55 protein-coding genes and 2 pseudogenes (2 of these 57 only partly in view) are annotated in these 53,991 nt (G+C 72.9%); 25 read left to right on the top strand and 32 right to left on the bottom strand.

Annotated elements, in window-relative coordinates:
* Positions 1–18: the 5' end (the start) of a MarR family winged helix-turn-helix transcriptional regulator gene (locus ACZ7C5_RS17810; RefSeq protein ID WP_470322899.1), read on the bottom strand. It extends 456 nt beyond the left edge of the window; 18 of the gene's 474 nt are visible here — the first part of the coding sequence; its start codon is at positions 16–18; its stop codon lies beyond the left edge, outside the window.
* Between the two features lie 181 nt (positions 19–199).
* Between ACZ7C5_RS17810 and ACZ7C5_RS17805 the strand changes: the two genes are divergently transcribed.
* Positions 200–610 (top strand): organic hydroperoxide resistance protein, encoded by a 411-nt coding sequence (locus ACZ7C5_RS17805; RefSeq protein WP_401084295.1) that lies wholly within the window; start codon positions 200–202, stop codon positions 608–610.
* A gap of 101 nt (positions 611–711) precedes the next feature.
* Here ACZ7C5_RS17805 and ACZ7C5_RS17800 read toward each other — a convergent pair whose 3' ends face one another.
* Complete coding sequence (locus tag ACZ7C5_RS17800) at positions 712–1,056, bottom strand: SHOCT domain-containing protein (protein ID WP_401084292.1); 345 nt, start codon at positions 1,054–1,056, stop codon at positions 712–714.
* A 158-nt stretch (positions 1,057–1,214) separates the two neighbouring features.
* Here ACZ7C5_RS17800 and ACZ7C5_RS17795 point away from each other — a divergent pair, with 158 nt between their 5' ends.
* Positions 1,215–1,709, top strand: coding sequence for a hypothetical protein (locus ACZ7C5_RS17795; RefSeq protein WP_401084289.1), 495 nt, complete (start codon positions 1,215–1,217; stop codon positions 1,707–1,709).
* Between the two features lie 112 nt (positions 1,710–1,821).
* On the opposite strand, the gene ACZ7C5_RS17790 is transcribed toward ACZ7C5_RS17795, so the two are convergent.
* The 3 genes from ACZ7C5_RS17790 to ACZ7C5_RS17780 form a co-directional block, all read right to left on the bottom strand.
* Positions 1,822–2,472: a LamG domain-containing protein gene (locus tag ACZ7C5_RS17790; protein ID WP_188296359.1), complete on the bottom strand. Its 651-nt coding sequence runs from the start codon at positions 2,470–2,472 to the stop codon at positions 1,822–1,824.
* A gap of 182 nt (positions 2,473–2,654) precedes the next feature.
* A complete protein-coding gene (locus ACZ7C5_RS17785; RefSeq protein WP_401084285.1) occupies positions 2,655–3,281 on the bottom strand; it encodes a CBS domain-containing protein in 627 nt (208 codons plus the stop codon).
* A gap of 223 nt (positions 3,282–3,504) precedes the next feature.
* A complete protein-coding gene (locus ACZ7C5_RS17780) occupies positions 3,505–4,737 on the bottom strand; it encodes an FAD-dependent monooxygenase (protein ID WP_401084282.1) in 1,233 nt (410 codons plus the stop codon).
* A 175-nt stretch (positions 4,738–4,912) separates the two neighbouring features.
* Between ACZ7C5_RS17780 and ACZ7C5_RS17775 the strand changes: the two genes are divergently transcribed.
* From ACZ7C5_RS17775 to ACZ7C5_RS17765, 3 genes are all read left to right on the top strand, one after another.
* On the top strand, positions 4,913–5,623 hold the full coding sequence (locus tag ACZ7C5_RS17775) for a TetR/AcrR family transcriptional regulator (RefSeq protein ID WP_470322898.1): 711 nt from the start codon (positions 4,913–4,915) through the stop codon (positions 5,621–5,623).
* Positions 5,624–5,872: 249 nt separating this feature from the next.
* Entirely contained in the window at positions 5,873–6,163 is a 291-nt protein-coding gene (locus ACZ7C5_RS17770) for a HEAT repeat domain-containing protein (protein ID WP_401084276.1), read from the top strand.
* Positions 6,164–6,361: 198 nt separating this feature from the next.
* Positions 6,362–6,631, top strand: a complete 270-nt coding sequence (locus ACZ7C5_RS17765) for a GlsB/YeaQ/YmgE family stress response membrane protein (protein WP_401084273.1) — start codon at positions 6,362–6,364, stop codon at positions 6,629–6,631.
* 236 nt (positions 6,632–6,867) lie between these two features.
* On the opposite strand, the gene ACZ7C5_RS17760 is transcribed toward ACZ7C5_RS17765, so the two are convergent.
* Complete coding sequence (locus ACZ7C5_RS17760; protein WP_401084530.1) at positions 6,868–8,748, bottom strand: APC family permease; 1,881 nt, start codon at positions 8,746–8,748, stop codon at positions 6,868–6,870.
* A gap of 476 nt (positions 8,749–9,224) precedes the next feature.
* On the opposite strand from ACZ7C5_RS17760, the gene ACZ7C5_RS17755 reads away from it, so the two are divergent.
* A complete protein-coding gene (locus tag ACZ7C5_RS17755) occupies positions 9,225–10,772 on the top strand; it encodes a N,N-dimethylformamidase beta subunit family domain-containing protein (protein ID WP_470322947.1) in 1,548 nt (515 codons plus the stop codon).
* A 10-nt stretch (positions 10,773–10,782) separates the two neighbouring features.
* On the opposite strand, the gene ACZ7C5_RS17750 is transcribed toward ACZ7C5_RS17755, so the two are convergent.
* Positions 10,783–11,547 (bottom strand): hypothetical protein, encoded by a 765-nt coding sequence (locus ACZ7C5_RS17750; RefSeq protein WP_401084270.1) that lies wholly within the window; start codon positions 11,545–11,547, stop codon positions 10,783–10,785.
* Positions 11,548–11,769: 222 nt separating this feature from the next.
* Between ACZ7C5_RS17750 and ACZ7C5_RS17745 the strand changes: the two genes are divergently transcribed.
* Both ACZ7C5_RS17745 and ACZ7C5_RS17740 read left to right on the top strand, forming a co-directional pair.
* Positions 11,770–12,504, top strand: a complete 735-nt coding sequence (locus tag ACZ7C5_RS17745; protein ID WP_401084267.1) for a polyprenol monophosphomannose synthase — start codon at positions 11,770–11,772, stop codon at positions 12,502–12,504.
* A gap of 112 nt (positions 12,505–12,616) precedes the next feature.
* The gene (locus ACZ7C5_RS17740) at positions 12,617–13,870 is read left to right on the top strand and encodes an FUSC family protein (RefSeq protein WP_401084264.1); all 1,254 of its coding nucleotides are present in this window, start codon (positions 12,617–12,619) and stop codon (positions 13,868–13,870) included.
* Positions 13,871–13,928: 58 nt separating this feature from the next.
* Here ACZ7C5_RS17740 and ACZ7C5_RS17735 read toward each other — a convergent pair whose 3' ends face one another.
* From ACZ7C5_RS17735 to ACZ7C5_RS17720, 4 genes and pseudogenes are all read right to left on the bottom strand, one after another.
* Positions 13,929–14,378, bottom strand: coding sequence for an SRPBCC domain-containing protein (locus ACZ7C5_RS17735; protein WP_188301027.1), 450 nt, complete (start codon positions 14,376–14,378; stop codon positions 13,929–13,931).
* Between the two features lie 4 nt (positions 14,379–14,382).
* Positions 14,383–14,856, bottom strand: coding sequence for a VOC family protein (locus ACZ7C5_RS17730; protein WP_470322897.1), 474 nt, complete (start codon positions 14,854–14,856; stop codon positions 14,383–14,385).
* Between the two features lie 86 nt (positions 14,857–14,942).
* Positions 14,943–15,527 carry a phospholipase domain-containing protein gene (locus tag ACZ7C5_RS17725; protein ID WP_470322946.1) on the bottom strand — a complete coding sequence of 195 codons (585 nt, stop codon included), beginning with the start codon at positions 15,525–15,527 and terminating at the stop codon, positions 14,943–14,945.
* A gap of 192 nt (positions 15,528–15,719) precedes the next feature.
* A pseudogene (locus tag ACZ7C5_RS17720) lies at positions 15,720–16,163 on the bottom strand (alkaline phosphatase family protein); the annotation flags it as partial.
* 158 nt (positions 16,164–16,321) lie between these two features.
* Between ACZ7C5_RS17720 and ACZ7C5_RS17715 the strand changes: the two are divergent.
* The 3 genes from ACZ7C5_RS17715 (at position 16,322) to ACZ7C5_RS17705 (ending at position 19,232) form a co-directional block, all read left to right on the top strand.
* On the top strand, positions 16,322–18,085 hold the full coding sequence (locus ACZ7C5_RS17715) for a recombinase family protein (RefSeq protein ID WP_470322896.1): 1,764 nt from the start codon (positions 16,322–16,324) through the stop codon (positions 18,083–18,085).
* Between the two features lie 491 nt (positions 18,086–18,576).
* A complete protein-coding gene (locus tag ACZ7C5_RS17710) occupies positions 18,577–18,732 on the top strand; it encodes a hypothetical protein (protein WP_470322895.1) in 156 nt (51 codons plus the stop codon).
* A 2-nt stretch (positions 18,733–18,734) separates the two neighbouring features.
* Positions 18,735–19,232, top strand: coding sequence for a hypothetical protein (locus tag ACZ7C5_RS17705; RefSeq protein ID WP_470322894.1), 498 nt, complete (start codon positions 18,735–18,737; stop codon positions 19,230–19,232).
* A gap of 460 nt (positions 19,233–19,692) precedes the next feature.
* Here ACZ7C5_RS17705 and ACZ7C5_RS17700 read toward each other — a convergent pair whose 3' ends face one another.
* Positions 19,693–20,916, bottom strand: coding sequence for a helix-turn-helix transcriptional regulator (locus ACZ7C5_RS17700; RefSeq protein ID WP_470322893.1), 1,224 nt, complete (start codon positions 20,914–20,916; stop codon positions 19,693–19,695).
* A gap of 186 nt (positions 20,917–21,102) precedes the next feature.
* On the opposite strand from ACZ7C5_RS17700, the gene ACZ7C5_RS17695 reads away from it, so the two are divergent.
* The 4 genes from ACZ7C5_RS17695 to tgmC all read left to right on the top strand — a co-directional run bounded on the left by ACZ7C5_RS17695 (position 21,103) and on the right by tgmC (position 24,655).
* Complete coding sequence (locus tag ACZ7C5_RS17695) at positions 21,103–21,366, top strand: hypothetical protein (RefSeq protein ID WP_470322892.1); 264 nt, start codon at positions 21,103–21,105, stop codon at positions 21,364–21,366.
* A 907-nt stretch (positions 21,367–22,273) separates the two neighbouring features.
* Positions 22,274–22,552, top strand: coding sequence for a putative ATP-grasp-modified RiPP (gene tgmA, locus ACZ7C5_RS17690; RefSeq protein ID WP_266272923.1), 279 nt, complete (start codon positions 22,274–22,276; stop codon positions 22,550–22,552).
* A gap of 1 nt (position 22,553) precedes the next feature.
* The gene (gene tgmB / locus ACZ7C5_RS17685; protein WP_470322891.1) at positions 22,554–23,525 is read left to right on the top strand and encodes an ATP-grasp ribosomal peptide maturase; all 972 of its coding nucleotides are present in this window, start codon (positions 22,554–22,556) and stop codon (positions 23,523–23,525) included.
* Positions 23,522–24,655: an ATP-grasp peptide maturase system methyltransferase gene (gene tgmC / locus ACZ7C5_RS17680; protein WP_470322890.1), complete on the top strand. Its 1,134-nt coding sequence runs from the start codon at positions 23,522–23,524 to the stop codon at positions 24,653–24,655. The genes tgmB and tgmC overlap by 4 nt, the downstream gene beginning before the upstream one ends.
* A gap of 109 nt (positions 24,656–24,764) precedes the next feature.
* Here the strand turns inward: tgmC and ACZ7C5_RS17675 are convergent, their stop codons facing one another.
* Positions 24,765–25,016 (bottom strand): winged helix-turn-helix domain-containing protein, encoded by a 252-nt coding sequence (locus tag ACZ7C5_RS17675; protein WP_329875929.1) that lies wholly within the window; start codon positions 25,014–25,016, stop codon positions 24,765–24,767.
* A 161-nt stretch (positions 25,017–25,177) separates the two neighbouring features.
* Here ACZ7C5_RS17675 and ACZ7C5_RS17670 point away from each other — a divergent pair, with 161 nt between their 5' ends.
* Positions 25,178–25,516: a hypothetical protein gene (locus tag ACZ7C5_RS17670; RefSeq protein WP_470322889.1), complete on the top strand. Its 339-nt coding sequence runs from the start codon at positions 25,178–25,180 to the stop codon at positions 25,514–25,516.
* Between the two features lie 284 nt (positions 25,517–25,800).
* Here ACZ7C5_RS17670 and ACZ7C5_RS17665 read toward each other — a convergent pair whose 3' ends face one another.
* The 4 genes from ACZ7C5_RS17665 to ACZ7C5_RS17650 form a co-directional block, all read right to left on the bottom strand.
* Positions 25,801–26,649, bottom strand: a complete 849-nt coding sequence (locus ACZ7C5_RS17665; RefSeq protein WP_470322888.1) for an alkaline phosphatase family protein — start codon at positions 26,647–26,649, stop codon at positions 25,801–25,803.
* Positions 26,650–26,743: 94 nt separating this feature from the next.
* A complete protein-coding gene (locus ACZ7C5_RS17660; RefSeq protein WP_470322887.1) occupies positions 26,744–28,180 on the bottom strand; it encodes an endonuclease/exonuclease/phosphatase family protein in 1,437 nt (478 codons plus the stop codon).
* Positions 28,181–28,453: 273 nt separating this feature from the next.
* The gene (locus ACZ7C5_RS17655; RefSeq protein ID WP_188301031.1) at positions 28,454–28,720 is read right to left on the bottom strand and encodes a metal-sensitive transcriptional regulator; all 267 of its coding nucleotides are present in this window, start codon (positions 28,718–28,720) and stop codon (positions 28,454–28,456) included.
* 157 nt (positions 28,721–28,877) lie between these two features.
* Complete coding sequence (locus ACZ7C5_RS17650) at positions 28,878–29,225, bottom strand: PRC-barrel domain-containing protein (RefSeq protein ID WP_401084251.1); 348 nt, start codon at positions 29,223–29,225, stop codon at positions 28,878–28,880.
* A gap of 276 nt (positions 29,226–29,501) precedes the next feature.
* On the opposite strand from ACZ7C5_RS17650, the gene ACZ7C5_RS17645 reads away from it, so the two are divergent.
* A complete protein-coding gene (locus tag ACZ7C5_RS17645; RefSeq protein ID WP_401084525.1) occupies positions 29,502–30,293 on the top strand; it encodes an SAM-dependent methyltransferase in 792 nt (263 codons plus the stop codon).
* 223 nt (positions 30,294–30,516) lie between these two features.
* Here ACZ7C5_RS17645 and ACZ7C5_RS17640 read toward each other — a convergent pair whose 3' ends face one another.
* The 3 genes from ACZ7C5_RS17640 to ACZ7C5_RS17630 form a co-directional block, all read right to left on the bottom strand.
* Positions 30,517–31,194 carry a response regulator transcription factor gene (locus ACZ7C5_RS17640; protein WP_188301033.1) on the bottom strand — a complete coding sequence of 226 codons (678 nt, stop codon included), beginning with the start codon at positions 31,192–31,194 and terminating at the stop codon, positions 30,517–30,519.
* Positions 31,191–32,543 carry a sensor histidine kinase gene (locus tag ACZ7C5_RS17635; protein ID WP_401084247.1) on the bottom strand — a complete coding sequence of 451 codons (1,353 nt, stop codon included), beginning with the start codon at positions 32,541–32,543 and terminating at the stop codon, positions 31,191–31,193. Before ACZ7C5_RS17635 ends, ACZ7C5_RS17640 begins: the two co-directional genes overlap by 4 nt.
* Positions 32,544–32,851: 308 nt before the next feature.
* Positions 32,852–35,053, bottom strand: coding sequence for an MMPL family transporter (locus ACZ7C5_RS17630; RefSeq protein ID WP_470322886.1), 2,202 nt, complete (start codon positions 35,051–35,053; stop codon positions 32,852–32,854).
* Between the two features lie 379 nt (positions 35,054–35,432).
* Here ACZ7C5_RS17630 and ACZ7C5_RS17625 point away from each other — a divergent pair, with 379 nt between their 5' ends.
* Genes ACZ7C5_RS17625 through ACZ7C5_RS17615 form a run of 3 tightly spaced genes read left to right on the top strand, consistent with a single transcriptional unit; the run spans position 35,433 to position 38,628 of the window.
* Positions 35,433–36,557 carry a DegT/DnrJ/EryC1/StrS family aminotransferase gene (locus ACZ7C5_RS17625; RefSeq protein WP_401084241.1) on the top strand — a complete coding sequence of 375 codons (1,125 nt, stop codon included), beginning with the start codon at positions 35,433–35,435 and terminating at the stop codon, positions 36,555–36,557.
* A gap of 22 nt (positions 36,558–36,579) precedes the next feature.
* Positions 36,580–37,524, top strand: coding sequence for an NAD-dependent epimerase/dehydratase family protein (locus ACZ7C5_RS17620; protein WP_401084238.1), 945 nt, complete (start codon positions 36,580–36,582; stop codon positions 37,522–37,524).
* Positions 37,525–37,536: 12 nt separating this feature from the next.
* A complete protein-coding gene (locus ACZ7C5_RS17615) occupies positions 37,537–38,628 on the top strand; it encodes an MGDG synthase family glycosyltransferase (RefSeq protein ID WP_401084235.1) in 1,092 nt (363 codons plus the stop codon).
* A 14-nt stretch (positions 38,629–38,642) separates the two neighbouring features.
* Here the strand turns inward: ACZ7C5_RS17615 and ACZ7C5_RS17610 are convergent, their stop codons facing one another.
* The 5 genes from ACZ7C5_RS17610 to bla all read right to left on the bottom strand — a co-directional run bounded on the left by ACZ7C5_RS17610 (position 38,643) and on the right by bla (position 43,015).
* Entirely contained in the window at positions 38,643–39,248 is a 606-nt protein-coding gene (locus ACZ7C5_RS17610; protein ID WP_470322885.1) for a hypothetical protein, read from the bottom strand.
* A gap of 47 nt (positions 39,249–39,295) precedes the next feature.
* Positions 39,296–40,072, bottom strand: a complete 777-nt coding sequence (locus ACZ7C5_RS17605; protein WP_401084229.1) for a polysaccharide deacetylase family protein — start codon at positions 40,070–40,072, stop codon at positions 39,296–39,298.
* A 66-nt stretch (positions 40,073–40,138) separates the two neighbouring features.
* On the bottom strand, positions 40,139–40,954 hold the full coding sequence (locus ACZ7C5_RS17600) for an SDR family NAD(P)-dependent oxidoreductase (RefSeq protein WP_401084226.1): 816 nt from the start codon (positions 40,952–40,954) through the stop codon (positions 40,139–40,141).
* A 78-nt stretch (positions 40,955–41,032) separates the two neighbouring features.
* Positions 41,033–41,920: a hypothetical protein gene (locus ACZ7C5_RS17595; protein ID WP_470322884.1), complete on the bottom strand. Its 888-nt coding sequence runs from the start codon at positions 41,918–41,920 to the stop codon at positions 41,033–41,035.
* 129 nt (positions 41,921–42,049) lie between these two features.
* Complete coding sequence (gene bla / locus ACZ7C5_RS17590) at positions 42,050–43,015, bottom strand: class A beta-lactamase (protein WP_470322883.1); 966 nt, start codon at positions 43,013–43,015, stop codon at positions 42,050–42,052.
* Between the two features lie 421 nt (positions 43,016–43,436).
* Here bla and ACZ7C5_RS17585 point away from each other — a divergent pair, with 421 nt between their 5' ends.
* Positions 43,437–44,087 carry a sigma-70 family RNA polymerase sigma factor gene (locus ACZ7C5_RS17585; protein WP_401084220.1) on the top strand — a complete coding sequence of 217 codons (651 nt, stop codon included), beginning with the start codon at positions 43,437–43,439 and terminating at the stop codon, positions 44,085–44,087.
* 172 nt (positions 44,088–44,259) lie between these two features.
* Here the strand turns inward: ACZ7C5_RS17585 and ACZ7C5_RS17580 are convergent, their stop codons facing one another.
* The 5 genes from ACZ7C5_RS17580 to ACZ7C5_RS17560 all read right to left on the bottom strand — a co-directional run bounded on the left by ACZ7C5_RS17580 (position 44,260) and on the right by ACZ7C5_RS17560 (position 48,960).
* A complete protein-coding gene (locus tag ACZ7C5_RS17580; RefSeq protein WP_401084218.1) occupies positions 44,260–46,014 on the bottom strand; it encodes a condensation domain-containing protein in 1,755 nt (584 codons plus the stop codon).
* A 113-nt stretch (positions 46,015–46,127) separates the two neighbouring features.
* Complete coding sequence (locus ACZ7C5_RS17575) at positions 46,128–46,805, bottom strand: 4'-phosphopantetheinyl transferase family protein (protein ID WP_401084216.1); 678 nt, start codon at positions 46,803–46,805, stop codon at positions 46,128–46,130.
* Positions 46,802–47,605, bottom strand: coding sequence for a hypothetical protein (locus ACZ7C5_RS17570; RefSeq protein WP_470322882.1), 804 nt, complete (start codon positions 47,603–47,605; stop codon positions 46,802–46,804). Before ACZ7C5_RS17570 ends, ACZ7C5_RS17575 begins: the two co-directional genes overlap by 4 nt.
* 4 nt (positions 47,606–47,609) lie before the next feature.
* A complete protein-coding gene (locus tag ACZ7C5_RS17565; protein WP_188299031.1) occupies positions 47,610–47,900 on the bottom strand; it encodes a phosphopantetheine-binding protein in 291 nt (96 codons plus the stop codon).
* Positions 47,901–48,027: 127 nt separating this feature from the next.
* Positions 48,028–48,960, bottom strand: a complete 933-nt coding sequence (locus ACZ7C5_RS17560; RefSeq protein WP_401084212.1) for a 3-oxoacyl-[acyl-carrier-protein] synthase III C-terminal domain-containing protein — start codon at positions 48,958–48,960, stop codon at positions 48,028–48,030.
* A 169-nt stretch (positions 48,961–49,129) separates the two neighbouring features.
* Between ACZ7C5_RS17560 and ACZ7C5_RS17555 the strand changes: the two genes are divergently transcribed.
* The 4 genes from ACZ7C5_RS17555 (at position 49,130) to ACZ7C5_RS17540 (ending at position 52,554) form a co-directional block, all read left to right on the top strand.
* Complete coding sequence (locus tag ACZ7C5_RS17555) at positions 49,130–49,432, top strand: hypothetical protein (protein WP_401084210.1); 303 nt, start codon at positions 49,130–49,132, stop codon at positions 49,430–49,432.
* Entirely contained in the window at positions 49,429–50,619 is a 1,191-nt protein-coding gene (locus tag ACZ7C5_RS17550; protein WP_470322881.1) for a glycosyltransferase, read from the top strand. Before ACZ7C5_RS17555 ends, ACZ7C5_RS17550 begins: the two co-directional genes overlap by 4 nt.
* A 167-nt stretch (positions 50,620–50,786) precedes the next feature.
* Complete coding sequence (locus ACZ7C5_RS17545) at positions 50,787–51,743, top strand: ATP-binding cassette domain-containing protein (protein ID WP_470322945.1); 957 nt, start codon at positions 50,787–50,789, stop codon at positions 51,741–51,743.
* A gap of 46 nt (positions 51,744–51,789) precedes the next feature.
* Positions 51,790–52,554 (top strand): ABC transporter permease, encoded by a 765-nt coding sequence (locus ACZ7C5_RS17540; RefSeq protein ID WP_401084204.1) that lies wholly within the window; start codon positions 51,790–51,792, stop codon positions 52,552–52,554.
* A 66-nt stretch (positions 52,555–52,620) separates the two neighbouring features.
* Here the strand turns inward: ACZ7C5_RS17540 and ACZ7C5_RS17535 are convergent.
* Positions 52,621–53,715, bottom strand: a pseudogene (locus ACZ7C5_RS17535) (aminotransferase-like domain-containing protein); the annotation flags it as partial.
* A 188-nt stretch (positions 53,716–53,903) separates the two neighbouring features.
* Positions 53,904–53,991, bottom strand: the 3' end of a protein-coding gene (locus tag ACZ7C5_RS17530) for an alpha/beta hydrolase (RefSeq protein WP_401084203.1). It continues 848 nt past the right edge of the window; the window shows 88 of its 936 coding nt (coding positions 849–936); its start codon lies beyond the right edge, outside the window; it ends in the stop codon at positions 53,904–53,906.

Here is a 53,991-nt window from a genome sequence, read left to right as displayed (position 1 = left end):
GCCGGGGTGGGTGGTCATGAACCCCATGGTACCGATCCCCATCGCGCCACTTAGTTGTGCACAACTGAATTGCGTGCTCTACTTGTCTCAGCGCAGCGAAGCCGGCTGACACGGCGCCGCTTCCGCGCCACAGCACACCGGGCCCGCAGCGGCCCGGACAACCGACCGCAGGAACACCCCGAACCGAAGGGAAGCGACCATGGACGCGCTCTACACCGCAGCCGCCACCGCCAACGGCCGGGAGGGCCGCGCCGTCAGCTCCGACGGACAGCTGGACCTCACGCTCGCCATGCCGCCCGCACTCGGCGGCAGCGGCCAGGGCACCAACCCGGAGCAGCTGTTCGCCGCCGGCTACGCCGCCTGCTTCGCCAGCGCCCTCGGCCTGGTCGGCCGGCAGGCCCGGGTGGACACCAGCGAGGTCTCGGTGACCGCCGAGGTGTCCATCGGCAAGGACGGGGCAGGCTTCGCCCTCGCCGTCGTGCTGCGCGTCGAGCTTCCCGAGTCCCTCGCGGGCGGGACCGGCGAGCTGCTGGTCAAGCAGGCGCACGAGGTCTGCCCGTACTCCCGCGCCACCCGGGGCAACGTCCCGGTCGAGCTGGTCGTCGAGTAGGCGCCCTCGCCGACCGGCCACCGGAGCCCCCTCCGGCAGCTCGGGCCCGCCGCAGTTCGCCTGCGACGGGCCCGCCCCGTCTCCCCCCGACACCCCCGGGGTCACCCGTCGCCCGGCCCGCTCACCGAGCGGAGCGTCTCCAGTCTGTGCCGGTACTCCTCCGCATCGATCTCACCCCTCGCGAACCGCTCCGCGAGCAACTGCTCCGGCGCCGGCCCCGGAGCCCCCTGTCCCTTCTGGCCCCAGCCCCGCGGGCCGTCCGAACCGGACCCGCCGGCGCCCGGAGCCGCCCCACCGGGCGGGACCGGCTGCCGCGAGCGGGAGACGTAACGGAACAGGGCCACGGCGAGGAGCACGACGATGACCAGGAACAGCAGTGTCCCGAACGCCATCAGCCCCATGCCCCAGCCACCCACGATGTGGCCGCGGCCGTGCCAGTACCTCATCAGGACCTCCTCCTCCGGCCCCGTCGGGGCCCGCCGAGGTGAGCAGCGATCAGCGCGCTACCACCATCGTGCGCCCGTCACCGGCGAAAGCGGCATGTGAAGAGTCCGAGAAGACCAGCCGGCCCTCGGCCCGGCGCCCACCGGGTAGCGTGCCGCTCGTGACCCACCACCCGCCGACCACGTTCCACTCCCAGCGGCCCACGGCTCGCCGGCCGTCCGCGGCCCACCCGCCGCCGAACGACGACCGCTCCCCCGAGCAGCTCCTCGCCGCCGGAGTGCTCCGGCGTCACACGGACCCGCGCCCCCACCCGGCGCTCGGCCACTCCCCGATCGACTACGTCACCGCCGCACTGTGGGCCGAGCTGACCGCCCTCGCCATCGCACCGGCCGCCGCCGAGGCCACCGCCACCGCCCTGTTGCGCGCGATCGCCGACCAGGCCGTGGACGCGGCGCTGGCCCCGGGCAACGAACGCGCCCCGCACGACGACCTGTACGTGGCCGACCCCGCCCACATCGGCCCGCACCGCCGGGCGGTCTGGTTCCAGCGCTCCGGCCCACGCGGCCCGCTCGACCCCCTCACCCCGCTCGACCCACCGGGTGGGTACGGCGCACGGCGTCCGATCACGGCCGCCTTCGCACCCCATGAACCGTAAGCCCATGGGCCGCAAGCACCCCACGAGCCGTAGGCACCCGACGCCCGCGGGACAGCCGGGGCGCCGCGCCCGAGGCAGCCGCACCCGGCGCACGCGGGCCGGCCCGCCCCCCTCAGCGCTCGACCCTGAGGCTGTGGCAGACCCAGCTCAGCCGGTCCGGCCCGCCGTACGGCGGTCGGTCGTGGTACGTCCCGTCCGCCACCGACATGTTGACGATCAGGTACGCGTGCCACCCGGCCCCCACCCCGTGCAGGTCCGCGTAGACCAGCTCGTCCTCCACGTACCAGTCCACCGAGTTCGCGCCGAGCACCACCCGCAGGCCGAAGGTCGCCCCCGGAGCGATTCCGGCGCTCGCGCCGTGCCAGTACCGGTAGCCGCCCCGGACGTGGTTGGAGATCTCCAACAGGTCCGGGTTGTCCGGGTGGTACTCGAAGACGTCCACCTCGTTGCCGCCGTCCCGCCAGGTCCAGATCGCGGGCCAGGCGCCCAGTTCGACGGGCAGCGTCACGCTCGCCGACAGCACGTCCTCGGCCTGGAGCTGGAAGCCGTCCGGACTGCCCTCGGTGGTCAGCAGGTTGCAGCTCCACAGGCCGCCGCTGTGCCGCCTGGTCGCGGTGAACGACCCGTCCGGGCAGTAGTCGCGGCTGAGGTAGTCGAGTTTGTGGTCGCTCCGGTTGGTCGGTCCCATCCGTGGATAGGCGCTGCTCCGCCCGGCGATCCACTGACTCGTCGAAGTGAAGTCCGCGTCGAACACGACCGCCACGGCCGCCTCCCCGAAGCTCCGGCGCCCCGGCAGTCCACACAGCCGGGCACACAGAGTGAGTTACCCGGTACCCTGCGCAGTATGCGAAGTGGATCGTTCGGGTCCGAGCCGAACGCGCGGTCCGCGTCGAACGCGTCGCCGGGAAATCGGGCGAACCCCGGAAACCGAGGGGACCCGGCCGGTCAGCCGACCGGCGCCGAGCCCCCGGCCCCGAGCCGGTCGGTCACCGAGACGACCCCGTCCACCGAGCGGCACAGGTTGAGCACGATCGGCACCAGGTGCGGCTCGGGCACGGTGCCACTGAGCACCACGCGCCCCTGGTTGACCTCCACCCCGATCTCCGCCGGGCTGACGCCGTCGATCCGGCCGAGCACCTCCTCGACGATCTCCCGCCGGATCACCATGTCCTCGCGCAGGAACACCCTCAGCAGGTCACCACGGCTGACCATGCCGATGACCCGCCCTTCCTCGTCCAGCACCGGCAGCCGCTTCAGGCCGTGCCGGCTCATCAGCCGGGCCGCCGCGACCACGCTGGTCCCGGGGGTGGTGCAGACCGGCTGCGCGGTCATCAGGTCGGCCGCGGTCACCTCGCCGTCGGGGCCCGCCTTCGCCGACTCCGGCGCGGGCAGCAGGCTGGCCGGGTCCTCCTGGGCGGCCAGGGTGCGCAGCAGGTCGGCCTCCGAGACCACGCCGAGCGGCCGCCCCTCCGGGTCGGCCACAGGTACGCCGGTGATGTCGTACTCGCTCAGCAGCGTCACGATCTCCCGGAACCCGGTCTCGGGCGCGACCAGGACCACGGGGCTGGTCATCACGGATTCGACGGTGGCATGCCGCACGCCGGTTCACCTCGTCCAACGATGCTGGTCCGGCCGGGCGCGGATCGTTCCGGTCGGTACCGGCAGCATCGCCCGCCGCGGTCGTGATCGCCAGGGGCCAAGGGGCCGAACGGGTGGGACCTTGGGCCCTGACCTGCGAACGCGCTTCCGACAACCGGCGATCAGGTGTGGACGGACGCCCCGCGGGCGGGGGTCGTCAGGAAGCCGTGGCTCCTGATGTCGGCCTCGGCCGGCGGGTCGTCGCAGATCCGGCCGACGGCGCCCGCCCGTAGTCCGGCAGGTCGACGCTGCTGACCTGCCTGCCCAGCTCCAGCATCTTCTCCAGCGCCCAGCGCCGGTTCAGCAGCCCGTTGCGGAACCGCAGCCCGGTGGCCGTGCGCGGCGCGAGGAACGGCCCGGTCCTGTCCCCGCCCTTCTGGCAGCCCCCCGCGTAGCCGCGCAGCAGCTTCTCGTACCGCTCGAAGGCTGCCCGGTGGTCGCCGCGCGCCCCGGCCAGCTCTCCTGCCAGGACGTACGCGGCCACCACCGCCGTCCCGGTGCCCATGCCGCCGATGGTCGCACCGCAGGCGGCGTCGCCGATCAGGGCGATCCGGCCGGTCGACCAGGCGGGCACGTCGGCGCGGCTGATCGAGTCGAAGTACAGCTCGGGGGCGGCGTCCAGGCTCTCCAGCAACCGCGGCACCCGCCAGCCGAGGCCCGCGAAGGCGGCCCGGACCAGCGCCTTCTGCCGGGCCTGGTCGTGGCGGTCGTAGCGCAGTTCGGGCGAGGCGAACAGGCAGAACGCGCCCGCCCGGCTCGGGTCCCGGTGGGCGGCGCCGACGGACATCAGCCGGCCGGGGACGTTGAGACCGACCGCGCCGACCGGCAGCCCGAGGTCGTTCGGCAGCTGCCAGGTGGCCGCGTAGTAGCCGAGGTGGCGGACGTAGCGCCGCTCGGGGCCGAAGGCGAGCCGGCGGACGTTGGAGTGCAGCCCGTCGGCGCCGATCACCAGGTCGAACTCGCGCGGCGCCCCGTGCCGGAAGGTCACCAGGACCCCGCCCGGGGTCTCGTCCAGCGCCGTGATCGAGTCGCCGAAGACGTACTCGGCGCGGGCACTGCTGTGCCGGTGGAGCAGCCGGGCCAGCTCTCCGCGCGGGACCTCCACGTCGCCGCCGGCGAACTCGGCGGGGAGGTGCAGCAGTCGACGCCCGTCGGGGCCGACGAAGGTCATCGGGCTGCCACCGGTGCCGAGGGTGCGCAGTTCCTCCAGGACGCCCATCCGCTCCAGCACGGTCAGGTGGGTGCGACCGCGGAAGTCGACGTCCTGGCCTCCGTCGCGCAGCCCCGGGGCCAGTTCGACCACCGTCACCTCGAAGCCGTACCGGCCCAGCCAGTGGGCGAGTGCGGGGCCGGCGATGCTCGCGCCCGAGATCAGGACCTTGGTGCTCATGGAAACCGCTCCGTCCGAGGATCGAGAAACTGTGTCTGGCGGACACTGTTCATTGCTGTGTACGGTAGACACAGTTGGGCCGCCAGGGCAACCCCCCAGGTGGGAACCGGAACGGAAGCACGGTCAGCGGTCCGGGACGGAAGCCCGAACGGGACCCGAGGACGGGAGCGGATGAATGGCCGAGGCGGCGAACGACACGGTGCGGCTGCTCTGGGGCCCGCCGGCCAAGCCCACCCGGGGCCCGAAGCCGGCCCTCAGCCTGGAGCGGATCGCCGCGGCCGGGGTCGAGGTCGCCGACGCGGAGGGGCTCGGCGCGGTCTCCATGCAGAAGGTCGCCGGACTGCTCGACTTCACCAAGATGTCGCTCTACCGATACGTCCCCGGCAAGGCCGAACTGGTCGCCCTGATGGTCGAGTCTGCCGTGGACGCGCCCCCCGCGGCCTCGGAGGGCGCCGACTGGCGGGAGCAACTCACCACCTGGGCGCACCACTTGGCCGACTCCTTCGCCCGGCACCCGTGGCTGCTGGACGCCACCGTCGGCCCCCGGGCGCTCGGCCCGAAGGAACTCGCCTGGCTGGAACGGGTGGTGGCGGCTCTCGACGGTCACGGGCTGACCGGCCCCGAACGGATGGACGCCGCCGTCCTGCTCGCCGGGCACGTGCGCGGGATCGCCGCGCAGTCCCGCGCCGCCGGACCGGCCGACACCCCCGAGACCGAACTCCTCGCCGCCCTCGGCACCGTGGTCCAGGAGCACGCCGACCGCTTCCCCGCCGTCGCCGCCGCGATGGCCGACGCCGGCGGCCGCGACCAGGCGCTGGAGTTCGGGCTGGAGCGCATCCTGGACGGCCTGGCGGCACTCATCGAGCACCGCACGAACCCTGCTTAGCAGCCCTGCCTGGCAGGCCCCGGCCACCGCCCCGGAAAGCCGCCCGGACCCGCCCGTCGGACCCGCCGACCGGAATGCCGATCGCAATGCCGGCCGGGCCCGCCGGAAAACCACTCGGACCTGAGCCCGTCCGCCCACGGCACCCGGCCCTGCACCTGCGCCGGCTGCCGCGGCTACGGCGAGTACGGCGGCCGCCGGCTGCGCGAGCGCAACCCGCACCCGCTGGACGGCCCGCCGCCGCCCGCCGCCGTGCTGCTCGCCCGGATCGCGGCGGCCGGCGATCCGGGCGATCCGGCCGAACTGCGCGCCGCGCTGTACTGGCTCAGGGTGCTCCGGCGCGGCCGGCGCGGCCCGGTGGACCACCTCGCCCGCCTGGCCGCCCACCCCGACCCGGAGGTGCGGGAGGACCTGGTCCTGACCGTCGGCCGCTGGTCCATCCCGGGCGTCGCCGAACTGCTGACCGCCCTGGCGGACGATCCGGCCCCGGACGTCCGCGAGGCCGTCGCCGAGGTCCTGGCCCCTGAGGCCCTGACTCCCTGATCGACCGACCCTCCCCCCTGAGGCTCCGGCGCCACCGGTCGTGCACCGCCGTCAGGCCCTGCGGCACGCCGCTGACCTGCGCGTTCACCGCCCGACGTGCCCGATCGCCGGATCCGGGTGATCATGGGACGAACCGTGTCTTCGGCGATTCGGCGCACCGGGCCGTCGGCCCCGGTGGCGCCCGGAAGGTGGACTGCGATGTTCCAGCTCCTGTGGATTCTGATCATCGGCTTCGTACTGGGCGTGATCGCCAAGCTGATCCTGCGCGGACCGCAGTCGATCCCGTGGTGGCTGACCATGCTCCTCGGCGCCGCCGGGGCCTGGCTCGGCAACGCCGTCTCCGGCTGGATCGGCGTCCGTCACACCTCGGGAATCGACTGGATCCGCCACATCCTCCAGGTCGGCTTCGCCGTCGCCCTGGTGGCCTTCGTCGCCCCCGCCTGGAGCAAGTCCCACCGGAACCGCTGACCGGCCGCGACGGGACTGTCGGGGGTACGTGCGGGACTCCCGTCAGGGCTCGACGGACGGGCCCTGGCGGGAGGTACGCGGACGGCGTACGAGGTGTACGGCCGGCTTTCGGGGGAACGCCGTCCGCGGACGGCACCGGCGGACGGCACCGGCGGACGGCACCGGCGGACGGCACCGGCGGACGGCACCGGCGGACGGCACCGGCGTGACGGCCGGGCGCGGGTTCGCCGGGCCGCTCAGCCCACGTGCACGGCCGGGCGGCGCGAGCGGTCCGGTTCGGCCTCGCGCAGCACCTCGCGGGTGACGGGCGCGATCTCGCCCTGTCCGAACAGGAGGAACCGCAGGAACTGGGCGAAGGGGTTGCCCTCGGTCCACTCGAAGTAGATGTGCGGCTGCTGACCGGTCAGGTCCCGCACCTGGAGCAGCAGGGCGGCGAGCGCGTTGGGCACGCTGGAGCTCTCCAGTGCCAGCACCCGGTAACGCCCGTGCAGCACCTCGCCGCGCACGGTCAGTTCGGCCTCGAAGTCGGACGGGTCGAGCACGGTGACCTCGACGAAGACCAGGTCCTCCTCGGCCGGGATGTCGGTGTCCCGCCGGATCTGGTGGATCTTGTCGCGGTACTCGGCGAGGTCCCGGCTGTTCGGCTCGTTGGCGATCAGCCGCAGCGGCCGGTGGGTGTAGTCCCGGACGAACCGCTCCGCGACGTCGTCCAGCACCACGTCGGTGACGCGCAGTTCGAAGGCGCGCTTGAGCCGGGAGAGGAAGGAGACCAGCATGATGCCCGCGATGAAGCAGGCCCCGATCTTGACGCCGTCCGGCCGCTCGGCGATGTTCACCGCCGTGGTGTAGAGGAACACCGCGGCGATCACCGCGAAGCCGACCCGCCACCGGCGCTGCCCGGCCTTGTGGGCCGCGATGGTGACGGCGATTGCGGCCGAGCTGATCAGCACCAGCACGCCGGTCGCGTACGCGCCGCCCTGGGCGTCCACGTTCGCGTCGAAGACCCAGGTGACCAGGAAGGCGATCAGGGTGAGCACGATGACGGTCGGCCGCACCGCGCGGGCCCAGTGCGGCGCCATGCCGTAGCGGGGCAGGTAGCGCGGCATCAGGTTGAGCAGCCCGGCCATCGCGGAGGCCCCGGCGAACCAGAGGATGGCGATCGTGGAGAGGTCGTAGACGCTGCCGAAGGTGCTGCCCAGGTGCTCGTGGGCGAGGTAGGCGAGCGCCCGCCCGTTGGCCTGGCCACCGGCCTTGAACTGGTCGGCCGGAATGAGCAGCGTGGTGATGAAGCTGGTGGTGATCAGGAACACGCTCATGATCGCGGCGGCGGTGGTCAGCAGCTTGCGGGCACCGCGGATCCGTCCGGTGGGCTTCTCCTCGGTGTCGTCCGGGTCGCCCTCGATGTGCGGCATCACGGCGACGCCGGTCTCGAATCCGGACAGGCCGAGCGCCAGCTTCGGGAAGACGATCAGGGCGACGCCGATCATCGCGATCACGTTGCCGTGCTCCACGGTCAGCGCGTCCGTCCAGTCGCCGAACACGTGCGGGGCCTTGAGCACGTTCCACAGCCCGTTCGCCACCACCACGACGTTCAGCGAGAGGTACACCCCGACCAGCACCACGGCCAGGCCGATCGCCTCGCTGAAGCCCTTGAGGAAGACCGCGCCGAGCATGGCCACCATGATCATGGTCAGCAGGACCTGCTTGCCGTTCAGCGCGCTGTGCAGGTGCGGGTTCTCCACCAGGTGCGCGCTGGCGTCGGCGGCGGACAGGGTGATGGTGATCATGAAGTCGGTGCCCGCGAAGCCCAGCAGGGTGAGCACGAAGAGCTTGCCCTGCCAGAACGACAGCAGCCGTTCCAGCATCGCGATCGAGCCCTGGCCGTGCGGGCTCTCCTGGGCGACCCTCCGGTAGACGGGCAGCGCGCCGAGCAGGGTGACGACCACCAGCACGATGGTCGCCAGCGGCGAGACCAGGCCGGCCGCGAGCGCGGCGATGCCGGGCTGGTAGCCGAGCGTGGAGAAGTAGTCCAGGCCGGTCAGGCACATCACCCGCCACCAGCGCCGGCCCTCCTCGTGCGGGACCTCGGCGTGCGGCCCCGGGTGCTGCTTGGCCATGTCGGCCAGGCCCTCCAGCAGCCAGGCCCGGAACCGCTCGCGCCGGGAGGAGGGCGCCGCCCCCGGTTCGGCCGAACCCGACGAAACCACGTGCACCCCTGTCCAGGACTCGGCCGGGCGCGCACCGCTCCGGACCCCCGCTGGCCGCCGGACGGCGGGCCTGGTCAGGCTAGGGGACAGGTTCGCCGGGCCCCGGCAACCGCGCGGGCCGACACGCCCTGGTGCGCCCGTACGGCCCTCCCCGGTGACGGACCGTCCGCGGCCGGCCCCGGCCGGCCCCGGCCGCGTCCGCACCCCGGCGCGGCGCGGCGCCCTGCACGGACCTCTCGGAACACGCGAGGATGTCCGCGCGCACCGACGCGCACCCACGGGCACGCGGGCACGGATGCGGGCACGCGGGCACGGACGGGGAACCGGGAAAGCAGGGGGTCACGGTGGCGGAGCCGAGCCGGCGGAGGATTCTGGGCCTGGGTCTGATGGCGGCGGCCGTCACCTCCTGCGGCCCCCGCCGTCCTGAGGCCGCCCCCGCCCCGCATCCGTCCACCGGCCCCGGCGCCGGGGTGCCCGCCACCGCCGGCCCGACCGCGGACGGGCACACCCCGGACGGGCACGCCGCCCCGAAGGCCGAGCGCACCCTCCCCGGCAACCCCGACTGGGAGATCACCGACCCCGGCCCCGACGGCGCCATCGAGGGCTTCGCCGACCGGGTCAGCGTCCTGCCCGGAGAGCCCTTCGGTCTGCACGTCTCCACCCCGGCCGCCGCGTTCACCGTCTCCGCCTACCGGATGGGCTGGTACGACGGCGCCCGCGCCCGGCTGGTCTGGCGCCGCGAGCACGTCCCCGGCGGCAGGCAGGCCGCGCCGCACGTGGACCCGGAGACCCGCACCGTGCTGACCGGCTGGCAGCGCACCCTCGCGGTGGACACCACCGGCTGGCCCGAGGGCGCCTACCTGCTGCGCCTGGACGCCGAGGACGGCTCCGGCCGGCGCTACGTCCCGCTCACCGTCCGCTCGGCGAGCACCGCGGGCAAGACCGTGATCATGAGCGCCCCGGCGACCTGGCAGGCCTACAACGAGTGGGGCGGGTACAGCCTCTACAACGGTCCGACCGGCGGCCTGGCCACCCGCTCGCTGAAGGTCGTCTTCGACCGGCCGTACGACTACGACCACGGCGCCGGGCTGTTCCTGGTCTACGAGGCGCCGCTGGTCGCCCTCGCCGAGCGGCTCGGCCTGCCGCTCGCCTACACCACCGGCATCGACGTGGCCCGCGAGCCCGGCCTGCTGGCCGGGGCGAGCGCCGTGCTGTCCCTCGGCCACGACGAGTACTGGTCGCCCGAGCAGCGCGCCCACGTGGCGGCGGCCCGGGACGCCGGGACCAACCTGGCGGTCCTGGGCGCCAACTGCTGCTTCCGCCGGGTCCGGTTCGAGCCCACCGACCTCGGTCCCGACCGCACGGTGGTCTGCTACAAGGACGCCTGGGCGCAGGACCCGGGCCACCGGGCGGGCGCCCCCGCGACCACGGACTTCCGGGCCGGACCGGGTGCCGACCCGGAGAGCTCGCTGCTCGGCGTCATCTACGACGGCTACCCGGTGGACGCCCCGTACGTGGTCACCTCGCCCGGGCACTGGGCCTTCGAGGGGACGGGCGTCGCGGCCGGGGCGGCCTTCCCGCACCTGGTCGGCGTGGAGTACGACCGGGTGCACACCGGTTTCCCCACGCCGCGCCCGATCGAGGTGATCGCCCACTCCCCCGTGGTCTGCGACGGCCGCCGCTCCCACAGCGACACCGCCTACTACACCGTGCCGAGCGGCGCCGGGGTGTTCGCCACCGGGACGATGCGCTGGGTCGAGGCCCTGGAGGCCCGCGGCCCCGGCGGGGGCAGGGCCGACCACGGGATCGACTCGCACGCCGGGGACCTGGTCCGCCGGGTCACCGAGAACGTCCTGCGGGCCTTCGCCGCCGGCCCGGCCGGCCGCACCCGGCCGGCGCAGGACAACCTCGCGGCCGTCTACGGCCCGGCGTAGCGGGCCGGGGTCAGCCGGCGGCAGGCGGGGTAAAGGTCTCCGCGGGGCCGAAGTCCGCATGGTGCTGCTTCGACACGACCGGCTTGCCGTCGACCATCATCGCCAGCTCGCCCCGGACCAGTCGGCCGTACCGGTCGATCCACTGCTGGCAGTCGATCGCCTCGACCCCCTGGCTCGTCAACCGGTCCGCGTACCACGGGTCCGCGCCGCGCACCTGGGCTGGCGAGAGCCGGGCACCCAGGTGGAACACCGGTACGCCCGCCTCGGTCTCCATGCCCTTGCGGGCGGTGGGACCGGCCTCCAGCAGGACCCTGGCGAAGCCGGCGGCCGCATCCGCGTCGCCGGTCATCCCCGCCCCGGAATCCGGGTCCGCCGTCCACCGGGTCCCGCCCTTCGCCTTGTCCCGCCGGTAGACGACGCCGTCGGCGGTCAGCGTCTCCGCCCAGGTCAGGATTTCGGCTCCGCGGACGGTCCGCTCCTCCGTGCGGGAGCCCTGGGTCCGGGTGCTGAAGTTGATCCGGCCCGTGGAGGTGAACACCTCCTTCTCGTCGCCCTCACCCGTCTCGACAGTCATCTCCGCGGTCACCGCGTAGGGCTCCCTGGAGCGCTGGGCCACCGCCACCGCCGGGTCGAAGGCGCCGGTGGCGTCGGAAGGTGCTCCGATGGCGCCGGCGGTGGGCGCCGGGGCGGCGCCGTCCGCGCCGCATCCCGTGAGCGCGGCCAGGGCGAGGGCCAGCGCGGTGACGGTCAGGGCGGTGTTGCGACGGATCGTCAAAGGAGTTCTCCGGCTCGTCGTTCGGGACGGGCGGTAGCCTCCCGCACCGCTCCATCGCGGTCGAACGGGTGTCCCGTCCCCGGTGCGGCCCCGCCGACCGGATGCCCCCGGACGGAGGGAGGCCCGGGCCCGGATACACTCGCACGGTCTACTAGCAGGTTCTTCCAGGACAACCGACCGGTGTGGCAGCGCGCCGCCGGCGAGGCACAAGGGAAACAGAACATGGTCGAGGCCTCCCCCAAGGTCGTTGTGGTCGTCCCCACGTACAACGAGCGGGAGAACCTCCCGGTCCTCGCGGGCCTGCTCGCGGAGCTTCCGGTGCCCAACCTGCACCTGCTGGTGGTCGACGACAGCTCGCCCGACGGCACCGGTGAGATCGCCGACAAGCTCGCCGCGGACTCCGACGGCACCGTGGGCGTGCTGCACCGCACCGAGAAGGACGGCCTCGGCCGCGCCTACCTGGCCGGCATGGCCAGAGCCCTGGACGAGGGCGCCGACATCGTGGTGCAGATGGACGCCGACCTCTCCCACCCGGCCTCCGCGATACCCGCGATGGTCGAGACGCTGCTCACCGACGACACCGCCGTGGTGCTGGGCTCCCGTTACGTCGACGGCGGCTCGACCGCCGAGGAGTGGCCCTGGCACCGCAAGGCGCTGTCCTCCTGGGCGAACTTCTACGTCAACGCGATCCTCAGCCTCGGGGTGAAGGACGCCACCGCCGGGTTCAAGGCCTGGCGGGCCGGCACCCTGCGCGCCATCGACCTGCCGACCGTGCGGAGCAACGGCTACTCCTTCCAGGTCGAGATGAACTACCGGGTCGTCAAGCAGGGCATGACGATCCGCGAGGTGCCGATCCGCTTCGAGGAGCGGATCGAGGGCGCTTCGAAGATGAGCATGGGCGTGCAGGTCGAGTCCGCGCTGGCGCCCTGGAAGCTGCGCTTCAACCGCGAGGGCTGACCGCGCCACCGCCCCGGCCCCGGGCAGGCCCGATCAGGCCAGGTGCGGTCGTACGGGTGCCGGTCGGCCCCGGGACCGGTGTGAACGGCGGTGGCGGGGAAAGAAGGGCGTCATGGCCCTTCTCCCGGAGACACTCGCGGACCTGGTCCGCCGCAGCGCCCGAGAACCGTTCGTGGTCCAGACCGTCCGGGCCACCGTCGCGGCCACCATCGCCTACGCGGTGGCGACGCGGCTCAGCAGCGAGCCCGCCCCGCTGACGGCGCCGCTGACCGCGCTGCTGGTCGTCCAGGTCACCGTCTACTCGACGCTCAAGACCAGCATCCGCCGGGTCAACTCGGTGGTGGTCGGGGTGCTGATCGCGATCGGCTTCAGCGCCGTGGTCGGGCTCTCCTGGTGGAGCCTCGGGCTGATCATCCTGGCCTCGCTGGTCGTCGGCCGGTTCGTCCGGGTCGAGGAGTTCGTCCAGGAGGTCGCGATCAGCGCGATGCTGATCCTGGGCGTGACCAAACTCGCCTCGCAGGCCTGGGACCGGGTGCTGGAGACGCTCATCGGCGCCGCCGTCGGCCTGCTGTTCAACCTGGTGTTCGCGCCGCCGGTCTGGGTGGACACCGCCGGGGAGTCGATCGAGGACCTCGCCCGGCGGGCCCGCCAGCTGCTGCTGGACATCTCCGAGGAGCTGGGCCGCCCCACCCCCGTCGCCCGGGCCGCCGAGCGGCTGCACGAGGCCCGCCGGCTGGACCAGGCGATCGCCGACGTGGACGCGGCGCTGCGCCAGGCCGAGGACAGCCTGCGGTTCAACCCGCGGATCAGCGAGGGGCTGCTGTCCCGGCTGGTACTGCGCACCGGGCTGGACACCCTGGAGATCTGCGTCGTGGTGATCCGGGTGCTGGCCCGCTCGCTGACCGACCTGGCCAAGAAGCGCGGGCCCACCGAGCGGCTCTTCCCGCCGGACGTCGCGGTGGGGCTGGAGGAGCTGCTGGCCCACGTCGGCGGCGCGATGGTGAGCTTCGCGGTGCTGGTGACCACCCAGGTGAGCCGCGACGCCGAGGAGGCGGAGCAGCGGCTGACCGCCGAGCTGGCGGCCGCCTGGGCCTGCCGGGAGAACGTCGCCCAGGTGCTGCTGCGCAGGGTCAGGGAGCACCCGGAGGCCTGGCAGCTGCACGGGTCGATACTGGCCGAGGTGGACCGCATCCTGGACGAGCTGGACCTGGAGCACCGCAGCCGGCGGCTGATGGAGGAGCTGGACCGGGCCTCGGTGGCGAACCGGGAGCGGTTCTCCCGCTACGCCTGGCTGCGCCGGCTGGTGCGCGGCGAGCGGGCCCGCGCCGGCCGGCCCGCCGTCAAGGAGGAGCGCCCGGCGGCGTAGGCCGGGCGCCGATCCCAGGGCACCACTTCCCCGGGCGCTACTTCTCCCGGCGCCGTCGTCAGGGCATCAGCCAGGGCTGCTGCGGCAGCGGGTGGCCGGTCTCCAGGTAGGTCTTGAGGTTGGCGAGCACCGCCGACCAGCCCTGTTCGGCGTCCGCCCGCCCGGCCTCGTCGGCGAGGTTCTCGTGGGTGACGGTGAGCCGGGTGAGGTCCTGCCAGCCCTGGATCTCGAAGGTGACCCGGGAGGGCCAGCCGGAGTGCTCCTCCTGCGGCCCGGCCCAGGTGGTGACCAGCCGGTGCGGGCGGTCGACGGCCTCGACGGTGCCGATGACGTCGGCGATGCCGGAGCCGTCGGTCCGCTGGTGCTCCCAGGGCGCGCCGGGCAGCCAGGTGGAGACGTTGCGGTGGCCCCAGTAGAGGCCGGACTCGTCGGCGTTGGTGAGCGCGTGCCAGACCCGCTCGGGGGTGGCCCGCAGGTAGGTGATGCCGCGGTGGCCGAGGGCGGTCACGGCCTCACCCCTTCGCCGCGTCGAGCAGCGGCTGGATCTCGATCTTCCGCATCCGCAGCATGGCCGCCACCACCCGGTCCGCCTTGGCCCGGTCCTCGTCGTCGATCAGGTCGAGCAGCACCCGCGGGGTGATCTGCCAGGAGAGGCCGTAGCGGTCCTTGAGCCAGCCGCACGGCCCCTCCTCGCCGCCGTCGGCGGTGAGTCCGGCCCAGAGGTGGTCGACCTCCCGCTGGTCCTCGCACGTCACCTGGAGCGAGATCGCCTCGGTGAAGTGGAACTCGGGGCCGCCGTTGAGGGCCACGTACTCCCGGCCCGCGAGCTCGAACCGAACGGTCATCACCGAGCCGGCCGGGCCGGGGCCGGTCGCGCCGTAGCGGGTGGTCCCGGTGATCCGGGAGTCCGGGAACAGGGTGGTGTAGAAGGCGGCGGCCTCTTCGGCCCGGTCGTCGTACCAGAGGAAGGTGGTGATCTTCTGCATGCGCCCGACGGTAGCCGCGGGCCGCGACGGGGCGGCCGAGCCACGGCCGGGGGTCACCGGATCGGCGCCCCCCGGCCGTCGCCGGGTCAGTGCACCCAGCCCGCGTAGCGCCGGACGAAGCGCTGGCCGGTGTGGGCGGTCACGACGACGTCGTAGCGGCCCTGCTTGTCCAGCGGCCAGGACACGTTGGCCTGCTTGCCCGGCTTGACCCAGACCGTCTGCGCGGTGCCCGCGAAGTCGTTGGGCGCGGCGGTGAAGGCGACGTCGGTCATCCCGTCGTTGGCCACCTGGAGGGTGAGCTTGCGGTTGCCGCGCAGGTCGGCGGTGACGATCGGCACGCCGATGTCGTTCTGGCCGTCCTGCCCGTCCCTGACCACGGTGCCGGCGAAGCGGCGGACGAAGCCGTCCGGGCCGTGCACGGTGAAGTCGTAGCGGCCGTCGGTGGCGGCGGCGTCCCAGACGTACCGGGCGGTGGCGCCGGGGGCGACGGTGTACGGGGTGCCGGCGAAGGGCAGCAGGATGTTCGGGTAGACGGTGTACGGGAAGGCCACCGAGCCGTCGTTGCTCATCGTGCAGGTGACCCTGCCGGTCCTGCGGTCCACCTCGGCGTCGGCCCAGGGCTGGTACGGCAGCGGGCGGTGCGGACGCTCGCCGCGCTCCTGGACCGGCATCGACTGGCCGCCGGCCGGCGGCAGCGCGACGCCGGGCAGCTTGGTGCCGGCGTCGGCCCTGGCCATCAGGGCCTTGGTGTCGGGCAGCGCCGGGACCGAGTGGTCGGGGGCGGCGAAGTCGAAGCAACTCGTGAGGTCTCCGCAGACGGCCCGGCGCCAGGCCGAGATGTTGGGCTCGGCCACCCCGGTCACCACCTCCATGAGGCGCAGTACCGACGTATGGTCGAACACCTGGGAGTTGACCCAACCCCCGCGCGACCAGGGCGAGATGACCCAGAGCGGTACCCGGTTGCCGAGGCCGATGGCGCGCCCCTGGGCGAACTCCTCGGGGGTGCCGGGCTCGGGGGTGGGCGGGACCATGTGGTCGAAGTAGCCGTCGTTCTCGTCGTACATCACCAGGAAGACGGTGTGCCGCCAGACCTCCGGGTTGGCCATCAGCGACTGGAGCGCCTGGTCGACCCAGTGCGCGCCGTAGGCCGGTCCCGCCTCCGGGTGCTCGGAGAACAGGTAGGGGGCGACCAGCCAGGAGACGGTCGGCAGGGTGCCGTCCTTGCAGTGGCGGTCGAAGTCGGTGGGGTCGAACTTGGTCATCGCGTTGACGTACCGCGGGTCGTCGTGCGGGAAGTCGTGGAACTGCCGGAAGTAGGAGAGGGCCTAGTACCGCTTCGCGTAGTTCCTACCAACTGACCAACTCCGTAGAGCCGGAGTGGGCCAACGGCTAGTTCCGCGAAACGTAGTACGGGACAGGTCTGGCCTCCCCAACGCAGTAGGACCAGCGTTTGGGAGAAGCACCCATGACCAGGGCATTCAAGTACACAGCGGGGCCGGTGACGCCGTACGACGGTTGCGGTAAGTGCCTGGTCGGGTTGCGCCGTCTGTCGCGTGTACGGGCGTCGACCAGCAGCCCACAGCGGCAGATGGAGAACGACCTAGCAGCAGCCGCCGAGATGGGCGGTCACATCATCGCGTGGGCGGATGACTGGGAAGTCTCCGGCGCCACCGACCCGTACACCCGGCCGGAACTCGGTCCGTGGCTCCGAGGCGAGCGAGGCCCCTTTGACGGGCTGGTGGCGTCCGCCGTCGACCGGATCGGCCGTGACGTACTGGAGGGACTTACCCTCGCACGTGACACCAGCCGCCGGGGCCAACTACTGGTCACCTACGACCACCGGGGCGTCTGGAATCTCCAAGACCCCAACCAGGAAAGCGAATTCACGCTCAAGCTGTTCGGTGCCCAGATGGAGCACCGGAGCATCCGGGAGCGCAACCGCCAGGAGTCGAAGCGGGCTCGCGCTGCGGGGCAGGTGGCGCACCGCCCGAGCTACGGATACCGCCACGTCCGCCCCGGTCCGCTACTCAAGATCAGCCATACCGAACTCGACACCGACTCGGCCGCCGAGATGCTGAACGTTGCGCGCCGCATCCTGGCGGACGAGACGGGCAAGATCACCGTACACACCGAGGCCGCCCGCCTCACCCGCGCCGGAGTGCTCAACCCGGCCGACCGGATCGCCAAGCTGTACGGACGCGAGACGAAGGGCCTTCCCTGGCAGGCTAAGAGCCTCGCGGCAATCCTCACGTCTCAGGCATCCCTCGGCTACCTCATGCACAAGGGCGTACCCGTGATCGGCACGGACGGTCACCCGGTCCGCATCGCTCCGGCGCTGTGGTCGCAGAGCACACACAACGCCCTGGTGGCCAAGCTCGCCCCCAAGCCCACCGCAGCCGGCGAGCCGCGGACCCGAGCCCCGAAGGGCATCGTGTTGTTGTCCGGTGGGCTTGCCACGTGCGGAAACTGCGCCGAGCACATCAACCGGTCCGGCTCGACCACGGTCAACAAGGTGCGCGTTCCCGCCTACGGGTGCAACGCGCGTGTTCGCGGACTGCCGAAGTCGCAGCACTGCAAGCCCGCCCCGACCTACGCGGTTGCCGCCCTTGACGCCGAGGTGGAACGGTTCTTCCTGGACCGGTTCGGCGCCGGAGAGATCATGCAACGCGTGTACGACCCGGGGACGGGGTTCGCCGACCGGATCGCCGAGCTGCAAGCGAACCTTGACCGGCTGCAGAGCGACCGGGACGCAGGGCTGTACAAGACCCCCGAGCGGGAAGCGTGGTTCCGTACGCGGTCGCTGGAGATCCTTGACGAGATGACCGAGTTGCAGAAGCAGCCCGAGCGGCCCGCGGGATGGCTGAACGTCCCCACGGGGCAGACGGTCGCCGACAAGTGGCACAACGCCGCGGACAACGCCGAGCGGCGCGAGATGCTGGAGGAGCACGGCGTCAAGGTGGTGATGTTCCCGGGGAAGAAGAAGGGCGCGAAGCGCTTCGAGATCACAGCCTCGGTCGCCGAGGACCCGACCGCCGAGCTTGTCGCCGCCACCGAGGGCGACCCGTCCCGTCCCGAGGCACCAGAGCAGCCCGAGGCCCCGCAGGTGGGCCGTACGTCGATCCGGCTCGCCGAGCCCGTCGCAGTGTCCGCCGAGGACAACCAGGCCGACGCCGCTGCCCTGCCCCTGCGGGTGCCCGAGGAGGTACCGGAGCCCGCCCTAGCGGCGTAGCGGGCCGGTCGGTGGCCGAGGTGGTGACGGGTGACGCAGGTGAGGCAGAAATCAGTTTTCTTTAGACAGCGGGTGTCTAAGTAAAACCAGATTTCGCCTCACCTGCGTCACCTCATCACCTCCGGGAGATCGTCCCCCTCTCCACCGCAGTAGATCAATGAGCGACCGGCACACACGGCGAGAGATCGCCCCACTCTCCCTATCAACAAGAGGCAGGTACGCCCTTGATAGCCGCGGGCACCAGAGCCCACCGGCAGCGGCGTAGCAGCATCACCGTAACTCTGCCTGGTCCCAACTAGGGCCGGTCGAGACTTCGTCGTGCATCACCGCCAGGAAATGTCTGGTCTCCCCCTGATGGTGAGAGGCACAAACACCCTAATTCCACCGGAGATAGCACAGTGAGTAACCCTGGCAGTTACACCTACACGTACGAGGACCGGGCGACCGCGAAGCTCCGTCTGCGCGCTGATTCGTTTCAGTACAGCGCTGCCATGGAGCACCTTGCCGAGCTGAAGCGCGACCGTCCCGAGCAGTACGACCAGATGAACCTGCTCTCCCGAATTTCGCTCGGCCACTACGAGATCGCAAAGGCTGCCGCTGTGCAGCTCGGCCGCAACGTTTCCGCTCCCACCGATCGTGAGGTCTGACCATGAACCCCGACGTTTCCAAGGCTGCCGACAAGCTCGCCAAGCTGCGCGCCCAGGCCGACAAGTTCACGGCTCCGCTCGCCGAGGCCGCAGCCGCCCTGGCAGTCGCCGAGGAGGCCGAACAGGCCCGCCGTGCCGAGCGAGCCGCCGAGTACGACCGCGCGTTCGCCGCTTCGTGGCGTGAGCGTGCACAGCAGGCCAGCGACGCCGACAAGGCCAACCGGGAACGGTTCGTCGAACTGCTCGCCGAGGAACCGTGGTTCATGGCGTACATGGCGTCCCGGGCCGAGCGGTACAAGCGGGAGAAGATCATGCACGCTGCCCAGCGCGCCCAGTCCGCCACCGGCCAGCCGGGCACCGTGCCGGAGCCACGCATATATGACCTGCGCCTGATGGAAGACCTGATCGAAACCACCGAGCGCATGGCCACCGCGATTGCCGAGGACTACGCCGAGGAACTGGACGCCAAGCGGACCGCCTACATAGAAGCGACGGACTGACATGGCCGTTGACGCACTCGACCCCGGCCCGGACGGCACCTATCCGCATTTTCCCCGGGACGCGCAGGGACGGCCCGTGTGGTCGGACGCTCCAACTGGCCTGCCAGTAACCAACGGTGGGGCGCCAATGCCGCGCGGTGTCCAGCCGATGAGCGACCCCCACGACCCCGGCCGGCTGCTGCCCGTCGACGTGACACCGCGGAAGCCGAACGGCGATCCGATCAACCCACCGATCATCCCTCCGACTGCTTCGGCATGAGGCGCAGTTCTGGTGTGTGATCGCCTGCACAGGGTTGCAGTCACGCGCCCACCCCACCCGGGGGCCTCCCCTGTTGCTCCCAAGAGCGCGGCAGGGAGGCAAAAAACTCGCATGGCTCATTAGACCATTCTTGCGGACCATTACGGCCCCACTTCGATTCCCTAATCGGATTCGAAGTGGGGCCATTTTGTGTTCCGCCGATCAATCCGCGGACTCTATCTGGAGTCGCATTTCTTCATATGCTTCCCTGAGGTCGCGCGCATCGGAAATCTTGCCGGTCTCAACGGCATTTACCACTTCTAGGGCACGCCAGTGATTTGACGGTGCCACCCGACCTGAGAGCATTGCGCGCTGCGCCGCATAGCATGCTTCATCAAGGCGATTGGTGGTTACCAAAGAGAGCGCGAGATCAATATTTGCCGAGGCCACTCGGCGAGGCCACTTGGTCAGGTCGTCCGGCGGCGAAAGCCGCGAAATAACCTCTCTTGCATAGGTTTCTGCCGCCGGATCTCCGAGCCATGCCAGAGTGGTTGCGGCGTACGCAACAGCTTTTGCAGGGTCGTACTGAAAATGATGCTCTGGCTGATCCGGAGTGCCGATGGAAGAGGAAAGAGATTGCACTCGATCTATTGCCGCATATGTTTCATTCGAATATCCAAGCCGCGCGAATGCCCGCCCCTGTTGAGCGATGGCTTGAATTTCAACTGAGCTTCCGGCCGGAGCCAACTGCTGGGCTGTGGCGCTAAGTTCCGCCGCCCGCGAATAGTGGCCATCGGTTAGTACTCGCCAGGCATCGGTTTCAAAGCACCAAGCTTGAATTTCCGAATGCCCGGCATGCTGCGCCAAGGTCATTGCCGTCCGCAGCCTGGCTGTTGCAGCATCCTGCTGGTTCAAATCAATGTGTAGCGTGGCGCCGAGCAGTGAAAACCATCCACCTATGACCAGCAGTTGCCGGTGTTCCTCCAGAGTCTTTCTTGCATCCATCAAACTAGTCACATACGACGAATACTTTCGCACCTGGCCCAATAGCTCATGCGGAGCCACGGTCGGATACTTTACGGCCAGGTCGTGAAAGGTCAGTTCTAGCCGTTCAATAGTTTCTTTTCCAACATCGCTGGCTGAGACCCTGCGCGCCAGCTCCAAGGCGTCGATTTCGTCGTCATAGGCCGGCGGTACGGTTGCGGAAGCCCGCATAACCTGCGAGCGCCCCTGATCCACGCCACCGTACAGAATGGCGTCAAGCTCGGCCAGCGTCACCCTCAGCACCTTGACAAGAGTGGGGCGCTGCCAATCCTGCGGATCGACTTTTCCGCTTTCCCATCTCGCCACCGTCGAGCGGTCAACACCCACGCTCTGAGCCAAGGAATCCTGAGTGAAACCAAGGGCCTTGCGCCTTTCGATAAAGGCCCTGCGCCGAGCTGCCATGTCGCCTCCCTGTCTCTGAGTAACTGTTCTAGCAGGTCAGGGCACTCGATGCAGTAACTATGAGACAGGGATGCCACAAGAGTGCGTCATCCATGCTCTGTTCACGCGGGGCCTTTGACCCTGAACTGGTGCCTCGCCCAACGTCCGGCAGTGATCGGAGGGATTGTGATGCGGCACAAAGCAGCTGTGATCAGCGCTGCCCTGGCAGCCGTGGTCGGACTCGGACCCGCCGTCCTGGTGTTCGCCATCGGCAGGCTCGACCCGCAGACTGGGCGCCGTTGGGTGTGGGCGTTCCTCGCCCTGGCGGTGGCCATGCTCGGCATCGTGTACGGCGGAGACTGGGAGACCTGGTTCCGCCGCCGAGGACAGGCGAGGGCGCGCGTTCGCAGGGCGCTGCACCACGGCTCGGCACTGTGCCGCGAGGCACGGCGCGGGCGTACCGGCTCATGAACCTAGAGACCGGGATTCTCCCGCTGGTGCCGGACGGGCTCCGCTGGGCCTCGGGCTGGTGCTTCCCCTGCGGAGTGACACGGGACGTGGTGCCCATACCGGCGATAGGGCTTCGCACGGTCATGACGGTCTGTCGCTGGCACCACGGCCAGTACTCGGCTCGGTTCGTCCGGACGGTTCAACTCCGGCCCTGGTATGGGCTGCTGCGCCGTCCGCTTGTCCGCCCCGAGCCGTCCAAGTCTCCCGGAGCGAGTCCCCCGCGCTCCGGGTCGCCCGCCGGTCCCACTCGGCGGAAGGGCGCGTGCGGCGGCGCGCGGCGGTGGTCCTGGTTCAGCCCCCCGGCGCGGACCAGGACCACCCTTAGGGCCCCGGCGGGTGCCTGTCTGCCGTCGGGAAGCACAACCCCCGCCCTGGTGACGTGACGAGTGGACGGCACGGACGACCAGGGCGGGGGCCCAGACCGAGAACTAGCGGCGGAGAGCAGCGGATGTACGAGTGCCCCGAGGGCGCCAGACACAAGGTCGAGACGGTCGAGGAATCTGGGGCAGTGCAGAGCGGTCCGGGTGGGCCGGTCTGGCGGTGCACGACGTGCGGCCGGTGGGGTGCCTTCCTCACCGACGAGTGGGCCGAACTGTTCCCGGGCGAGCCGGAGTTGTTCCCCCTCGGGTGGACGCAGCCCGGCGAGCCGGCCCCGATCCGCAGGGCGTACCCCCTCGGGCGCGGAAGCTAGCGCCCCACGATCACCCGTCCTGGCGGACGGAAAGGGAATCACCCGCCAGGACGGGGCACCACTCCCGCCCCGGTGTCACGTGGCTATGTCGGCCGGGGTGGGCTTGCCCCGCACCCTGCGCTCCCGCAGGGTGGTTGAACCTACTTGGCACCACCACGACAAGGAGGAACAGCACATATGACGACCACACCCGCCCCTTGGGGTGTACAGCGCATGGCGCCGTACGCACCCACCCTCGCGGTCCCGCAGTACACGCCCGTGATCGACCCCGAGACGCAGATTGCCGTGATCGTGGACGAGCACGGCCGGACGGTCGAGATGGGCGCGCACGGCACCAGCACGAACCAGACCGGCCCGACCACCACGGGTGGCGGCGACGGACAGAACGGCGGGCAGAACGTACCGTCCGACGTGGACACCATGCAGTCGAACGACCAGGACCAGGGCACGGGCTGACATGACACCGGATCGGGACGGGGCCGTACTGGTCCTCACCAACCCGTACGACGTGACCGCGGACCTGGTGTTACGCCGCTTGGCTGACCGCCGGGTGCCGGTCGTCCGTGTCGACCCCGGCGCCGATCTGCACGAGGGTGCCTCGCTGTCCGCCCGCTACGGGACAGGTGGACAGCGGGGCTCCCTCCGCACTGCAAGCCGGACGCTCGACCTGTCCAACGTCCGGGCCGTGTGGGTCCGCAGGCCCTCGCCCTACGGCCCCCCTGCCGGGATGGCGGAGCAAGAGGGCAAGTTCGCTGCCGCACAGGGGTTCTGGGGCACCGGGGGCATCCTCGCGTCACTTCCCGGGGCGCACTATGTGAACCACCCGTGGCGCATCCGCAATGCGGAGTACAAGCCGGCTCAGCTCTCGGCGGCGAGCCGAAACGGGTTCCTGGTGCCAGACACGATCATCACAGCGAACCCGGACGAAGCTCGGGAGTTCTGCACCTCCCAACCTGGCGGCGCGGTCTACAAGCCGTTGTGGGACAGCAGGTACCGGGATGCCGAGGGCGCCCTGCTACAGGTGTGGGTGCGCGGGGTCGACCCGTCTGAGATCACCGATTCCGTGTCCCTGTGCCCGCACCTGTTCCAAGCCAAGGTGTCGAAGGTGTTCGACGTGCGGGTGACTGCCGTAGGCGACCGCCTGTTCGGGGTCCGCGTGGACAGCCCCGATCTTGACTGGCGCTACCGGCAAGACCTGATGACGTGCGCCCCGATCGAGATTCCCGAGGCGGTCGCACGTTCGGTTGCGGCTTACCTTGACGAACTCGGTTTGGTGTACGGCGCGTTCGACTTCGCCGTGACCTCTGACGGTTCCTGGTACTTCTTTGAGTGCAACGCAAACGGCCAATGGGCATGGCAGCCGACGGAGACAACTGCTGCTATCGCCGACGCCCTCGCCGACCAACTACAGAAAGGCCCCGACACGTGAGCACATCGGCCGAACTCCGCGCCGCCCTGGTGGACGGGTTCACTGGTGACGACATGGTCACCGATCCGGCGTGGAACCGCGCCGCCAAGTCCGTCCCCCGGGAACTGTTCGTCGGGTCCTACTTCCTTCCCGTGGAGGGGACCGCCCCCACCGAGTACCGGCCCGTCCAAGAGGGCGAAACCGGGTGGCTGGCGGGCGTCTACACGAATCAGACCCTGATCACCCAACTCGACGGCCGTATCAGGCCCGAGGACGGTACGGCGAGCGGTTCGCCGTCTTCGTCGTCCACCCTGCCGTCACTGGTGCTGCGCATGTGGCACCAGCTCGACACCGAGGCCGGGCACCAGGTGTTGGAGATCGGTACCGGCACCGGCTACTCGACCGCTCTTGGTGCGTACCGCCTCGGGGACGCCAACATCACCAGCATTGAGTACGACCAGGCCGTGGGGGAAGCGGCTGCTGCGGCACTCAAGTCCGCCGGACACGCACCCCGGCTGATCATCGGTGACGGGCTGCTCGGTGACCCGGACGGGGGCGAGTACGACCGCCTCATTGCCACCTGCTCGGTTCGGTACATCCCGCAACCGTGGCTCTACCAGGTCAAGCCGGGCGGAAAGATCCTGGTCACCCTCTCCGGCTGGTCGTACGGGTTCGGCCTCGCGCTGCTCACCGTGACCGAGCCCGGCAGTGCCACGGGCCGGTTCCTGCCTGGGTGGACGAGTTTCATGATCGCCCGTCCGCACGACCGGCCGCCCCGTCAAAGTCTCGCGCTGCTGCCTGGCGACGAACGCCCGAGCCGGATCGATCCCGAGATCATCAGCACGTGGACCGGTGGTTGGGTGGCTCAGCTCGCGGCACCCTCGGCCGAGCGGATGGGTGCGGGCGGGCAACAGATCCTCTCGGACGTGGCCACGGGATCGCAGGCCCGGACCATGCCCAACCCTGACGGAGGGTGGACCGTGATTCAGCGCGGACCGCTCCGACTCTGGGACCAAGTGGAAAGCGCCGTTGAAGCCTGGCAGGCGGCCGGCGAGCCCCACCAGGACGGTTTCGGCATCACGGTCTCGCCCCTCGGCCAGCGCGTGTGGATCGGCAGCGAGGCCGGTCCAGGTTGGAACCTGCCGATCTGAGCCGGATACCCGGAGCCGGGACGCAGGGGCGCCAATGGAAGAACCACCCTTGCCGACTCTCGCGCCCAACTCGGCCCCGTCCCGCTGGTCTCCGGCAGGGCGGGGCCTTCTACTTTTCGGGGGTCTGCTCGGCCACGTACGTCCCGCGTTGCGGCACGGTGTAGACGTACCCGCCTTCGCGCAGATGCCGGACCGCTCGACGGGCCGTGTCCCGGGCCACACCCCACCGCTGGATCAGTGCCGACTCGGACGGGATCGGACGGTTCGCCGCGAGTACCCCGGACTCAATGTCGCGGATGATCTCCGCCGCAATCTGCTGGTACGGCGGGGTGGGTGCGTCGTAGTCGATTTCCGAGGCCATGGGCCAAGGGTAGACAACGGGCAACATCCCGAGCTATTGGCATACGTAGGTAGACGAGGGTAGAGGAGTTGCTTTACCGTCGAACACGAAAGAACCCCCGGTGCCGCTTAGGACCGGCTCCGGGGGTCGAGCGTCCGACAGCTTTAGGGAGCTGACCGAACATGCGACACCTTATCGCCCGTGCTCTGCGTACCGCCCTGCGGCTGGTCCTACCGGCCCACGGACAGCACCGCGCCGCCCCGGTCGCCCCCGAGCCCACCCCGAAGCCGATCCGGGCCATTCCCACCGGACTGAGCCTCGCCCCGTGGGTCGAGCCGGAGAGCTGGAACGCGAGCCCCCTGGTACGTCCCTACGTCGACCGTGCGGCATGGCTCGCCGAGCTGGACGAGATGCAGCGCGAGCACGAGCGGCGCGAGGCATTGCGGACGGTTCCCGAGAAGGTGCCGGACACCGGGTGCGCCTTCCCCTGTGTGCACACCCTCGCCGGGGTGGTGGCGTGATGACCCTCGCCGCCACCGAGAAGCCGACGTGTGGGGCCCCTCGCCCTGGGCAGTACGACGGCGCCCCGTGCGGTCGTGGCCCGTTCCACGGCGACGACCACGAGAACGCCCACGGCGAGACGTGGCCCCGCCTCGCTCCGGTGCACTGCGCCCGGTGCAAGGGTCCGGCCCCTACCCCGGTCCCGATCGGCCACCAGGAAGCCGCCAGCGGCCCCGGGTACACGCTGTGGGCGTGCTCGCTGAACTGCCCCGGCAGTAACCGAGGTTGACGTGACGTTCGACCGCTAGACCGCAAGACACCAGCCCCGTTCGGGACTTGGCCCGGACGGGGTTTCAAACACTGCAAAGGGGAAGTTGGCCAGCGCGTTGTCGTCGTAGTCGCCGGTGCGGTCGTCCTTGCTGGGGTTGTGGTAGACGCGCCAGCTGACGCCGGCCGCCTCCAGGCGCTCGGCGTAGGTGGTCCAGTCGGCGACGGGGTTGTCGGTGACCGGGGTGTTGTCGATCCACGGGCCGGTGGTGCCGTCGCGGCCGGGGCCGGAGGTGCCGGTCCACAGGTAGAGGCGGTTGGGGTCGGTCGGGCCCGCCAGCGAGGTGAAGTAGGCGTCGCAGACGGTGAACGCGTCGGCCAGGGCGTACTGGTAGGGGATGTCGTCCCGGGTGAAGTAGCCCATGGTGCGCTCGCCCTTGGCGGCGATCCACTTGTTCATCGCGCCGTTGTTGATGGCCTGGTGGCCGGTGGCCCAGTCGTGCGGGAGGCCGCCGGCGTTCTGCGCGTTGTACTTGGCGGTGTCCATCCGGTACGGCAGCATCACTCCGCCGTCGCTGCGCCGGCCGTCGGGCTGGCGGAACACGTCGGCGCCGTCGGGGAACTGGAGCGCCTGCTTGTCACCGAAGCCGCGGACGCCGGCCAGGGTGCCGAAGTAGTGGTCGAAGGAACGGTTCTCCTGCATCAGGACGACGACGTGCCTGACGTCCTCGACGGTGCCGGTGAGCTGGGCGCCCGGCTTGGCGGCGGGGGCAGGGGCCGCGGGGCCCGGGGCGGCGGCGGCCTGGGTGGCCGTCAGGCCGGTCAGGGCGGTGGCGCCGGCGGCCGCGGTGGCGCCGACGAAGGTGCGGCGGGAGAGCTCGGACATGACGAACTGGCCTCTCGGGGCGGGGAGTCTGGGAGCCGGGGAGCGGAGTGCCGGGGGGGCTTGGGAGCCCAGGGGATCCGGGAGCCGGCGGCGCTCAGAGCTGGAAGGTGGCGACCGCGGCGGCGGTGTCGGAGGGCCATTCGTTGCCGGCGGCACCGGGCTCGGGCTGCGGCCAGTCGGCGACCAGGGTGTGCGCCTCGACCAGCTTCAGCGGGCCCGCGTACTGGACGTAGTCGGTCCGGTCCTGCGGCTCGGGGCGGTCGCCGCGCCGCTTGCGGGTGGGCGACCAGGTGGTGCCGGGTGCCTTGACCGGGTCGCGGTTCTCCTCGCGGAAGGTGTCGGTCAGTCCGGCGCCCTGGAGGGCCACGGTGACCGGCCAGGCGAGCGCGCCGATCCCCTGGTGGGCGGCGGCGGTGGCGGCCGTCCAGTCCCGGTGCGAGGGCGAGGCGAGCGCGCCGGCCAGCACCACCGGGGTGCGCCGGGCGATGTCCGCGCGCACGGCGGCGGCCAGCGCGTCGGCCTGCTTCAGCCGCAGCGAGCCGTTCTCGGCGGCGACCACCTCGGCGGCGGTCCGGCCGTCCTGGACGGCGTACGGGCCGTAGCCCGCCTCGTCCAGGTGGGCGGCCCAGAAGCGGACGCTGCGGCCGCCGGGCAGCCGGAGGGTGGCCGCGGCGGCGGGCAGCTCGGCGGTCGGCGCGGTGACGTCGGTGAGCGGGTGGCGGCTGAGGATGCCGATGCTGCCCGGGCTCTGGTAGGCGTACCAGCCGAGGGCGTCGGCCAGGGACTTGGCCCGCTCCCCCGCGGTCTCCTGGAGGCCGAGCACGTCCAGGCCCTGGGCGAGGACCACCCGCAGCTGCTTCTCCAGCGCGTCGGTGTGGGCCGCGCCCGCGTCGTGCAGGTTCCAGCTGGCGGCCTTGAGCCGCGGCGGGGCGGCCGGGTCCACCACCGGGACCAGGACGGTGACGGTGTCGGTGGCGCCCGCGCTGTCCCTGACGCCGACGACGACCGGCTCGGGGTTCCCGCCGGGGGTGGCGGTGGCGGTGCCGGTGAGCGTGCCGTCGGCGCTGACCGTGGCCCAGGCCGGCCCGCTGACCTTGCGGTAGCCGGCGGAGCCGGCCGGGTTGCCGGCCGGGCGGGACCAGAGGCCGCCCAGCCGGACCGTCACGGCGGAGCCCGGGGCCACCGGCGTGGCGGTGAACGAGTCGACGGCGGCGTGCGGGCGGACGACGGCGGGCTTGGGGCGGAAGCTGAACGGCTCGGTGCGGGCGAGGATCCCGTAACCGTCCTTGGCCAGCAGGTAGGCGGTGTACGGGCCGCCGGTCAGCGCGGAGGTGTCGAGCTGGACGTCGCCCGACGCACTGGCGGTGTACTTCCACAGCAGCGAACTGCCGTTGCCGGGCGGGCGGTCGCCGTCGTAGATGCCGACCCAGTTCTTGGCGTCGGGGGCGTCGGTGGTCCAGCGGAAGGTGAGCCGGTCGCCTTCGGTGGGGTTGGTGGAGGAGGTGAGGGTCAGGGTGCTGCCTGCGGCCACGGTTGTCCTGTCCGCCGCCCGGGGCCGGGTCCGCCGGGGGACGGCAAGCCGGGGCCGGGTACGGCTGGTCACGGAGGCTGGGAGAAGGAGGCGCGCAGTTGGCTGTACAACTGCGGGCGGCCCTCATTCACCCGAAGGCCGGCGACCTGCGCATGAACGACGTGTGACGGAGTGTCGGGCGGTGCGGGAACTTCGGTGGGGACGCGGCGAGGGCCGTGGTGGATCCGCCCACCACGGCCCTCGCCGGACCATGCTCCCGAGGCTGCGCGCCGGTCAGGCCAGCGCGAGGAAGAGCTTCTCCAGCTCGGCCTCGCTCATCGGCGAGGCGCCCTCGTCGGCGGCGGCCATGCACTGGCGCATGCCACTCGCGACGATCTTGAACCCCGCCCGGTCGAGGGCGCGCGAGACGGCGGCGAGCTGGGTGACCACGTCCTTGCAGTCCCGGCCCGCCTCGATCATCGCGATCACTCCGGCCAACTGGCCCTGCGCGCGACGCAGCCGGTTCAGGACCGCGCCGACCGCTTCCTCGTCCACCTGCATGTCGGGCCGCCTTTCCCATCGACTGTCGATGGACAAGTGTACCCGGCGGGGTATTCATTCCCGGGTGGCGAACGTCGTGCCCGGCTCGGCGGTCCCGGTCGTCCCACCGATCCCACCAGCCCTACCGGTCCCGCTGGTCCCGGCGGCCCCGGTCGTCTCAGCGGCGGGCCAGCCGGCGCTCCCCGCCTGCCCCGGTCTCGTACGGGAGCTCGTAGTGCGCGAAGACGGCCGGCTCGTCCTCGGCGGGCAGCACGTCGTCGGTACCGATCGCCGGGGCCTGCTTGACCTGGTTGCGGGGGTACACCACCCGGACGTAGTCCGGCCCGGCCACCGCCCCGTCCAGCGGGACGAACACCAGCCGGCGCCGTCCGGCGAAGCCGACCGCCACGGTGGCGAAGAACGGCTCGTCACTGGCCGTCTCCACGTAGACGGACTCCAGCGAACCGATGCGGTGGCCCTTGTCGTCGACCACGGCGTGGCCGCGCCACTCGCGGATGTCTGCCATTGCGATTCCCACGGCCCCGCCTCCCGTCCCCGACTGTTCCACTGCCCCGGCCTCCCATCCTGCGCCGCCACCGGCGGAGGCGCGCGGCGAGGACGTGTGCCCGGCCCGCCCGACGAAAGGGACATACGGGGGTGACCCGGCCAACCGGCACCGAGGCCGTGACCTGGGCTTTAGGCTGGCCGCCAGCAGGACAGCGAGTTGATCACCAGTGGTGTCTGGGCGGAGGAGACGGCAGCCGTGGGATACGAGAACATGCGGGAGTCCGGCGAGGCCGGGATGCCGGCCGACCTGCGGCCCGACGTGCCGCACCCGGCCCGGATGTACGACTACTACCTCGGCGGGAAGGACAACTTCCCCGCCGACCGCGCCGCCGCCGAGAAGGCGCTCGCCGCCAACCCGGAGTTCCGCTCCACGGCCCGCGCCAACCGGGGTTTCCTGACCCGCGCGGTGCGGTGCGTCGCCGCCCTCGGCACCGAGCAGTTCCTCGACGTCGGCACCGGCATCCCGACCGCCGGCAACACCCACGAGATCGCCCAGGCGGCCAGGCCGGGCGCGCGGGTCGTCTACGTGGACAACGACCCGATCGTGCTCAGCCACGCCCGCGCCCTGATGGCCGGCTCGGGCCCCGGCCGCACCGCCGTCATCCGGGCCGACCTGCGCGAGCCCGCCGCCCTGCTGGACACCGTCCGGGCAGTGGGACTGCTCGACTTCTCCCGCCCGGTCGGACTCGTCCTCGCCGCGGTCCTCCACTTCCTGCGGGACGAGGACAAGCCGTACCAGGCCCTCGGCACCCTGCTGGACGCCCTGCCCTCCGGCAGCCACCTGGTCCTCTCGCACGGCACCGCCGACTTCATCCCGTCCGAGATCCGCGACCGCGTCACCGGCGTCTACGACAAGGCCACCGCGCCGCTCGTCGGCCGCTCCCGCGAGGAGGTCCTGGCCTTCTTCGAGGGGCTCGACCTCCTCGACCCCGGCGTGACCACCGTCCCCCTCTGGCGCCCCGAGACCACCCCCGCCCACGGTGCCGACCGGGTCAGCATGTACGGCGCGGTGGCCCGCAAGCCCTGACGGCACTCGCGCGGGCCGCGGGCCGGGCCCACGCCGCCGCCGGATTCCGCGTGGTGGTCCGGACCGCCTGGACCGGAGCGGACAGCCGGGCCATCACCGCGGGGGCGCCGAACGCGCGTGGGTGGAGCACCTGATGGGGCACCCGCCGGACCGCTACGGGCACGCCCGGGGGCGGAGCGCGGCCGGGAGTGACCCCTCGGTGCCCGGAGACCGCTCAGACCACTCAGAGCGGGCGGCCGGGCGGGACCAGGCCGGTCTGGTAGGCGATGGCGACGAGCTGGGCCCGGTCGCGGGCGTCGAGCTTGGACATCGCCCGGTGGACGTGGGTGCGGACGGTGAAGGGACTGACGAACATCCGCTCGGCGATCTCCTCGTTGGTGAGGCCGGTGGCGGCCATCGACATCACCTCGCGCTCCCGGGCGGTGAGGACGGCCAGCCGCTCGCTGGTGAGGGCGCCGGACGCCGGTTCGGGCTGGGCCAGGAGCTGGTCGATCACGGCCCGGGTGGCGGCGGGCGAGAGCAGTGCGTCGCCCGCCGCGACGGTGCGGACGGCGGCGAGCAGCTCCTTCGGGTCGGCCCCCTTGCCGAGGAAGCCCCCGGCGCCGGCACGCAGCGCCTGGGCCACGTACTCGTCGATCTCGAAGGTGGTGAGGATGAGCACCCTGGTGCCGGACAGCTCCGCGTCCCCGCAGATCTCGGCGGTGGCGCCGAGGCCGTCGGCGCCGGGCATCCGGATGTCCATCAGCACCACGTCGGGCCTGGTGGCCCGGGCGAGCGCGACGGCCTCCCGGCCGTCGGCGGCCTCGCCGACCACCTCCATGTCCTCCTCCGCGTCGATCAGCATGCGGAAGGCGCCGCGCAGGAGGGCCTGGTCGTCGGCGAGCAGTACCCGGATGGTCATGCGTGGTCCCTGTCCTCTCGGACCGCGGCGTCCGCTCGGGCGGTGCGGTCCTGTCCTTCGGCTGGTGCGGGGCGATCGGTGCGGGCGGTGCGCGCGGCCTGGGCTGCGCGGGCCAGGTCGGCGGCGGTGACCGCCTCGGGGCCCTCGTCGCGGGCGCCGGTGCGCAGCGGCAGTTCGGCGGTGACCAGGAAGCCCCCGTCGGGCCGCCGGTCGGCGCTGAGCCGGCCGCCGACCGCGCCGGCCCGCTCGCGCATGCCGATCAGGCCGAAGCCGCTCTCGCTCGGGGGGTGCCGGGGCAGCGGGACGGCGCGGGGGCGGCCGGTCGCGGTCGGACGGCCGTTGGCGACGCTGACCGCGACCCGGCTGCCGCTGTAGGCGAGGGTGATCTGGGCGTCGGCGCCGTGGGCGTGCTTGGCCACGTTGGTCAGCGACTCCTGGACGATCCGGAAGGCGGTGAGGCCGACGCCGGGCGACAGCGGGCGGGCCTCCCCCTCGACGGTGAGCCGGACCGGCAGGCCGGCCCGCTCGAAGGTGTTGATCAGCTCGGGCAGCCGGTCGAGCCCGGGGGTGGGTTCGAGCGGGGCGGGCTCCTCGGCGCGGCGCAGCAGGCCGACGGTGGCGCGCAGTTCCTGGAGGGCCGAGCCGGTGGCGTCGGTGATGTGGCTGAGCACCTCGCGGGCCTGGACGGGGTGGCTGTCCATGAGGTGGACGGCGATGCCGGCCTGGGCGTTGGCGAGGGCGATGTGGTGGGCGACCACGTCGTGCAGGTCGCGGGCGATCCGGATCCGCTCGTCGGCGACCCGCCGGAGGGCCTCCTCCTCGCGGGTGCGCTCGGCCCGTTCGGCGCGCTCCTCGATGGCCGCGAGGTGGGCGCGGCGGTTGCGGATGGAGTCGCCGAGGGCGCCGGGCAGCAGGGCCCAGGCGAGGACGCCGAGCCGTTCGCCGAGCGGGCCGCTCGGGCCGAACAGCAGCGCCATCCCGGTGAGCAGGACGGCGGTGGCGATCGAGGCGCGCAGCGCGGTGGCCCGGTCGGTGCGGACGGCGAGGCAGTAGAGCGCGACCAGCAGCGGGGCGGCCAGGGCCGGGCTGAGCCGGGGGCTGGTGGAGGTGAGCAGCACGGTGCAGAGCAGCGTGACGGCGACCACCGCGCGCGGGTGGCGGCGGTGGGCGAAGACGGCGGTGGCGGCGCCCAGCGCGATGGCACCGGTGAGCGGGTCGAGTCCGGTGTAGCGGCCGCCGCTCTGGTCGATGGTGGCTCCGAGGCCGGTGACCGTGATCAGGGCCGCGCCTCCGGCGATGTCGAGCAGCCGCGGATGGTCGCGGCGCAGACGCTGCCAGATGTCGCTCATGCTCGTGCTCTCCGGGTCGGGTTGCCCTGGCCGCGCCCTCGCCGGGCGGCACCGGTTCGTGCCGCGCGGGCCCCGGTGGGGGTGGCGGTCCTGGTCGGAGGCCTCCGCGACGGGCGGTGGCCTCCGACAGCAACGGTAACGGTTGGGCTCGAACCGGTGTCCGAGCCGGATGTGACCGGACCCGGCCGTGGCGGTGCCTGGCCGGGTCCGGGGTGGTGCCAGGCCGGGTCCGGGGTGGTGCCAGGCCGGGTCCGGGGTGGTGCCAGGACCGGCCCGGGTGGATCCGGGCCGGACCGGGCGGCACCGGTCTAGACGGTGACCGACTCCCTGGCCTGAGCCTGCTCGGGGGCGGCGGCCTCCAGCTTGCTGCCCTCGACGTCGACGTCCGGTATCAGCCGGTCGAGCCAGCGCGGCAGCCACCAGGCTCGGCGGCCGAGCAGGGCGAGGACGGCCGGGACGATGGCCATCCGGACGATGAAGGCGTCGAAGGCGACGGCCGCGGCCAGGCCCAGACCCATCATCTTGATCATCGGCTCGTTCATCCCGATGAAGCCCGCGAAGACGGCGATCATGATGAGGGCCGCTGCGGTGACCACCCGGGCGTTGTGCCGGAAACCGGTGACGATCGCCTCGCCGGGCTCCTCGCCGTGGACGAAGCCCTCACGGATCCGGGTGACCAGGAACACCTCGTAGTCCATGGCGAGGCCGAAGACCACACCGATCATGAAGATCGGCATCATGCTCATCACCGGGCCGGTCTGCTCCACCCCGATCAGGCTCGCCAGCCAGCCCCACTGGAAGACCGCGACCACGGCGCCGAGCGCGGCGACCACCGAGAGCAGGAAGCCGAGGGCCGCCTTCAGCGGGACGAGGACGGAGCGGAAGACCACCAGCAGCAGGAGAACGGCGAGGCCGACCACCACGGTGAGGTACGGCAGCAGCGCGTCGGACATCTTCTGGGAGACGTCGATGTTCATCGCCGTGGTGCCGCTGACCAGGACCGTGGCCCCGGTGGCCGTCTTCAGGCCGGCCGCGTCGCCGCGGATGGCGTGCACGATGTCCTTGGTCTCGGCCTCGCTCGGACCGGTCGCGGGAACGGCGTTCAGCAGGGCGGTGTCGCCCTCCTTGTTGAACATCGGCGGCGTCACCGCGACGACCCCGGGCAGGCCGGAGACCTTCTTGGCGACCTCGTTCGCGGCGGCCTTCGGGTCGGCGACGCCCTTGGCGTCCACCATGACCGTCAGCGGGCCGTTGAAGCCGGGACCGAAGCCCTCGGAGAGCAGGTCGTAGGCGCGGCGCTGGGTGGTGGAGGTGGGCTTGGACTCGTCGCCCGGAAGGCCGAGCCGCAGGTCGAGCGCGGGGGCGGCGAGCACGCCGAGCGCGATCACGCCGCCGAGCAGCACCGCGAGCGGACGGCGCAGGATGAAGCGGGCCCAGCGGGCGCCGCCGTTCTCCTTCGCGGCCGGGGCCGCCGCGGCGCCCGCCTTGCGGGCCTTGCGGGGCAGCACCTTGCGGCCGAGGAAGCCGAGCAGCGCGGGGACCAGGGTGAGCGCGACCAGCACGGCGATCACGACCGTCCCGGCGGCGGCCATGCCCATCTTGGCCAGGATCGGGATGCCGACCACGGAGAGGCCGGCGAGCGCGATCACCACGGTGAGGCCGGCGAAGACCACCGCGGACCCCGCGGTGCCGACGGCCCGGCCCGCCGCCTCCTGGGGCGTACGGCCCTCGGCGAGTTCGGCGCGGTAGCGGGAGACGATGAACACCGCGTAGTCGATGCCGACGGCGAGGCCGAGCATCATCGCGAGCGTGCCGGTGGTGGCGGAGAGCCCCAGCGTGCTGCCGAGCGCGGTGATCAGCGCCATGCCGAGGCCCACGCCGATCACCGCCGTGAGCAGCGGCAGGCCGGCCGCGAGCAGCGAGCCGAAGGTGATCACCAGGACGACGGCGGACAGCGCCATGCCGATCGCCTCGCTGCTGCCGCCCGCGTCGGGCTTGGCCATCAGCGCGGTGCCGCCGATCTCGACCTTGAGCCCCGCGTCCCGGCCGTGCTGGGCGGCCTGCTCCAGGGTGTCGGTGGCCTCCTTGGACACCTCGCCGACCTTGGCGGAGTAGTTGACCGTCGCGTAGGCGGTGGTGCCGTCCTGGGAGACCGCGCCCTGCATCTTGAACGGGTTCACCGCGCCGGTGACCTGCTGGGACCGGGCGACCTCGTCGACCGTCCGCTCGACCGCCTGCTGGTTGGGCCCGGCGGTGATCTTCTGGCCGGAGGGGGCGACGAACACCAGGCGCGCCATGGCTCCGTCGGCGTGGCCGCCGGGGAAGCGCTCGTTCATCAGGTCGAAGGCCTTCTGCGCCTCCGTACCGGGCATCGCGAAGCCGTCGTCGGGTGCGGCGGGCGCCTTGGCCGCCAGGACTCCGCCGACCGCCAGCACGGCGACCCAGAGGAAGGTCACCAGCCGGCGCCGGACGAAGGCCCATCGGCCCAGGCTGTAAAGGAACGTGGCCACGGGAGAGCGGACTCCTTCGGATGCGGTTCTCGGGAACGAACGCGCCGCGGCCGGCCGGAGGTCCTGGCGGACGCGGTCCGCCGCAGCATGACCAATCCTTGATCGCCGGCCCCTGCTCCGTCGTCGTCCCTGTGCAGGCCGTTTGCGTACTGCGGACGCAGTAGTGCCATCCCCCGCACGGAGGAGCGCACGCCCGGCACCGGAAGTAGGGCCCGGACCTGCGACGGAAGCAGATCCGGTCACCCGCGCGGGCCTCGACGGCGGGCCGCGGCCCGGTGGGCGAAGTAGCGTGATGTGCCTGACCCGTCCGCTGACGTGCGGTTCGGGAGGATCCGTCCCGATCGGTGCTGCTCGCGCAGCCCGCCGCCGGAGGTGCCCCATGGGCGTTCCAGCCGCCCGCATCGTGTTCGACGAGAGCGACCGCGCGGCGGTCGCCGAAGCGGTGACCGAGATGCTCACCACCGGCGCGCTGACCCTCGGTCCGTGGACCGGGCGCTTCGAGCAGGCCTTCGCCGCCGAGCACGGCGCCTCGCACGCCGTCGCGGTGAGCAGCGGCACGGCGGCGCTGGAGGTGATCCTGCGCAGCGTCGACGTCCGGGGCCGCGACGTGGTCGTCCCCGCCGTCACCTTCTACGCGACCGCCGGCGCGGTGGTTCACGCGGGCGGGCGGCCGGTGTTCGCCGACGTCGACCCGGCCACCCTCGCGCTCTCCCCCGAGGCCCTGGAGGCGGCGCTCACCCCGGACACCGCCGCGGTCGTCCTGGTGCACGTCGGCGGGCTGGTCGGCCCGCAGGTGCACGCCCTGCGGGCGCTCTGCGACCGGCGCGGCATCCCGCTGGTCGAGGACGCCGCGCACGCCCACGGCAGCAGCTTCGAGGGGCGTGCCGCCGGGACCTTCGGCCTGGCCGGGGCCTTCTCCTTCTACCCGACCAAGGTCACCACCAGCGGCGAGGGCGGGATGATCCTGACCGAGTCTCCGGAGCTGCGCGACGAGGCCCGGATCTACCGCGACCAGGGCAAGGGCTCGTTCACCACCAACCACCACGTGAGGCTCGGCTACTCCTGGCGGATGAGCGAGCCGCACGCCGCGATCGGCGCGGTGCACCTGCGCCGGCTGAAGGAGTTCATCGAGACCCGCCGGGCCGTCGCCCGCCGCTACGACACGGCGCTGTCCGGGCTGGACGGGCTCGACCCGGTGCTGGAACCGCCCGGTTGCCGCGGCAACTACTACAAGTACGTGGCGCTGCTGCCGGCCGGGGTGGACCGCGCGGAGTTCAAGCGGACGCTGGCCGAGGAGCACGGGGTGCGGCTGTCCGGCGAGGTCTACGACCTGCCGCTGCACCTCCAGCCGGTGCTCGCCCCGTACCGGCGCGGGCCGCTGCCGGTGGCCGAGGACGTCTGCGCGCGGCAGGTCTGCCTGCCGGTGCACTCCGACATGACCGAGGACGAGACGGAGCAGGTGATCGACGCCGTCTCCGCGGTGTACCGGCACCTGGCCGGATAGCCGGAGCGAAGGGAGCAAGATCGTGCGGATAGCCGTCACCGGGGGCTGCGGATTCATCGGCTCACACGTCGTGGACCACCTGATCGCGGCCGGCCACGACGTCCTCGCGGTGGACACCACCGACAAGTACCTCAACCCGGACGCCGAGCACGCGCGGCTCGACGTCCTCGACCTCAAGGCGCTCACCGCGGCGCTGGCCGGCAGCGAGGTGGTCTACCACCTGGCCGCGATGGCCGATGTCGAGCGGGTCTGCGCCGACCCGGTCCGCGCGGTGCGGACCAACATCGACGGCACCGAGGCCGTCCTGGAGGCCGCCCGGCGCAGCGGTCTGAGCCGGACCGTGCTGGCGAGCACCGTCTGGGTCTACGGAGCCGCCCTCGCCGACGAGCAACTCGACAGCGGCGAGCAGGAGTTGGACGAGCACGTGCCGATCGGGCTGGAGCACAGCGGCCACCTGTACGTGGCCACCAAGCTCGCCGCCGAGATGCTGGTGCACAGCTACCGCGAGCTCTACGGGCAGCACTTCACCATCCTGCGCTACGGCATCCCGTACGGGCCCAGGATGCGCGACGAACTGGTCGTCGCCCGGTTCGTCCAGGCCGCGCTGGCCGGGCGGCCGATCACCATCGCCGGCGACGGCCGGCAGAGCCGCAACTTCGTCTACGTCGAGGACCTCGCCGACGCCCACGTGCGGGCCCTCTCCCCCGCCGCCGAGGACCAGACCTTCGCGCTGGAGGGCTCGACGGCCGTCTCGGTACGGGACATCGCCGACACCGTGGACGGACTGCTCGGGCCCGTCACCATCGAGCACATCGACGGGCGGAAGGCCGACTACGCGGGGCGGCGGATCTCCTCGGCGCAGGCCAAGCGGCTGCTGGGCTGGTCGCCGAGCACCAACTTCACCGACGGCGTGCGCCGGTACGCGGACTGGTACCGGGCCTCGCTCGGCTCGGCCGCCGCCGGCTGACGGGGCCGCCCGATGCCGCACGCCCTGCTGGTCTCGGGATCGCTCGGGCAGGGCCACGACGTGATGGCCCAGGCCTGCGCGGACACCCTGCGCGAGCGCGGCTGGACCACCCGCACCGTGGACGCGATGGCCCTGCTCGGCCGGCGCTCGGGCGCGGCCGGGGAGGCGGTGTTCCGCCGGCTGCTCGACCTGCCCGGGGTGTACGACGCCTTCCACTTCTCGGCGCTGCGGCCGGGCGCCAGGATCGCGCTGCTCGCCGACGCGGCGGCGCGCGGCCGGCTGGTCCCCGCGCTGCGGGAGCTGATCGAGGCGCAGCGGCCGCAGCTGGTGGTCTCGGTGTTCGCCACCGCGACCTCGGCCGTCAACCGGCTGCTGCGGCAGGCGCCGGAACGGGAGTTCCGGCACTTCGTGTTCTGCACCGACGTGACGCCCCACCGGCTCTGGGTGCAGGAGGGGACGGACCTGTTCCTGGTCACCTCACAGGTCGCCGGGTGCGCGGTGCGGCGGTACCTGCCGGACGCCGACATCGCCGTCGTGCCCGCGCCGCTGCGGGAGCCGTTCTACCGGCCGCCGGAGCGGGCCGCGGCCCGGGCGGAGCTGGGCGTGCCGGCGGGCGCCCGGTGCGTGCTGCTGATGTCGGGCTCCTGGGGGCTCGGCCCGCTCGCCCGCACCGCCGCCTCGCTGGCCGCCGCCGGGCCGCACGTGCTCGCGGTGGCAGGGCGCAACCGGGAACTGGAGCGCCGGCTGCGGGCCGCCGCGCGCCGGGAGCCCCGGCTGCACCCCTACGGGTACACCGACCGCGTCCCCGCGCTGATGGCCGCCGCCGACCTGGTGGTCACCAGCTCGGGCGACACCTGCAGCGAGGCCCGCGCCCTGGGGCGGCGGCTGCTGCTCCTCGACGTGGTGCAGGGGCACGGGCGCGACAACCTCCAGCACGAGCTGGAACTCGGCCACGCCGATGTCGCCACCGCCCGCCCGGCCGAGGTGGTCCGCAACGCCCTGGCCGCGCTCGGCCGCCCCGAGCCCGCGCCGTCCGTCGGCGCGACACCGGCGGCGTGGCAGGCGGGGTTCGGGGCGGCGCTGCGGAGGGTGGGGCTGGGGTAGCCGCGGCAGGCGGGTCAGTACAGGCCGTCGGCGCCCGAGCAGGTGAGGGTGCCGGTCACCGTGCCGGTGTCGCCGAGTTCCTCGGTGACGGGCATCGCGGTGAGCGTCGCGCCGTGGGCGGTACGGCTCGCCTGCCCGCCGATCGGGACGCTGCCCTTCCAGAGCACCGGACGGAAGCCCTTGAGGGTCAGCAGCAACCGGGCCTCGCCGTCCTTGAGGACGAGTTCGGCGAGTGCGTCGTTCAGGCTCCTGGGGGTCGCGGTGAGGCTCAGGGCCCCGGTCGGTGAGGCCTCGCCGACGCAGGCGACCGAGGCGAAGCGGTAGCTGCCGCCGTTGGCCGCGGCGAGGGTCAGGCCGCTGCCGACGGACGTCCCTGACCCCGGGTCGGGGGTGCCGGAGGACGGCGTGACGGTCTGCGTGACGGACGGAGCGGGAGCGGTCGGGGCGGGGGCAGTCGGGGCGGGAGCGGTCGGTGACGCGGCAGAGGCCGAGGGCGGGCCGGACGAGACGACCGGCCCGGGCGACGAGCCGGATCCGCCGCAGCCGGCCACCAGGAGGGCGGCTGCTCCCAGCGCGGCGAAGGACCAAAGTCGGTGCAATGAACGGACGTTGACGTTCACGGGCGACCCCCTGCTCGTTCGGCGTGGTGGTCCTGACGACGCGTCGGTCACGCCGGACGGTTCCGCCCGGCGGGCGGGTGCACCCCGTGGTCGCGGAGGGGGCCGAGGGTGAGCCGGTGGGTGCGGCAGTGGGCGGCGATCAGCGGGAGGGCGGCGAGGGTGGCGCGCCAGGAGCCGGGGGCGGAGGTGCAGTCGGAGTCGTGCAGCAGGAGGGTGGCGCCGCCGGTGAGGCCGGGGCGGGCGGTCGCGTAGACGGACTCGCCGGTGGCCTCCGCCGTCCAGTCCCGCCCCCAGGCGGTCCACAGCACGCTGCGCAGACCGAGCCGGCGGGCGGCCAGGGCGGGACCGGCGGTCAGGACGCCGTACGGCGGGCGGTACCAGAGCGGGCGGGCACCGCAGAGGTCGGTCACGGCCTCGTCGGCGCGGCGCAGTTCGCGCAGGTCACGGGCGGGGGCCGGGTACCACTGCCGCCGGTGGTGCCAGCCGTGGACGGCCACCTCGTGGCCGCGCAGCACCAGCTCGCGGCCGAGCGCGGGGGCGCGTTCCAGCATCGCGCCGAGCAGGAAGAAGGTGGCGCGGACACCGAGTTCGTCCAGCGCGTCGAGGACGTACGGGGTGCTGCCCGGATCGGGGCCGTCGTCGAAGGTCAGGGCGATGTGGGCGGGCGCGGTGCCGTGGCCCGCGGTGCGCCGGGCCAGGGTGCGGCGCAGCGGCGGGAGCCGGACGGCGGCCGGGGCGAGGTGCAGGAACTCGACGCCGGCGGCGAGGGCGAGGACCGTGGCGGCGGACTTCCCCGGGCGCCCGGCGCTCGTTCGGCACGTCATGGGGCACGCCCTCCGGCACGCACCCCAACGCCGCGCCCTGATCCGACAAGATCCACGAGACGCGCCCTATCCGAAGCGCGCGGCCATCCGGCGGAACACGCCAGGCGCCGCGCCGTGGACGCGGGCCGGGAAGCCGAGCCACTGCGGGACGTACAGGCGGTCGCGCTCGGTGGTGATGGTCGCCACCACGATCTCGGCGACCCGCTCCGCGGTGACCGGGCGGGGCCGCTCGCGCTGGTACGGCGTGCCGCGCCGGTCGAAGAACGGGGTGTCCACCGCCCCCGGGAGCACCAGGCGCACCCCCACCCCCGTACCGCGCAGCTCGTACCAGAGGCTCTCCGCGAACATCGTCAGCCCGCCCTTGGTGGCCGCGTAGCCGGACTCCTCGCGCACGCCGACCTGGCCGGCCATCGAGCCGAGCAGCACGATCCGGCCGTGGCGGCGCTCCAGCATGCCGGGCAGCAGCAGTCGGACCAGGCGCAGCGGGGCGGCGAGGTTGACCTCGATCATCCGGTCCAGGGTGTCCGAGGGCGTGCGGGCGTACGGGCCTCGCCAGCCGAGGCCGGCGCTCGCGATCAGGGCGTCCACCCGGCCGGCCTCGGCCAGGGCGGCCTCGGCGAGGCGGGACGCGCCGTCCGGCTTGCTCAGGTCCTCGGGCAGGGCGCGGCCTCCGGTGCGGTCGGCGAGTTCGTCGAGGCGGGCGCGGTCGGTGCCGGAGAGCAGGGTGTGCCAGCCCGCGCCGGCCAGGCGGACGGCGGTGGCGAGGCCGATCCCGGAGGAGGCGCCGGTGATCAGCGCGACGGGGCGGTCGGCCGGGTCCGCGGGGCTCGTCGAGTCCTGCGGGGCCGACCGCCGGGGTCGGGGGTGGGGCTCCTCCGCCATCGGGCACCTGCCGCTCTGTGACCGGGTCGCCGTCCGTTTTGTCCGGCAAGTCACCTTCGCATGACGCAGTCGTCCGGGCTACCGGGGCGGGACGGCCGGCGCCGCCTCCGCGTCCCGGTGCGGAGCGGACAGTTCGGCGGACGCGCCTTCGAGTTCGCCGAAGCGGGAGAGCACGAAGGTGCCGCCCACCGCCACCGCGAAGCCCGTCAGCGCGCACCACTCGAATCCGGGGCGCGCGGCGTCGCCGAGCGCCGTCACGCCGACCAGCGCCGGTCCGAAGGTCTCGGTCACCGTGCCGGCCGCGGTCGCCGCGGTGACCGTGCCGCGTTGCAGGGCCAGGGCGTAGGCCAGGTAGCCGCCGAGGCCGCCGAGGGCCAGCGCGTAGGCGGCGGGGTCGGTGAGCGCGGCGAGCGGGCCGGACACATCCAGGACCCGGACGGCCAGACTGGTCACGCCGAAGCCGATCCCGGCCAGCAGCCCCAGCCCGGCCGCGGCCACGTTGCCGCCCCGGCGCACCAGGACCAGGGTCGCGGCCAGCACGACGGCCGTGGTGGCGAGCAGCACCCAGTGGAAGGCGGGCGCGGCGTGGTTGCGCCCCTCCTGGCCGGAGCCGAGTGCCAGCAGGGTCAGCCCGACGACCACGGCGAGGATGCCGGCGAGATCGCCCCGGCGGAGCCGTGCGCCCAGCAGCCAGACGGCGGCCGCGGCGGTGACGGCCAGGCTGGCGTTGGTGACGGCCTGCGCGAGGAAGAGCGGGAGGGTGCGCAGGGCGACGATGCTCAGCACGAAGCCGAGGATGTCCAGCAGCGTGCCGAGGACGAACTGCCAGGACCGCACCAGCCCGGCCAGCAGCCCCACCCGCACCCGGTCGGCGCGCGGCACCGACCGTGCCCCGCGCGCCTGGAAGACCGACCCGAAGCCGAAGCACACGCAGGCGGCCGACGCGGTGGCGAGTCCCAGCAGCATGCCTCTCCCAGCCTCGCGGGGCAGCATCGATCCACCACCAGTCTGTGCCCGGTGGAGCGGGGACGCACGGGTGGAGGGGCCGGGACCGGGAGGGGCCCGGCGGCCCGCGCCGGGCAGCGGGACCGGATGCTAGCCGAGGGCGCCCGCGAGCAGGGTGGCGGTCCTGGCGACCAGCGGTTCGTCCATCGGGGCCGCCTCGGCCGGCTGGGTGGTCAGGACGGCGAGCAGGACGGGGGCGCCGGACGGGGTCCAGGCGATGCCGACGTCGTTGGTGGTGCCGTAGCGCCCGGTGCCGGTCTTGTCGGCGAGGGCCCAGTCCGCCGGGAGGCCCGCGCGGAAGCGGTGGGTGCTGGTGGTGTTGCCCCGCAGCCAGCCGGCGAGCAGGTCCCGCTTGGCCGGCGGCAGGGCGTGGCCGAGGACGAGGTGGCCGTAGGTGCCGGCGATGGCCTGCGGGGTGGTGATGTCGGTGCGGCGGTCCGGCTCGGCACTGTTGAGCTCAGGCTCCCAGCGGTCCAGACGGGTGACGCGGTCGCCGATCGACCGGGCGAAGCGGGTGACGGCGGTCGGCCCGCCGAGCTCGCGCAGCATCAGGTTGGCCGCGGTGTTGTCGCTGTGGTCGACTGCGGCGGCGCAGAGTTCGGCGACCGTCATGCCGTTCGCCAGGTTCTTCTCCTCGCTGGTGACCGACCCGCCGCCGGCCCGCACGATGTCCTCGGCGGTGTAGTGGATCCGCTTGGCGAGGAACTCCCCGTCGCGGTCGAGGTCCCGCAGGACGGCGGCGACCGCGACGGTCTTGAAGACCGAGCACATCGGGAAGAGCTCGTCCGCGCGGAACCGGACGGTCCGGCCGGTGGTCAGGTTGCGGGCGAAGACGCCGAGGCGGGCGGCGTGCTCCTGTTCGAGGGCGGCGAGGGCCGGATGGAGGCCGGTGCCGACGGACGGATCGGCGGACGGGCCGGCGGCGGACGCCGCGAACGCCGGTCCGCCGGTCGCGGCGGTGACGGCGACGGCCGCGCCGAATCCGAGGCCGAGGACGGCCCGACGGCTGTGACCGCCGTGACGGCTGGGGTGGGCTTCCGAAGGCTGCGGACGCATGTTCCTCCTCCGATCGATTGTCGCGGCGCGGGCCGCCTTCTCGATCAGCAGGACGCGCTTCGAGCGCCGATGGTTCGTCAGCGGCCGTAACCGGGGGCCTGGTTCACCCGACGGCCCGTCCTTCCCTGCCGGACGGCCACCGCCGCGCACTCCCGAGAGGGCGAGCGCTCGACCGGCTCGCTCACTCCGAGGCCGTCGGGGACGCAGTGGAACAGGGCATCGGGGAGAGCGCGACCGGGCGGGACCGGTCGCGTCCCGAACAGCTTCGGAGCATACCAATCAACCATCGGCGCCCATGAGATGACCATCTGTATTCGGATTGCATCCTGGAGTGACAGGCCTGATGGAATGAGGATGGGCACCTACAGCCCGACCCTCGGGTGGCCCGGCGAGCAGCCCACGGCCACGGAAAGCAGGCCCGATGACGATCGACAGGGGTGCCCCGGCGCGCAGGTACCGGGGTGCCACGGCCGTGGCGCACGTCCGCGGGGCGGAGGCCGAGCCGGCGGCCGGTGCCGACCGCGATGCCCGGTCCGACCCCGGGCTCCGCCTGGGCATCGCCTACGACGCCTTCTGCGAGACGCATGAACCAGCCTGGCATGCCCTCGCGTTGACCCGGATAGGCAAGCGGTCCGACGCGGCGCTGGTGGTCGGAGCGGTGAAGGCCGACCTGGCCCGCTGCTGGCCGCAGGTGTTGCAGTTCGAGGAACCGGCCGCGTACGCCTGGCGGTTGGCCAACGGGCACATCGCGGACTGGGTGGCCGCCGACGACTCGGTCGAGGTGGAGGCGGTCACCTTCGCGGCGGTGATCGGCGCCTTCAAGCAGGTCGCGAAGGGGCTGCTGCACAGCGAGGCGGACGAGGTGCGGCTGTACGCGGCGATCCTCGAACTGCCGGACCGGCAGCGGGACGTGGTGATCCTCCGCTACCTGCTCGGCCTGCACGTCAAGGTGATCGCGGCCTACCTGGGAGGGCCGGTGGCCACCGTGCACTCCAACCTCCGGCACGCCAGGGAGCGGCTGGCGCGCCGCCTCGGCGTGGGTGAACTCCCGGACAGCGGAGGCGAACTGTGACGGCGCTACCGGAGGAGCGGACCCCGGCCGGCGCGGCGCCCGCGGTGATCCGCGGACCGGGCGGGCCGAGTGTCCGGCGCGCCGCTGCTGCACCACCGGCACGGAGTGGTCCGCTGGACGACCACGGCGACCCGTTGGGGTGAGTGACACCCGGACTGCCGTGGTCATTCCTTCAGGTGAGCGCGGACAGCCGGTCGACGACGTCCGGGGCGCGCCCGCTTCCGGCCTCGGTCCGTTCCCCCTCAGGCGCCGCGTGCCGGACGACGTAGTGGTGCGGCGCCATCGCGGTGTCACGGCCGGGCAGGGCCGCGATCACGGCGCGGTGGGCCTCGGCGGGGCCGAACCCGGGAGTGGTCGCCGTCACCTCGGCCACCAGCTTCCCGTCGACCAGCGACAGCCGGTGGCCACCGAGGGCGGTGTCCAGGAGGTCGTGGACGGCCGCGAGATCGATCCAGGAACCGTCGATCAGCCGCCACTCGCCCGCCCGGTCGCCTCCCGGCGGGCCGAGCACGGCGGTCAGGTCGGCGAGCAGCACCGGCCCTTCGGCCGCGGCCGCGAGCACCGACCGCAGCGCGCGGGCGAAGCTCTCGGTCTCCTCGGCGTCGAACACCTGGGGGCAGGCGACCAGGACGAAGTCCAGGCTGCCGGTGATCCGCAGGATCGTGAACATCAGCCGTACCGGCAGCGGCGGGGCGGGCAGCACGGTGAGTTCGGGGTCGGCGGCCGGGGGCGGCTGGGCGTCGGCGACGGCGGCCGGGATGGTGAGGCTCAGGTCGTTGACGACCACCTGGCGGCCGAACCGGGCTCCCCGCAGATGGGCCGCGTCTTCCACCAGCTGCCAGACCTGTTCGGCGTCCAGGGTGCTGTGCCAGTAGGCGCTCAGCGAGGCGGACTTGGCCCGGCCGATCAGCTGGTCGAGGTCGGCGGCCTCGGTGTCGAGCAGGATCAGCGCGTCCTGCGCGAGGGTCCCGACGTGGTCGATCAGGGCGGCGCGCTGGCGGTTGGCGGACAGCGCCGACATCACCAGCTCGCGCCGGCCGGAGCGGTGGGCGACCAGCGCGGCGAACGCGGCGAGCAGGACGACGGACGGGCTGGCGGCAGTGCGCCGGCAGACGGCGGCGAGGTGGTCGGCGGCGGTGCGCGAGCGGACCAGCAGGGCGCCGTGGTCTCGGGGCGGGCCGACGATCCGGGTGTCCGCGAAGACGGTCTGCGGTCCCGTGGTCAGGACCCGGGCCCAGTGCCGCAGTGCGGCGGCGGACCTGCGACGGCCCTGCGGGCTCTGCTCCGCGACGGCGATCCGCAGCGGGGTCGCCGCGGTGACCGGCGGCAGTTCCTTCCTGCCGGCGAGGGCGTGCCAGTCCTGGATCAGCACCGCGGTGGCGGCGCCGTCGGCACCCGCGTGGCAGACCACGGCGATCAGTCGCAGCAGCCGCTCGCCGGCGGCGACCAGGGTGAACCGGACCCGCGGCGGCGCGTCGAGATCCACCGGGACGGCCACGTCCTTGGCGCCCAACTCACTGGCCAGTGCGTCCAGTTCGGCTTCAGACCGGCTTCCCGCCTCGACCACGGCGACGGCGAACCGGCCGGCCGGGTGCACCACCTGACGATCCGGGAAGCCGTCCGGCCCCGGGCCCGCGGGGAAGGAGGTCCGCAGCGACTCGTGCCGCTCGACCAGCAGGCGCAGGGCGACCAGCCCGGAGGGGACCGAGGTGCCGTCGGGCACCGGCCAGACGGACTCCTTGTTGATCTGCTCGGGGGCGCTCGACCGGATGCAGCGGATCATGTTGTCCTGGCCGCGGGTGAGCGGGCCCGAGCCGCCGCCCTCGGTGGCGTACCGGACCGTGATCCGCCGAGCGGTCGGTGGCGCGCCGCCCGGCGTCGCGCTGGGCGACGCCGGCTCGTTCGGTGTGGCGTCCTGCGGTATCACGTCGCACGCGCCTTTCGGCTTGCCCGGGAGGGCTCGGCAGGGGGTGTGGCCAGGACGCTACCAGCGCCCTCGCGGACTGGTCCAGACCAAACCTGCCCAGGCCTGCTACGGCATCAATTCAGCTTCCACACACGGGAGTTGACATGAACTTCCGAATCTCCGAGCACCGCGACGGCAGCCCGGAACGGCCTCGGCGCCGGCACGTCGCAGATCCGCGACGGGCCGGCGCCGAGGCTTCCGGGATCGGTGACCGACACCGGCGACGGGCCGGCCACGGGCACGCCGAAGGACTGGGTGAGCCGGCCTCCGTAGGCCTTGACGCAGGCCTCCCGGCGGCACCACAGCATGGTGAACCGCGTCGCCCGCTCGGCCGGTTCGACGGGCTCGGCGACGAACCGCGCCTCCTCCGCGGGGAACCAGCGGGCGGCCATCCGCCCGGCCGTCCGGGGCTCGTGGAGCCGCTCGACGTCGACACCGACCGCCCGCCCCTCGGCGAGGGCCAGCACCGCGAGCGTGGACGAGGCCGACCAGTTGACCCGCAGCGCGCCCGCCTCCGCCGGCTCGGGTTTGCCGTACCGCCCGTACCGCCAGACCAGCTCGGCCGGGCCCACACCGATCCTGGCGGCGACCAGCTGTCGGACGGCGCCGCGCACCATGGTGAAGCGCTCACCCGGCCCGGACTCCAACCGCGCCGCCCTGGCACGCTCGTCCGGGTCGAGCAGCGGCCACAACTCGGCGGCCGCGACGGCCGGCTGACGCGTGTCGATCAGCCAGAGGTCGACCGCCGTCACGGCAGGGCCAGCGTGCTGAGCACGCCGAGCCGCCGGTCGTACCCGGCCAGCATCACGGGCCGCCCGTCCGCCCGCCACTGCGGCAGGTGTTCGGCCAGCTCGGCCCAGAGGCCGGTGAACGGCTGGGCCGCCGGGGGCTCCTCCGCGCCGGACGGACCGGACGCGCCGAAGCCGGGGCCGAGCAGCAGCACCCCCTCGGGCCCGAGCTCCTTCGCCTCGGCCAGGACCGCCTCCTCCGGGGACGTCACGCCCCGGGACTGCCGTACGGCCAGGCCGGCACCCGGAGCCGCCTCGCAGACCAGCACCACCACCGCGTGCCGCTCGGGCAGCGCCACCGGCTCGGCCGGCTCGTAGTGCAGCGCGGTCTGCTCGGCGAGCACCACCACGGCCCGCCGGCAGGTGCCGGTGCGGTGGTGGTCGGCGGCCAGCCGCAGCGCGGTGAAGGCCACCGCGCTGCCCTGGTCGCAGACCGCGAAGGCGAGCGGGCTTCCCGGGACGGAGCGGCTGAGCGCCAGCGAGGACGGGGCGCCGGGCCTGACGTCCGGGGTGTCGAAGGCGAGGATCAGCAGGTCGGCCGGCTCGTCCTCGGCCAGCGCCTCGCGCAGCAGTCCGGCGGCCAGCTCCTCGTAGGAGTGGCCGACGCCCTCGCCCAGCAGGTCCTCCCGCAGCGGCAGGCCGTAGGGGCGGACGAGGTCGGAGACGAACACCCGCAGGTCCGGGTCGAGCGAGGTCTCCGAGCGGCCGTCGAAGCGGCGGGCCAGCGCCCGGGTGATCCGCAGACCGGTGGGGGCGGGGGCCACCCGGTCAGTCCTCGGGGATGACGTGCCCGGCGACGTAGTCGGCCAGCCTGACGACCGACCGCAGGTCGTCCTCGGTGATCTGCTCGACGTCCACCTGGATGTCGAGCGACTCCTCCAGCTCCAGGATCAGCTCGATGGTGCCGGCCGAGGTGAGGCCGAGGTCGTCGAAGAGGCAGGCGTCCTGGGGGATCTCGGGCATCTCGCGCTTGAGGACGCGCGGCAGGAGATCGCCGATGCCGTGCAGGATGCGCTCGCGCAGTTCGGGGTCAGTGGTCTGGACCACGGCTTCTGACATGGGTGTCCCGTCCCGTCGTACGTGGGATGTGTGCTCCGGGGCTTGCAGGTACCCCGGGGCTCTGGGGTTGGTCTGGATTTCCGGCGGTGGCGTGCGGACGGCGGCTTCCGGTGGAACCGGCGGCCCGTCAGTACCGCATCGCCATCGCGGAGAAGGTGGCTCCGACACCTGCGGCGGCGATCAGGTAGTGGTCGCCGCGGCGGATCAGCCCGCGTGTGGTGGCGGTGTGGAGATTGATGAGGCTGTCCGAGGCGAAACTGTGCCCGACCGACCGCACGTTGTCCAGCACGACTTTCTCGACCGGATAGCCGATGCGGCGCGCGATCATCCGCCAGGACGCCTGGTTGACGTTGTGCGGCAGGATCGCGGAGAGGTCGGAGAGGTCCAGACCGGCCTGGTCCAGGGCGGCCTCGATCGCCTCCACCATCACGTTCGGGTACTCGCGCTGGTAGCGGGCCAGCAGGTCCTGGTCCTCGGCCAGCCGGCCGTCGAACTCCGGGCGCTGGCGCACCACGAAGGAGAGCACCCGGTGGCGTTCGCCACTGGCGCTGACCAGGCAGGCGGCCGCGCCCTCGGCGAAGATGCCGGTCTCGGGCACGACCTGGGCGTCCCTGGTGAACGTCTTCTCACCGGTCAGCACCAGGGCGAGCGCCGCCGGATCGGGGTCGGACGCGAGCAGCCGGCCGGCCAGGTCGATGGCCAGCAGGCCCACCGCGCAGGCGTGGTGGGTCACCGTGAAGGCGTTGGCATGCGCCAGTCCCCGGGCGTCGAGCAGGTCGTGCAGCGGGTTGAGCGGGTGGGGCACCGCCACCGGCATGCTGCGGGCGTGGATCACGAAGCGGATGTCGCGTTCGCGTCCGCGCAGCTCCGGCAGGTCGTCCAGGGCGGCTTCGAGCAGGTCGGGCAGCTTCCCGGTCGGATCCAGACGCAGCTGGTCCAGGCCGTGGAAACGGCGGAATAGACGGAGTTGACGTGGGGTCAGGCCGATCCGCTCGCCCACCGCCTCGATGGGCACGGCGTGTGGGGGGAGGTGAACGGCCACTGCCTCCAGTGCGGTCACCCGGGCTAGTATTCCGACACCCGCCTGGTCGCACAAGTGATCTCGGGCCCTCCACCGTCGCCGCCACCCTCCGGAAGACGCCAACTGCGCTCCGCCGCGGCCGCATTCCCCTTCGTACCGTCGAGCAGGTGGGACATCTCTCATGCCGAATCCTGAACCCCCCTCCCCCGTGTCCGCGTTGAACCGGGAGCTGGTGGCCCTGCTGGTCGAGGTGGCCGGTGCGCCGCCCGGCTGGGCGCGCCACGTCACCCCGGACGCCCGGCTGGACGCCGACCTGCTGCTGGACGAGGCCGAACTCGCCGAGCTGGCCCGCCGGCTGACCGGACGCTTCGGCCCGGCGGCCGACCTGGCCGCGCTGCGCGCCGGGCTGGACCTGGCCGCCCTGGAGGCCCTGACCGTCGCCGACGTCCAGCGGCTGGTACCCGGCGTCGCCGACGCCCCGCGACCGATCCCCGAGGAGGACGCCCGATGACCCGGTTCCTGCTGGTGATGCCGCCGTTGACCGGCCACGTCAACCCGGCCGCGGGCATCGCCGCCGAACTGACCGCGCGCGGCCACCAGGTCGCCTGGACCGGCACCGAGTCGGTGCTGCGCCCGCTGCTCGGCCCGCGGGCCGAGGTGCTCGGCACCGGCACCCGGGCGTTCCGGGCCCAGGGAGGGCACGGCCTGGCCGCGCTGCGCTCGCTCTGGGAGGGCTTCATCGTCCCGTACGCGCGGTTCACCGCGAAGCCGCTGGACGCGATCGTGCGGGAGTACCGCCCGGACGTGCTGCTGGTCGACCAGCACACCCCGGCGGGCGCCCTGGTCGCGCACCGGCACGGCCTGCCGTGGGCGAGCTTCGCGCCGGGGGCGATGGAACTGGGGCGCCCCTACCGGGCGTTGCCGCAGGTCGAGGCGTGGATGACCGGGCTGCTGCGCGGCCTGTGGGAGCGTGCCAGGCTGCCCGAGCGGGAGTACCTGGACCCGCGCTTCTCCCCCGCCCTGGTGCTGGCGACCACCGGCCCCGCGCTGACCGGCCGCGCCGCGCCGCCGGAGCACGCGCTGGTCGGGCCGGTGCTCACGGCACGGCCGCACGACGAGACCTTCCCGTGGGAGCGGCTGCGGCCCGGCCGGCGACGGGTACTGGTCACCATGGGCACGCTGGCCGGCGAGCTGGGCGCGGACTTCCTGGCCAGGGCCGTCCGGGCGCTGGAGCTGTGCGGCGAGGACGTGCAGCCGGTGTTCGCCGCGCCGCGCGAGCTGCTGCCCGGACTCCCCGCCTCGGCCGTGGCCGTGGACCGGGCTCCGGTGCTGGAGCTGATGGCGCGCGGCGAACTGGACGCGGTGCTCTGCCACGGCGGCATGAACACCGTGGGCGAGGCGCTGGCGCACGGCCTCCCGCTGGTCACCGCGCCGATCCGGCACGACCAGCCGTTCGTCGCCGCCCAGCTGACGGCGGCGGGCGCGGGCCTGCGGGTCCCCTTCGCGCGCGTCACGCCGGAGCGGCTGGCGGACGCGCTGCGGTCCGTACTCGACTCGACGGACCACCGGGAGCGCGCGGTTCAGGTCGGGAGGGAACTGCTGGCCGGGGGCGGTGCGCGGGCCGCGGCGGACCGCCTGGAGGCGCTCGGCCGGTCCGGCCTGACGGCGGCGGCCGGCTCCGTGCCGACGCCCCCTTAGCAGACCGGGAGAGGGAACGTCCATTGGTCTAGGCCATTGTTTCCTGGGCGGGGTTCGCCCTAGGGTGTCGCAGCGGCACCGCCCTTCGCAGGTGCCGGGCCCCGCCTTCCCAGGTGCCGTGGCAGCCCATCCCCGCACGGGAGTTCCGGTTGATCGAGACCGCGGGACTGTGTAAGTCCTACCGCAAGAAGACCTCCCGCCGCAGCGGCGAGAACCCCACCGTCGACGCCGTCCGCGGCATCGACCTGTCGGTCGCCGCCGGCGAGATCTACGGCTTCCTGGGCCCCAACGGCGCCGGGAAGACCACCACCCTGCGCATGCTGGCCACCCTGATCCGCCCGGACGGCGGACAGGCCACCATCGCCGGGGCCGACCTGTTCACCGACCCGGCCGGAGTCCGCCGCCGGATCGGCTACGTCGCCCAGGGCGGCGGCACCACCGACAACGTCAGCGGTCGCGAGGAGCTGGTGCTCCAGGCCCGGATGCACGGCTCCCCCAAGGCGCAGGCCGTCCAGGCCGCCGAGGACGCGCTCAAGGCCTTCGACATGGGCGAGTTCGGCGACCGCCCGTGCGCCACCTACTCCGGCGGCCAGCGCCGCCGGGTGGACATCGCGCTCGGGGTGATCCACCAGCCCCGGGTGCTGTTCCTGGACGAGCCCACCGTCGGGCTGGACCCGGCCAGCCGGGCGCACGTCTGGGAGGAGATCCGCCGGCTGCGCACCGAGGGCATGACGGTGGTCGTCACCACCCACTACCTGGACGAGGCCGACGCGCTCTGCGACCGGGTCGCCATCGTCGACCACGGCCAGGTGGTGGCCGAGGGCACCCCCGAGGCGCTCAAGCGCGAGATCTCCGGCGACGTGGTGCTGGTCGGCCTGGACGGCGGGGAGGCGGTCGCCGAACGGGCCGCGGAGGTGCTGCGCCCGCAGCCGTACCTGCACCGGCTGGAGCCCAACGGCGACGAGGGGCTGCGGCTGTACCTGGAGGACGGCGCCGCCGCCATCCCGCTGCTGCTGCGCGCCCTGGACGCGGCGGGCGTCACGCCCGGCACCGTGCAGCTCCAACGGCCCAGCCTGGACGACGTGTTCCTGGCCCGCACCGGCCGCTCGCTGCGGCAGTCCTGACCCCCGACCCGAAGCACCCGGACCCGCACAACTCCCTGGGGAGACCGTGAAGCTCGCCCGCGACACCTGGCTGGTCTTCCAGCGCCAGCTGCTGCTCATGATCCGCACCCCGGTCTGGATCGCCGTCGGCATCATCCAGCCGCTGTTCTACCTCCTGCTGTTCGCGCCGCTGCTGAAGAAGGTGCTCGTCCCGGAGGGCACCGGCAGCTACGCCGACGCCTACCAGATCTACGTGCCGGGCCTGTTGGCGGTGCTGTGCATCTTCGGCGGGCTGTTCACCGGCTTCAGCCTGCTGGGCGAGCTCAAGGCCGGCATCATCGAACGCTCCCGGGTGACCCCGGTGAGCCGGCTGGCGCTGCTGCTCGGACGGGCGCTGCGCGAGATGGTCGCGCTGCTGGTGCAGGCCGTCCTGATCACCCTGATCGCGCTGCCGTTCGGGCTGCGGGTGAGCCCGCTGAACCTGCTGCTCGCGTACCTCCTGCTCGGTCTGCTGGCACTGATGACCTCGGCGATCTCCTTCGGCATCGCGCTGATGGTGCCGACGGACGCGGCGATGGCGCCGGTGGTCAACACCCTCGCGCAGCCGATCGCGCTGCTGTCGGGGGTGCTGCTGCCGCTCACCCTGGCGCCGGGGTGGTTGCAGCAGACGGCCAAGTGGAACCCCTTCTACTGGGCCGTGGAGGGCATGCGCGCGCTGTTCTCCGGGCACGCCGGGGACAGCGTGGTCTGGCAGGGGCTGCTGATCGTCGTGGTGATGACCGTCCTGGCGGTGTACTGGTCGGCCCGGCTGTTCTCCACCCGGGTGCGCTGACCGACGACGCGGGAGGGGCCCGGCTCGTTTCCACGAGCCGGGCCCCTCCGTCGTTCCCGAGCGGTCTCAGACCGCCATGAAGGCCGCCAGCCTGGCCACCCCGTCGATGATCTGCGCCTGCGTCAGCGAGCTGACCGACAGCCGCAGCCGGTGCTCGCCGCCGCCCGCCGGGTAGAACGGCGCCATCGGCGTCCAGAGCACCCCGTGGTCGCGGGCGCAGCGCTCCATGGCCGCCTCGTCGGCGACGAACGGCACTGTCAGCACGGCGAAGAATCCTCCGTCGGGCCGGTTCCAGGAGAGGCCCAGCCGGCGCCGAACGGAGGCGGGGAAGTGCCGGTCCAGCTCCCGCAGCAGGGTGTCCATGCCGGCCGCGTAGTGGGCCGTGGCACGGGCGTTGGCGGCCCGCAGGCGGCAGTCGTGGGTCAGCAGCATGCCGCCGATGACGGCCTGGCTGAGCGCGGGCGTGTTGACCGTCGTCATGCTCTTCAGCTTGGCCAGCTCGTCCGCGAGCAGGCTGTGCCGCCCGTCGGGGCCCGCCACCTCCTGGTCGGCGACCACGTAGCCGAGGCGCGCCCCGGGGAAGCAGGTCTTGGCGAAGGAGCCCAGGTAGACGACCTGGCGGCCGCGGTCCATCGCCTTCAGGGTGGGCCGCACTCCCGGGGTGCGGGAGAAGAAGCCGTACGGGTTGTCCTCGATGACGAGCACGCCCTCCTCGGCCGCGGCCTCCAGCAGCCCGGTGCGGCTCGCCACCGGCATGCTGGTCCCGGAGGGGTTGGCGAAGTCCGGGACGACGTAGAGGGCGCGCGGGCGGCGGCCCTCGGCGCGCACGGCCCTGGCCGCGGCCCGGACCGCCTCCGGGTCGGGGCCGCCGTCCGGGCCCTCGGGGACCGGGCGGACGGTCAGGTCGAGCAGCCGGGCCGCTCCGGTGACGCCGACGTAGCAGGGCGAGCTGACCAGCAGCACGTCGTCGGGGCCGGCGCACAGCGCGCGCAGCGTCAGCAGCATGCCCTCCTGGGCACCGACGGTGAGCACCACGGCGGCGGGGTCGACGGTCAGGCCCTCGTCGTTGGCCAGCGAGCGGGCGACCAGCTCGTTGATGACGCCCTTGGTCGGGCCGTACTGGAACAGCGCGGTGCGCACCGCGTCCCGGCCCAGGCCCCGGTCGGCCAGGTGGTCGAGGTAGGTCTCCAGGTAGGCGGGGACGTCCTCGGGTTCGAAGAAGCCCTCGTAGGGGCGGCCGGGGGCGAAGGAGACCGCGTCCGGGTAGCGGGTGGTGACCTCGTTGAGGAAGGTCATCGCGTCCAGCAGCGGGTCGGACAGGGAGGCGTGCAGCTCGTCCAGACGGAGGTTCACCGCAGCGCCTCCCGGAGGCAGTCGGCCGCGTACGCCTGGGCCTCGGCGGCGGCGTCCAGGGTGCCGGTCATGGCGAAGAAGCCG

The sequence above is a fragment of the Kitasatospora sp. NPDC036993 genome (assembly GCF_055607525.1).
Note: the sequence above shows the minus strand (reverse complement) of the source record. Positions and strands in the feature narration are given on the sequence as shown.

What these genes read in the sequence shown, in the direction of transcription:
- ACZ7C5_RS17805 (WP_401084295.1), top strand. Translation starts at nt 200, where the DNA reads ATGGACGCGCTCTACACCGCAGCCGCCACCGCCAACGGCCGGGAGGGC.
- ACZ7C5_RS17800 (WP_401084292.1), bottom strand. Translation starts at nt 1,056, where the DNA reads ATGAGGTACTGGCACGGCCGCGGCCACATCGTGGGTGGCTGGGGCATG.
- ACZ7C5_RS17785 (WP_401084285.1), bottom strand. Translation starts at nt 3,281, where the DNA reads ATGACCAGCCCCGTGGTCCTGGTCGCGCCCGAGACCGGGTTCCGGGAG.
- ACZ7C5_RS17780 (WP_401084282.1), bottom strand. Translation starts at nt 4,737, where the DNA reads ATGAGCACCAAGGTCCTGATCTCGGGCGCGAGCATCGCCGGCCCCGCA.
- ACZ7C5_RS17775 (WP_470322898.1), top strand. Translation starts at nt 4,913, where the DNA reads ATGGCCGAGGCGGCGAACGACACGGTGCGGCTGCTCTGGGGCCCGCCG.
- ACZ7C5_RS17765 (WP_401084273.1), top strand. Translation starts at nt 6,362, where the DNA reads ATGTTCCAGCTCCTGTGGATTCTGATCATCGGCTTCGTACTGGGCGTG.
- ACZ7C5_RS17760 (WP_401084530.1), bottom strand. Translation starts at nt 8,748, where the DNA reads ATGGCCAAGCAGCACCCGGGGCCGCACGCCGAGGTCCCGCACGAGGAG.
- ACZ7C5_RS17755 (WP_470322947.1), top strand. Translation starts at nt 9,225, where the DNA reads ATGGCGGCGGCCGTCACCTCCTGCGGCCCCCGCCGTCCTGAGGCCGCC.
- ACZ7C5_RS17745 (WP_401084267.1), top strand. Translation starts at nt 11,770, where the DNA reads ATGGTCGAGGCCTCCCCCAAGGTCGTTGTGGTCGTCCCCACGTACAAC.
- ACZ7C5_RS17740 (WP_401084264.1), top strand. Translation starts at nt 12,617, where the DNA reads ATGGCCCTTCTCCCGGAGACACTCGCGGACCTGGTCCGCCGCAGCGCC.
- ACZ7C5_RS17730 (WP_470322897.1), bottom strand. Translation starts at nt 14,856, where the DNA reads ATGCAGAAGATCACCACCTTCCTCTGGTACGACGACCGGGCCGAAGAG.
- ACZ7C5_RS17725 (WP_470322946.1), bottom strand. Translation starts at nt 15,527, where the DNA reads ATGCCGGTCCAGGAGCGCGGCGAGCGTCCGCACCGCCCGCTGCCGTAC.
- ACZ7C5_RS17715 (WP_470322896.1), top strand. Translation starts at nt 16,322, where the DNA reads ATGACCAGGGCATTCAAGTACACAGCGGGGCCGGTGACGCCGTACGAC.
- ACZ7C5_RS17710 (WP_470322895.1), top strand. Translation starts at nt 18,577, where the DNA reads ATGGAGCACCTTGCCGAGCTGAAGCGCGACCGTCCCGAGCAGTACGAC.
- ACZ7C5_RS17705 (WP_470322894.1), top strand. Translation starts at nt 18,735, where the DNA reads ATGAACCCCGACGTTTCCAAGGCTGCCGACAAGCTCGCCAAGCTGCGC.
- ACZ7C5_RS17700 (WP_470322893.1), bottom strand. Translation starts at nt 20,916, where the DNA reads ATGGCAGCTCGGCGCAGGGCCTTTATCGAAAGGCGCAAGGCCCTTGGT.
- tgmA (WP_266272923.1), top strand. Translation starts at nt 22,274, where the DNA reads ATGACGACCACACCCGCCCCTTGGGGTGTACAGCGCATGGCGCCGTAC.
- tgmB (WP_470322891.1), top strand. Translation starts at nt 22,554, where the DNA reads ATGACACCGGATCGGGACGGGGCCGTACTGGTCCTCACCAACCCGTAC.
- ACZ7C5_RS17675 (WP_329875929.1), bottom strand. Translation starts at nt 25,016, where the DNA reads ATGGCCTCGGAAATCGACTACGACGCACCCACCCCGCCGTACCAGCAG.
- ACZ7C5_RS17670 (WP_470322889.1), top strand. Translation starts at nt 25,178, where the DNA reads ATGCGACACCTTATCGCCCGTGCTCTGCGTACCGCCCTGCGGCTGGTC.
- ACZ7C5_RS17665 (WP_470322888.1), bottom strand. Translation starts at nt 26,649, where the DNA reads ATGTCCGAGCTCTCCCGCCGCACCTTCGTCGGCGCCACCGCGGCCGCC.
- ACZ7C5_RS17655 (WP_188301031.1), bottom strand. Translation starts at nt 28,720, where the DNA reads ATGCAGGTGGACGAGGAAGCGGTCGGCGCGGTCCTGAACCGGCTGCGT.
- ACZ7C5_RS17650 (WP_401084251.1), bottom strand. Translation starts at nt 29,225, where the DNA reads ATGGCAGACATCCGCGAGTGGCGCGGCCACGCCGTGGTCGACGACAAG.
- ACZ7C5_RS17645 (WP_401084525.1), top strand. Translation starts at nt 29,502, where the DNA reads ATGCCGGCCGACCTGCGGCCCGACGTGCCGCACCCGGCCCGGATGTAC.
- ACZ7C5_RS17640 (WP_188301033.1), bottom strand. Translation starts at nt 31,194, where the DNA reads ATGACCATCCGGGTACTGCTCGCCGACGACCAGGCCCTCCTGCGCGGC.
- ACZ7C5_RS17635 (WP_401084247.1), bottom strand. Translation starts at nt 32,543, where the DNA reads ATGAGCGACATCTGGCAGCGTCTGCGCCGCGACCATCCGCGGCTGCTC.
- ACZ7C5_RS17625 (WP_401084241.1), top strand. Translation starts at nt 35,433, where the DNA reads ATGGGCGTTCCAGCCGCCCGCATCGTGTTCGACGAGAGCGACCGCGCG.
- ACZ7C5_RS17615 (WP_401084235.1), top strand. Translation starts at nt 37,537, where the DNA reads ATGCCGCACGCCCTGCTGGTCTCGGGATCGCTCGGGCAGGGCCACGAC.
- ACZ7C5_RS17605 (WP_401084229.1), bottom strand. Translation starts at nt 40,072, where the DNA reads ATGACGTGCCGAACGAGCGCCGGGCGCCCGGGGAAGTCCGCCGCCACG.
- ACZ7C5_RS17600 (WP_401084226.1), bottom strand. Translation starts at nt 40,954, where the DNA reads ATGGCGGAGGAGCCCCACCCCCGACCCCGGCGGTCGGCCCCGCAGGAC.
- ACZ7C5_RS17595 (WP_470322884.1), bottom strand. Translation starts at nt 41,920, where the DNA reads ATGCTGCTGGGACTCGCCACCGCGTCGGCCGCCTGCGTGTGCTTCGGC.
- bla (WP_470322883.1), bottom strand. Translation starts at nt 43,015, where the DNA reads ATGCGTCCGCAGCCTTCGGAAGCCCACCCCAGCCGTCACGGCGGTCAC.
- ACZ7C5_RS17585 (WP_401084220.1), top strand. Translation starts at nt 43,437, where the DNA reads ATGACGATCGACAGGGGTGCCCCGGCGCGCAGGTACCGGGGTGCCACG.
- ACZ7C5_RS17565 (WP_188299031.1), bottom strand. Translation starts at nt 47,900, where the DNA reads ATGTCAGAAGCCGTGGTCCAGACCACTGACCCCGAACTGCGCGAGCGC.
- ACZ7C5_RS17550 (WP_470322881.1), top strand. Translation starts at nt 49,429, where the DNA reads ATGACCCGGTTCCTGCTGGTGATGCCGCCGTTGACCGGCCACGTCAAC.